At 70.2% G+C, this 56,790-nt stretch carries 50 protein-coding genes and 1 pseudogene (2 of these 51 running past the window's edge); 30 read left to right on the forward strand and 21 right to left on the reverse strand.

Features of this window, described 5'->3' with window-relative positions:
* From SLW55_RS09745 to SLW55_RS09765, 5 genes are all read left to right on the forward strand, one after another.
* Window positions 1-4,325, forward strand: partial view of an NAD-glutamate dehydrogenase domain-containing protein gene (locus tag SLW55_RS09745; RefSeq protein ID WP_320745012.1) — the 3' portion only. Its footprint begins 793 nt before the window's first position; 4,325 of the gene's 5,118 nt are visible here — the last part of the coding sequence; its start codon lies off the left edge, out of view; it ends in the stop codon at window positions 4,323-4,325.
* A gap of 279 nt (window positions 4,326-4,604) precedes the next feature.
* Window positions 4,605-5,231: a hypothetical protein gene (locus SLW55_RS09750; RefSeq protein ID WP_320745013.1), complete on the forward strand. Its 627-nt coding sequence runs from the start codon at window positions 4,605-4,607 to the stop codon at window positions 5,229-5,231.
* A 201-nt stretch (window positions 5,232-5,432) separates the two neighbouring features.
* Window positions 5,433-6,203, forward strand: coding sequence for an NAD kinase (locus tag SLW55_RS09755; RefSeq protein WP_026143327.1), 771 nt, complete (start codon window positions 5,433-5,435; stop codon window positions 6,201-6,203).
* 131 nt (window positions 6,204-6,334) lie between these two features.
* Window positions 6,335-7,300 (forward strand): 5'-nucleotidase, encoded by a 966-nt coding sequence (locus SLW55_RS09760; protein ID WP_017907609.1) that lies wholly within the window; start codon window positions 6,335-6,337, stop codon window positions 7,298-7,300.
* Window positions 7,297-8,109 carry a fused MFS/spermidine synthase gene (locus tag SLW55_RS09765; RefSeq protein WP_152236461.1) on the forward strand — a complete coding sequence of 271 codons (813 nt, stop codon included), beginning with the start codon at window positions 7,297-7,299 and terminating at the stop codon, window positions 8,107-8,109. Before SLW55_RS09760 ends, SLW55_RS09765 begins: the two co-directional genes overlap by 4 nt.
* A 140-nt stretch (window positions 8,110-8,249) precedes the next feature.
* Here SLW55_RS09765 and SLW55_RS09770 read toward each other — a convergent pair whose 3' ends face one another.
* The 8 genes from SLW55_RS09770 to can all read right to left on the reverse strand — a co-directional run bounded on the left by SLW55_RS09770 (window position 8,250) and on the right by can (window position 17,320).
* A complete protein-coding gene (locus SLW55_RS09770) occupies window positions 8,250-8,786 on the reverse strand; it encodes a DUF2939 domain-containing protein (protein WP_152236460.1) in 537 nt (178 codons plus the stop codon).
* 108 nt (window positions 8,787-8,894) lie between these two features.
* Entirely contained in the window at window positions 8,895-9,581 is a 687-nt protein-coding gene (locus tag SLW55_RS09775; RefSeq protein WP_152236459.1) for a DUF2461 domain-containing protein, read from the reverse strand.
* A complete protein-coding gene (gene sbcB / locus SLW55_RS09780; protein WP_320745014.1) occupies window positions 9,578-11,017 on the reverse strand; it encodes an exodeoxyribonuclease I in 1,440 nt (479 codons plus the stop codon). The genes SLW55_RS09775 and sbcB overlap by 4 nt, the downstream gene beginning before the upstream one ends.
* A gap of 83 nt (window positions 11,018-11,100) precedes the next feature.
* Window positions 11,101-12,465 (reverse strand): NAD(P)/FAD-dependent oxidoreductase, encoded by a 1,365-nt coding sequence (locus tag SLW55_RS09785; RefSeq protein WP_043092154.1) that lies wholly within the window; start codon window positions 12,463-12,465, stop codon window positions 11,101-11,103.
* A gap of 46 nt (window positions 12,466-12,511) precedes the next feature.
* Window positions 12,512-13,783 (reverse strand): kynureninase, encoded by a 1,272-nt coding sequence (gene kynU, locus SLW55_RS09790; protein WP_267103687.1) that lies wholly within the window; start codon window positions 13,781-13,783, stop codon window positions 12,512-12,514.
* A 139-nt stretch (window positions 13,784-13,922) separates the two neighbouring features.
* Window positions 13,923-16,067: an FUSC family protein gene (locus SLW55_RS09795; protein WP_320745015.1), complete on the reverse strand. Its 2,145-nt coding sequence runs from the start codon at window positions 16,065-16,067 to the stop codon at window positions 13,923-13,925.
* A gap of 31 nt (window positions 16,068-16,098) precedes the next feature.
* The gene (locus SLW55_RS09800; protein ID WP_152236454.1) at window positions 16,099-16,620 is read right to left on the reverse strand and encodes a 3-hydroxyanthranilate 3,4-dioxygenase; all 522 of its coding nucleotides are present in this window, start codon (window positions 16,618-16,620) and stop codon (window positions 16,099-16,101) included.
* 37 nt (window positions 16,621-16,657) lie between these two features.
* On the reverse strand, window positions 16,658-17,320 hold the full coding sequence (can, locus tag SLW55_RS09805; RefSeq protein WP_320745016.1) for a carbonate dehydratase: 663 nt from the start codon (window positions 17,318-17,320) through the stop codon (window positions 16,658-16,660).
* A 194-nt stretch (window positions 17,321-17,514) separates the two neighbouring features.
* Between can and SLW55_RS09810 the strand changes: the two genes are divergently transcribed.
* From SLW55_RS09810 to SLW55_RS09850, 9 genes are all read left to right on the forward strand, one after another.
* On the forward strand, window positions 17,515-18,054 hold the full coding sequence (locus SLW55_RS09810) for a glycosyl hydrolase 108 family protein (RefSeq protein ID WP_267085724.1): 540 nt from the start codon (window positions 17,515-17,517) through the stop codon (window positions 18,052-18,054).
* 70 nt (window positions 18,055-18,124) lie between these two features.
* Window positions 18,125-18,703 carry a DUF2589 domain-containing protein gene (locus tag SLW55_RS09815; protein ID WP_173003349.1) on the forward strand — a complete coding sequence of 193 codons (579 nt, stop codon included), beginning with the start codon at window positions 18,125-18,127 and terminating at the stop codon, window positions 18,701-18,703.
* A gap of 13 nt (window positions 18,704-18,716) precedes the next feature.
* Window positions 18,717-19,349: a DUF2589 domain-containing protein gene (locus SLW55_RS09820; protein ID WP_026143450.1), complete on the forward strand. Its 633-nt coding sequence runs from the start codon at window positions 18,717-18,719 to the stop codon at window positions 19,347-19,349.
* Between the two features lie 46 nt (window positions 19,350-19,395).
* Entirely contained in the window at window positions 19,396-19,656 is a 261-nt protein-coding gene (locus SLW55_RS09825; protein WP_017910927.1) for a hypothetical protein, read from the forward strand.
* Window positions 19,656-20,114, forward strand: a complete 459-nt coding sequence (locus SLW55_RS09830; protein ID WP_320745017.1) for a hypothetical protein — start codon at window positions 19,656-19,658, stop codon at window positions 20,112-20,114. Before SLW55_RS09825 ends, SLW55_RS09830 begins: the two co-directional genes overlap by 1 nt.
* Window positions 20,107-20,295, forward strand: coding sequence for a hypothetical protein (locus tag SLW55_RS09835; RefSeq protein ID WP_017910929.1), 189 nt, complete (start codon window positions 20,107-20,109; stop codon window positions 20,293-20,295). The genes SLW55_RS09830 and SLW55_RS09835 overlap by 8 nt, the downstream gene beginning before the upstream one ends.
* A gap of 41 nt (window positions 20,296-20,336) precedes the next feature.
* Entirely contained in the window at window positions 20,337-21,119 is a 783-nt protein-coding gene (locus SLW55_RS09840; RefSeq protein WP_152236451.1) for a hypothetical protein, read from the forward strand.
* Between the two features lie 48 nt (window positions 21,120-21,167).
* Entirely contained in the window at window positions 21,168-22,208 is a 1,041-nt protein-coding gene (locus tag SLW55_RS09845) for a hypothetical protein (RefSeq protein ID WP_295931241.1), read from the forward strand.
* Between the two features lie 334 nt (window positions 22,209-22,542).
* Entirely contained in the window at window positions 22,543-23,253 is a 711-nt protein-coding gene (locus SLW55_RS09850; RefSeq protein ID WP_017912470.1) for a response regulator transcription factor, read from the forward strand.
* 74 nt (window positions 23,254-23,327) lie between these two features.
* Here SLW55_RS09850 and SLW55_RS09855 read toward each other — a convergent pair whose 3' ends face one another.
* Genes SLW55_RS09855 through asnS form a run of 4 tightly spaced genes read right to left on the reverse strand, consistent with a single transcriptional unit; the run spans window position 23,328 to window position 25,989 of the window.
* Window positions 23,328-23,948 (reverse strand): FMN-binding negative transcriptional regulator, encoded by a 621-nt coding sequence (locus SLW55_RS09855; protein WP_320745019.1) that lies wholly within the window; start codon window positions 23,946-23,948, stop codon window positions 23,328-23,330.
* Between the two features lie 7 nt (window positions 23,949-23,955).
* The gene (locus SLW55_RS09860) at window positions 23,956-24,270 is read right to left on the reverse strand and encodes a hypothetical protein (RefSeq protein ID WP_019800125.1); all 315 of its coding nucleotides are present in this window, start codon (window positions 24,268-24,270) and stop codon (window positions 23,956-23,958) included.
* A complete protein-coding gene (locus tag SLW55_RS09865) occupies window positions 24,267-24,572 on the reverse strand; it encodes a hypothetical protein (protein ID WP_017907180.1) in 306 nt (101 codons plus the stop codon). Before SLW55_RS09865 ends, SLW55_RS09860 begins: the two co-directional genes overlap by 4 nt.
* A gap of 22 nt (window positions 24,573-24,594) precedes the next feature.
* Window positions 24,595-25,989: an asparagine--tRNA ligase gene (asnS, locus tag SLW55_RS09870; protein WP_017907179.1), complete on the reverse strand. Its 1,395-nt coding sequence runs from the start codon at window positions 25,987-25,989 to the stop codon at window positions 24,595-24,597.
* A gap of 137 nt (window positions 25,990-26,126) precedes the next feature.
* Here asnS and SLW55_RS09875 point away from each other — a divergent pair, with 137 nt between their 5' ends.
* The 6 genes from SLW55_RS09875 to zipA all read left to right on the forward strand — a co-directional run bounded on the left by SLW55_RS09875 (window position 26,127) and on the right by zipA (window position 32,832).
* Window positions 26,127-26,474 (forward strand): iron-sulfur cluster assembly accessory protein, encoded by a 348-nt coding sequence (locus tag SLW55_RS09875; RefSeq protein WP_017907178.1) that lies wholly within the window; start codon window positions 26,127-26,129, stop codon window positions 26,472-26,474.
* A gap of 353 nt (window positions 26,475-26,827) precedes the next feature.
* Window positions 26,828-27,262 (forward strand): 30S ribosomal protein S6, encoded by a 435-nt coding sequence (gene rpsF, locus SLW55_RS09880; protein ID WP_010342529.1) that lies wholly within the window; start codon window positions 26,828-26,830, stop codon window positions 27,260-27,262.
* 11 nt (window positions 27,263-27,273) lie between these two features.
* A complete protein-coding gene (rpsR, locus tag SLW55_RS09885) occupies window positions 27,274-27,504 on the forward strand; it encodes a 30S ribosomal protein S18 (protein WP_002804494.1) in 231 nt (76 codons plus the stop codon).
* A 191-nt stretch (window positions 27,505-27,695) separates the two neighbouring features.
* Window positions 27,696-28,145: a 50S ribosomal protein L9 gene (rplI, locus tag SLW55_RS09890; protein ID WP_010342531.1), complete on the forward strand. Its 450-nt coding sequence runs from the start codon at window positions 27,696-27,698 to the stop codon at window positions 28,143-28,145.
* 331 nt (window positions 28,146-28,476) lie between these two features.
* Window positions 28,477-31,980, forward strand: a complete 3,504-nt coding sequence (gene smc / locus SLW55_RS09895; protein WP_320745020.1) for a chromosome segregation protein SMC — start codon at window positions 28,477-28,479, stop codon at window positions 31,978-31,980.
* Between the two features lie 114 nt (window positions 31,981-32,094).
* Window positions 32,095-32,832: a cell division protein ZipA gene (zipA, locus tag SLW55_RS09900; RefSeq protein ID WP_148828584.1), complete on the forward strand. Its 738-nt coding sequence runs from the start codon at window positions 32,095-32,097 to the stop codon at window positions 32,830-32,832.
* A gap of 360 nt (window positions 32,833-33,192) precedes the next feature.
* Here zipA and SLW55_RS09905 read toward each other — a convergent pair whose 3' ends face one another.
* Window positions 33,193-34,323 (reverse strand): pyridoxal phosphate-dependent aminotransferase, encoded by a 1,131-nt coding sequence (locus SLW55_RS09905; RefSeq protein WP_320745021.1) that lies wholly within the window; start codon window positions 34,321-34,323, stop codon window positions 33,193-33,195.
* Window positions 34,324-34,778: 455 nt separating this feature from the next.
* On the opposite strand from SLW55_RS09905, the gene ligA reads away from it, so the two are divergent.
* The 7 genes and pseudogenes from ligA (at window position 34,779) to SLW55_RS09940 (ending at window position 46,507) form a co-directional block, all read left to right on the forward strand.
* On the forward strand, window positions 34,779-37,295 hold the full coding sequence (gene ligA / locus SLW55_RS09910) for an NAD-dependent DNA ligase LigA (protein ID WP_320745022.1): 2,517 nt from the start codon (window positions 34,779-34,781) through the stop codon (window positions 37,293-37,295).
* Window positions 37,292-37,777, forward strand: a complete 486-nt coding sequence (locus tag SLW55_RS09915; protein ID WP_320745023.1) for a GNAT family N-acetyltransferase — start codon at window positions 37,292-37,294, stop codon at window positions 37,775-37,777. Before ligA ends, SLW55_RS09915 begins: the two co-directional genes overlap by 4 nt.
* On the forward strand, window positions 37,777-38,727 hold the full coding sequence (epmA, locus tag SLW55_RS09920) for an EF-P lysine aminoacylase EpmA (protein ID WP_295941061.1): 951 nt from the start codon (window positions 37,777-37,779) through the stop codon (window positions 38,725-38,727). Before SLW55_RS09915 ends, epmA begins: the two co-directional genes overlap by 1 nt.
* 199 nt (window positions 38,728-38,926) lie before the next feature.
* Complete coding sequence (locus tag SLW55_RS09925) at window positions 38,927-39,571, forward strand: DUF3011 domain-containing protein (RefSeq protein ID WP_295941135.1); 645 nt, start codon at window positions 38,927-38,929, stop codon at window positions 39,569-39,571.
* A 61-nt stretch (window positions 39,572-39,632) separates the two neighbouring features.
* A complete protein-coding gene (gene mtnA / locus SLW55_RS09930) occupies window positions 39,633-40,697 on the forward strand; it encodes an S-methyl-5-thioribose-1-phosphate isomerase (RefSeq protein ID WP_267124146.1) in 1,065 nt (354 codons plus the stop codon).
* A gap of 211 nt (window positions 40,698-40,908) precedes the next feature.
* Window positions 40,909-43,725: a DNA gyrase subunit A gene (gyrA, locus tag SLW55_RS09935; protein ID WP_295970001.1), complete on the forward strand. Its 2,817-nt coding sequence runs from the start codon at window positions 40,909-40,911 to the stop codon at window positions 43,723-43,725.
* A gap of 356 nt (window positions 43,726-44,081) precedes the next feature.
* Window positions 44,082-46,507, forward strand: a pseudogene (locus SLW55_RS09940) (membrane-bound PQQ-dependent dehydrogenase, glucose/quinate/shikimate family).
* 241 nt (window positions 46,508-46,748) lie between these two features.
* On the opposite strand, the gene SLW55_RS09945 reads toward SLW55_RS09940, so the two are convergent.
* A complete protein-coding gene (locus SLW55_RS09945; RefSeq protein WP_267092368.1) occupies window positions 46,749-47,603 on the reverse strand; it encodes a hypothetical protein in 855 nt (284 codons plus the stop codon).
* Between the two features lie 161 nt (window positions 47,604-47,764).
* Between SLW55_RS09945 and SLW55_RS09950 the strand changes: the two genes are divergently transcribed.
* Both SLW55_RS09950 and SLW55_RS09955 read left to right on the forward strand, forming a co-directional pair.
* Window positions 47,765-48,169, forward strand: coding sequence for a hypothetical protein (locus SLW55_RS09950; protein WP_148828293.1), 405 nt, complete (start codon window positions 47,765-47,767; stop codon window positions 48,167-48,169).
* Window positions 48,170-48,246: 77 nt separating this feature from the next.
* Entirely contained in the window at window positions 48,247-48,735 is a 489-nt protein-coding gene (locus SLW55_RS09955) for a GNAT family N-acetyltransferase (protein WP_242004189.1), read from the forward strand.
* A 42-nt stretch (window positions 48,736-48,777) separates the two neighbouring features.
* Here the strand turns inward: SLW55_RS09955 and SLW55_RS09960 are convergent, their stop codons facing one another.
* From SLW55_RS09960 to hutI, 7 genes are all read right to left on the reverse strand, one after another.
* Entirely contained in the window at window positions 48,778-49,404 is a 627-nt protein-coding gene (locus SLW55_RS09960; protein ID WP_320745025.1) for a TetR/AcrR family transcriptional regulator, read from the reverse strand.
* Window positions 49,404-49,661 carry an acyl-CoA-binding protein gene (locus SLW55_RS09965; protein ID WP_017909407.1) on the reverse strand — a complete coding sequence of 86 codons (258 nt, stop codon included), beginning with the start codon at window positions 49,659-49,661 and terminating at the stop codon, window positions 49,404-49,406. Before SLW55_RS09965 ends, SLW55_RS09960 begins: the two co-directional genes overlap by 1 nt.
* A gap of 93 nt (window positions 49,662-49,754) precedes the next feature.
* Window positions 49,755-50,579 carry a hypothetical protein gene (locus SLW55_RS09970; RefSeq protein ID WP_320694613.1) on the reverse strand — a complete coding sequence of 275 codons (825 nt, stop codon included), beginning with the start codon at window positions 50,577-50,579 and terminating at the stop codon, window positions 49,755-49,757.
* A gap of 140 nt (window positions 50,580-50,719) precedes the next feature.
* The gene (gene hutU / locus SLW55_RS09975; protein WP_320745026.1) at window positions 50,720-52,387 is read right to left on the reverse strand and encodes a urocanate hydratase; all 1,668 of its coding nucleotides are present in this window, start codon (window positions 52,385-52,387) and stop codon (window positions 50,720-50,722) included.
* A gap of 50 nt (window positions 52,388-52,437) precedes the next feature.
* Window positions 52,438-53,301: an N-formylglutamate deformylase gene (gene hutG / locus SLW55_RS09980; RefSeq protein ID WP_295909818.1), complete on the reverse strand. Its 864-nt coding sequence runs from the start codon at window positions 53,299-53,301 to the stop codon at window positions 52,438-52,440.
* Between the two features lie 124 nt (window positions 53,302-53,425).
* On the reverse strand, window positions 53,426-54,964 hold the full coding sequence (hutH, locus tag SLW55_RS09985; protein ID WP_152239085.1) for a histidine ammonia-lyase: 1,539 nt from the start codon (window positions 54,962-54,964) through the stop codon (window positions 53,426-53,428).
* Window positions 54,961-56,163 carry an imidazolonepropionase gene (gene hutI, locus SLW55_RS09990; RefSeq protein WP_295963169.1) on the reverse strand — a complete coding sequence of 401 codons (1,203 nt, stop codon included), beginning with the start codon at window positions 56,161-56,163 and terminating at the stop codon, window positions 54,961-54,963. Before hutI ends, hutH begins: the two co-directional genes overlap by 4 nt.
* A 63-nt stretch (window positions 56,164-56,226) precedes the next feature.
* Here hutI and SLW55_RS09995 point away from each other — a divergent pair, with 63 nt between their 5' ends.
* A protein-coding gene (locus SLW55_RS09995) for a formimidoylglutamate deiminase (protein WP_295963062.1) crosses the window boundary here: on the forward strand, window positions 56,227-56,790 show its 5' portion. 834 nt of this gene lie beyond the right edge of the window; the window shows 564 of its 1,398 coding nt (coding positions 1-564); its start codon is at window positions 56,227-56,229; its stop codon lies beyond the right edge, outside the window.

Below are 56,790 nucleotides of genomic sequence, written 5' to 3' on the forward strand. Positions count from 1 at the left end.
CGCGGCGCCTGCCGGTGGACGACAAGGGCCGGCGCGAGGCGCAGGAATTCCTGCGCTGGGCCGCGGCCGACCATTTCACCTTCTTCGGCTACCGCGAGTACCGGGTGGAGAAGCAGGGTGGCGAAGACGTGCTGGCGCCGCTGGAAGACAGCGGCCTGGGTCTGCTGCGCGGGCAGGACAAGTCGCCGGCGCGGCCGGTGCGCACGCTGGCCGCACACGGTCTCAGCGAGTCCGGCACCAAGGAAGCGCTGATCCTGACCAAGACCAATGCGCGCTCGCGGGTGCACCGCAGCGGCTACATGGACTACATCGGCGTGCTGGAATTCGACGCCAAGGGCCGCATCGTCGCCGAGCAGCGCTTCCTCGGCCTGTTCACCTCCAGCGCCTACAACCGCCGCCCGTGGGAGATCCCGCTGGTGCGCGAGCGCTTCGACTACGTGATGCGCAAGTCCGAACTGACCCCGAGCAGCCACAGCGGCAAGGCGCTGCGCCATATCCTGGAGACGCTGCCGCGCGAGGAGCTGTTCCAGTCCAACGAGGAAGAGCTGTACCGCACCGCGATGGGCATTCTCGGCCTGCAGGAGCGGGTGCGCAGCCGCCTGTTCCTGCGCCGCGACAAGTACGGTCGCTTCATTTCCGCGCTGGTGTATATCCCGCGCGAGCGTTTCAACACCGACGTGCGCCTGCGCATCGAGGCCTTGCTGAAGGACGCGCTGCACGGCGAGTACATCGATTCCAACGTGGTGCTGGGCGAATCGCCGCTGGCGCAGCTGCACATGATCGTGCGGCCCAAGCCCGGCGAGGCGCTGGAGTTCGACACCACCGAACTGGAATCGCGCCTGGCGCACCTGCTGCGCAACTGGCACGACGACCTGCGCGAGGCGCTGGTGGCCAGCTGCGGCGAGCGCGATGGTCTGCGCCTGGCCGCCGGCTACGGCCGCGCGCTGCCGGCCGGCTACATCGAGGAGTCGACCGCGCAGATCGCCGCGCGCGACGTCGAACGCCTGGCCGCGCTGCGCGGTCCGGAAGACCTGCACCTGAGCCTGCAGGCGCTGCGTCGCGACGGCGCCGACAGCCTGCGCCTGAAGCTGTACCGCCAGCACGACGACCTGCCGCTGTCGGACGTGCTGCCGATGATGGAGAACCTGGGCCTGCGGGTGATCTCCGAGCGTCCGTATCGGCTGGTGGTCGACGGCACCGCGCTGTCGATCCAGGACTTCGAGGTCGAGCCGCTGGCCGGCAGCATCGATGTGGCCACGGCCGACGCGCCGCTGTGCGAGGCGTTCGTGCGGATCTGGCGCGGCGACGCCGAGAACGACGGCTTCAACCGCCTGATCGTCGGCGCCAGCCTGAGCTGGCGCCAGGTCGCGGTGCTGCGCGGCTACTGCAAATACCTGCTGCAGACCGGCGTGCCGTTCTCGCAGGCTTACGTGGAAGAGACCTGCAACCGCTATCCGCTGCTGGCGCGGCTGCTGGTGGAGCTGTTCGAGGCGCGCTTCGATCCGGCCACCGGCAACGAGAGCAAGGCGCAGATCGCCGAGGGACAGGCCGCGCTGACGGCGCAACTGCACCTGCTGGCCAAGGACGATGCCGCGGCGCTGAAGGCGCTGCAGCCGGTGATCGATGCGCGCAGCGGCAGCCGCGACGCGCAGCTGGAGGCGGTCTCGGCCGCGTTGCTGAAGCTGTTCGACCAAGTGGCGAGCCTCGACGAGGACCGCATCCTGCGCAGCTTCAAGGGCGTGATCGAGGCGACTCTGCGCACCAGCCACTACCAGCGCACCGCCGATGGCGGGCTGGGTCACTGCATCAGCTTCAAGCTGGATTCGGCCAAGGTGCCGGACCTGCCCAAGCCGCGTCCGTACCGCGAGATCTTCGTGTACGGCCCGCGCGTGGAAGGCGTGCACCTGCGCTTCGGCGCGGTGGCGCGTGGCGGCCTGCGCTGGTCCGACCGGCGCGAGGACTTCCGCACCGAGGTGCTGGGCCTGGTCAAGGCGCAGATGGTAAAGAACACGGTGATCGTGCCGGTCGGCGCCAAGGGCGGCTTCTTCTGCAAGCGCCCGCCGGTCGGCGGCGACCGCGACGCGGTGCTGGCCGAAGGCATCGCCTGCTACAAGCTGTTCATCCAGGGCCTGCTGGACATCACCGACAACATCGTCGGCGGCAAGATCGTGCCGCCGCCGCAGGTGGTGCGCCACGACCAGGACGACCCGTACCTGGTGGTCGCCGCCGACAAGGGCACGGCCACCTTCTCCGACATCGCCAACGGCCTGGCGCTGGACCACGGCTTCTGGCTGGGCGACGCGTTCGCCTCCGGCGGCTCGGTCGGCTACGACCACAAGGGCATGGGCATCACCGCGCGCGGCGCCTGGGAGTCGGTCAAGCGCCACTTCCGCGCGCTGGGCCGCGACTGCCAGAGCGAGGACTTCACCTGCGTGGGCATCGGCGACATGTCCGGCGACGTGTTCGGCAACGGCATGCTGCTGTCGCGCCACATCCGCCTGCTGGCCGCGTTCGACCACCGCCACATCTTCCTCGACCCGAACCCGGACGCGGCGGCGTCCTTCGCCGAGCGCGAGCGCCTGTTCAAGCTGCCGCGCTCCAGCTGGGCCGACTACGACGCCAAGCTGATCAGCGCCGGCGGCGGCATCTACCCGCGCACGCTCAAGTCGATCGAGATCAGCGCGCCGGTGCGCGAGGCGCTGGGCCTGGAGCCGGGCGTCAAGCAACTCTCGCCGAACGACCTGATGAACGCCATCCTCAAGGCGCCGGTGGACCTGTTCTGGAACGGCGGCATCGGCACCTACGTCAAGGCCGCCAGCGAGACCCACGGCGACGTCGGCGACCGCGCCAACAACGGCCTGCGCGTCAACGGCGGCGAGCTGCGCTGCAAGGTGGTGGGCGAGGGCGGCAACCTCGGCCTGACCCAGCTCGGCCGCATCGAGGCCGCGCAGGTCGGGGTGCTGCTCAACACCGACTTCATCGACAACTCGGCCGGCGTGGATACGTCCGACCACGAGGTCAACATCAAGATCCTGCTCAACGACGTGGTGCAGGCCAAGAAGCTGACCCTGGACGCGCGCAACAAGCTGCTGGCGTCGATGACCGACGAAGTGGCCGAGCTGGTGCTGTGGGACAACATCCGCCAGAACCAGGCGCTGAGCCTGATGGAGCGGATGAGCGTCACCCGCCTGGGCTCCAAGCAGCACTTCATCCGCACCCTGGAGGCGCAGGGCCTGCTCGACCGGCAGATCGAATACCTGCCCTCGGACGCGGAGATCTCTGCGCGCAAGGCGCGTGGCCAGGGCCTGACCCGGCCGGAACTGGCGGTGCTGCTGTCCTACTCCAAGCTGGTGGCGTTCCAGCAGTTGCTGGAATCGGACATCCCCGAGGACCCCTACCTGTCCAAGGAACTGCAGCGCTACTTCCCGCAGCCGCTGCAGAAGAAGTACGCCGATGCGATGGAGCGGCACCGCCTCAAGCGCGAGATCATCGCCACCGCGGTGACCAACACCACCATCAACCGGATGGGCGCCACCTTCCTGATGCGCATGCAGGAAGACACCGGCCGCAGCATCGCCGAGGTCGCCAAGGCCTACACCATCAGCCGCGAGACGCTGGATGCACGCGCGCTGTGGACGCAGATCGACGCGCTGGACGGCAAGGTGCCCGAGTCGGTGCAGATCGACGCGCTGGAGGTGATCTGGACGCTGCAGCGCGCCTTCGTGCGCTGGCTGCTGTTCCGCCCGGGCCCGATGCCGGGCATTACCGCCGCGGTGGAGCGCTACTACGAGCCGTTCAACGATATCCGCGTCGCCTCCGGCGTGCTGCCCGATTCGCAGCGTCCGCGCTACGAGGCGCTGGTGCAGGAGTGGCAGGACAAGGGCCTGCCGCCGGCGCTCGCCCAGCAGCTGTCGGAACTGCGCTTCCTGGAGCCGGCGTTCGACATCATCGAGATGGCGCGCACCCGCAAGCTCAAGCCGGTGGAGGTGTCGAAGGTGCACTTTCGCCTCGGCGAGGCGCTGCAGTTGCCGTGGCTGTTCGAGCAGATCGACGCGCTGGAGGTCAACGGCCGCTGGCATGCGGTGGCCCGCGGCGTGCTGCGCGACGAACTGGCCAAGCACCACGGCGTGCTGGCCGGCCAGGCGCTGAGCCTGCCGGGCGGCACCGCCGAAGCCAAGGTGCAGCACTGGCTGCAGCGCGACGACAGCAGCCTGCGCTTCACCCTGAGCATGCTGCAGGAACTGGCTGCGCAGAAGACGCTGGACTACCCGACGGTGTCGGTGGCGGTGCAGCGACTCGGCCAGCTGGCGGCGCACGGCGTCTGACCGATCGCGCCGGATGGCCAGGCCCGCGCGCGCGGGCCTGGCCCACTGCGGTACCGCGTCGCCCGATGGCGACGCATGGCGCGTGGCAGGCGATTGCTGTCGCGCGTCCTTGGCGGGGATCCGCGCTCGCCCCACGTTCTTCGTTGGAGCCAGGCCGGCGGCGCACCGATGCGGCGACCGACCGCGTCACGCAAGGCCGCGGGATTCTGACAGCCCGCGCTGATACGATCCGCGCCATCGGGCGAGCACACGGCTGCAGCGCCGCATTTCGAGGCGTACATGCTGTACCTGGCCATCCCCGCGGTGCTCCTGTTGTTGATCGTCTTCCTGGCACTGCAGCCTCCGCTGGAGCTGCGGCTGCAGCGTGCGCTGCAGCAGGCACGGCAGGGCGACCTGCGACGCTTGCGTGCACTTGCCAGGAAATCGGTGGGCGATGCCGCGTATGCGCTGTTCCTGCAACTGGACGCCAACGGCGAGCAGGCCGCGGCACTGGCGGCACTGAAGCGTGCGGTCTATGCCCGCACCTGGCTGGACATCCGTGGCTGCAGCGTGGCCATGCGCGCGTACGGCCGCCGTCGCTTCCTCGGCGTGGGCACCATCCCGGACCATGCCGCGCTGCTGGCCGAATGGAGCCGTCCCGGCTGGTGCTCGGGTGCCGGCTGGGAACCCGAACTGGCCTGGATCCAGGCCTGCGGCCCGGAGCCGTGCCGGGATCTGGCGCGCGCCTGGTATTGGCTGTGCCTGGCCGATGCGCGCACGCAGGAGGGGATGGGCGAGATCCGGTCCGTGGAACTGGCGCAGCAGGTGCGGGAGCATCTGGGCCCGCTGCTGCCGGCATCGGTGCGCCAGGCGATGCAGGAGCAGGCGACGGAGACTGCGTGCCGCGACTTCGTGTCCGGCAGATAAGGCGGGCGGAGCGACTCGGCCCGGTACCGGGTACCGGCCTGCAATGGCTGTCGCCGCAGGTCCCATCACAGCGCGGTGCGGACGCGGCATGCAACTGCCGCGGATTGGCCGCTGCCTCGGCTGCAAGCGCGTGCCGCCGGTTCGCCGCCGCGCGCCGGTCATGGCGCCCCGGGTATGATCGGGGCCATGAATGCTTCCGTCCTGCCGTCCTCGCCCCGCATCTGTTTCCTCGCCAGCGTCGCGCCGGAGGCGCAGCACGCGCGTACCCAACTGGTCGGGCGCTACGGCGATTGCGAGCCGGCCGACGCCGATGTGCTGTGCGCGCTCGGCGGCGACGGCTTCATGCTGCAGACCCTGCATCGCCACGGCAGCCTGGGCAAGCCGGTGTTCGGCATGAAGCTGGGCACGGTCGGCTTCCTGATGAACCAGTTCCGCGACGACGACCTGGTCGCGCGCCTGGCCCTGGCCGAGCCGGCCAAGCTGCGGCCGCTGGAAATGCTGGCGCAGACCGAATCCGGCGCCACCACCGGCTCGCTAGCCTACAACGAGGTCTCGCTGCTGCGGCAGACCCGTCAGGCCGCGCACGTGAGCATCGATCTCAACGGTCAGACCCGGGTCGATGAACTGATCTGCGACGGCGTGCTGGTGTCGACCCCGGCCGGCAGCACCGCCTACAACTCCTCCGCGCACGGACCGATCCTGCCGCTGGGCTCGCACACCCTGGCGCTGACCCCGATCGCGCCGTACCGGCCGCGGCGCTGGCGCGGCGCGATCCTCAAGGCCGACATCGAGGTGCGCTTCCGCGTGCTGGATCCGTACAAGCGCCCGGTCAGCGTCACCGCCGACTCGCACGAGACCCGCGACGTGGTCGAAGTCACCATCCGCGAATCCCGCGACCGCCTGGTCACCCTGCTGTTCGATCCGGAGCACAATCTGGAGGAGCGGATCCTGAGCGAGCAATTTATGGTGTAGGGCGGGGAGTGAGGAATCGGGAATGGGGAATCGCAAGAGCGGTTTCCGTGTCTCCCGTTTCCCCTGCTCGGTTCCTTGCCTGTAGACCGCTTTACCTATTCCCCATTCCCGATTCCCCACTCCCAGCCAAAATGTCCGACAACTCCCCCCGTCTGCTCACCGTCGCGGTCACCTCGCGCGCCCTGTTCGATCTGGAAGAGGGCCATGCCCTGTTCGAGCGCGAGGGGGTGGAGGCGTACAGCGCGTATCAGCGCGAGCGCGAGGACGATGTGCTGGCGCCCGGGGTGGCGTTCCCGGTGGTGCGCAAGCTGCTGGCGCTGAATCAGGGCACGCCGCCGGAGACGCCGCCGGTGGAGGTCATCCTGCTGTCGCGCAATTCCGCCGATACCGGGTTGCGCATCTTCAACTCGATCCAGCACTACGGGCTGGGCATCGTCCGCGCCACCTTCACCTCCGGCGAGGCGACCTGGCCCTACGTCAAGCCGTTCGGTACCGATCTGTTCCTCTCGGCCAACCCGGAGTCGGTGCGGCGCGCGCTCAGCCACGGCATCGCCGCGGCGACCATCCTGCCCAAGCCGCCCGGCGAGCATGCGCAGGAAGCGGCCGCGGCCGCCGGCGCGATCGACGCCGATCGTCTGTCCACGCAGCTGCGCATCGCCTTCGATGGCGATGCGGTGATCTTCGGCGACGAGGGCGAGCGCTTCTCGCGCGAGCAGGGCGTGGAGGCGTTCGGTCGCTACGAACGCGAGAACGCGCGCGAGCCGCTGACCGGCGGGCCGTTCCGCAATTTCCTGTCGGCGCTGCATGCGCTGCAGTCCGCCTTCCCGGCCGGCGAGGCCTCGCCGATCCGCACCGCGCTGGTCACCGCGCGCTCCGCGCCGGCGCACGAGCGGGTGATCCGCACCCTGCGCGAATGGGGCGTGCGCCTGGACGAGGCGCTGTTCCTCGGCGGCCGCCACAAGGGGCCGTTCCTGCAGGCCTTCGGCGCGGACATCTTCTTCGACGATTCGCAGCACAACATCGACAGCGCCGCCCGCGAGCGCGTCGCCGCCGGGCATGTGCCGCACGGGGTCGCCAACGACATCGCCAAGCCGTGAATGCGGCGCCCGGCGGCGGCCGCTGGGCCGCGCTGCGCCGCCTGCTGCGGCACGGAGCGGGCGTGCCCGCCGACCTGCGTCCCGGGCGGCCTTACGTGCGCCACGGCTGGCGCTACACCAGCCTGCAGTTCAAGGGCGAGGTGACCCAGAGCCGCATGTACACCTGGTGGCCGGACGTGCTGCAGGTGGGCTACACGCGCAGCATGCTCGGTGCGCTGCTGCTGCGCCCGGACCCGCGGCGGATCGGCATCGTAGGCCTCGGCGGCGGTTCGCAGGCCAAGTTCTGCTATCGGCACCTGCCGCAGGCGCGGATCGAGGCGATCGAGGCCGACGCCGACGTGCTGACCCTGCGCGCGGCCTTCCGCATCCCGGACGACGATGCGCGCTTCGAGGCCGTGCACGGCGACGGCGCGCGGTTGCTGCGGCAACGGCGCGACCGCTATGACCTGCTGTTGCTCGACGCCTACGACGCCGACGGCATCCCGGCCGCGCTGCTCAGCCGCGGCTTCTACGAGGACTGCCACGCGGCGCTGGCACCGGGCGGGGTACTGGCGGTGAACCTGTACGACACCGACACGCGCCGCCACCTGGCGCATCTGCGCGCGCTGTTCGGCGGCCGCGTGCTGCGCCTGGACGAGCCGCAGATGGACAACCAGGTGGTGTTCGCCTGGACCGGTGCACTGCCGGCGCTGGATGCGCACGCGGCCTTGGCCCGCCTGCCGTGGTCGGCGCGTTGGCAACTGCGCATGCCGTTCCGGCGCGTGCAGCAGGCGCTGGCGGGCAGGACGGGGGCGGACGGGGTGCGTTAGCCGGGGCTGCGCTGTCCGGGGATGGCTGCGTCGGCCAGACGGTTCAGTCCACGCCATGCCGCCGCCGGTGCAAGCGCGACGGGGGAGACAATGCATGCGGTCCCGGGCGACACCACGCGCCAGGACGATGGCAAGTCGCCCTACAACGGCAACAGGATGTTGCTGAGCTTCCAGCGCAGGCCCTCGCGGGTGAATACGAAGGGCACGGCGGTACCGTCGGCGGTGTGCACGGTGGCGACGAAGCGCGTGGTCGATTCGAAGCGGTGCTCGGCCTGGCGCAGTGGTTGTGGCGGGCGCGGCGCGGCGTAGGTATCGCCGCCGACGGTGTCGCCGCTGGCGCGTTTCCACAGCGCGTCGCCCTGCATCAGCGCGCCGATGCCGGTCGGGGTGACCAGCGCATCCACGCTCATGCCGCCGAGGCCGCCGGCCAGCGACAGCAGCGCCCCGCCGAACAGGCTGGACTGCAGGTCGGGGCCGGCGCGGCGCACCAGCGCATCGTCCACCTGGGCCTTGAGGTTGACCCGCAGCGTGGGAAAGTCGACGTAGCGCTCCAGTGCCGCCGCATCGCGCTCGCGCAACGCCTGGTCGATGCCGCGGATGGCCAGGTACGGCCCAGCGACGACGTAGCCGCCGAGGGCGAGCAGGGCGAGGAACAGCAAGGTCAGCCATTTCTTCATCGCATGTCTCCTTGCGTGTGGGCGTTCTGCAGGAGCGGATCAGCCGCGACGCGTGACCGGGAATGCCTGTCGCCGCTGAAGCCGTTCCGACGGGGAAGCACTGCCGTTCTAGAACTCCAGGTCCAGCGCCGCGCACAGATAGTCCACGAACGGGCCCAGCGTCTGCAGGTCGGCGGCGACCTGCGCGCGCAGCCGCGGGCCGGTCATGGTCGCGTCGTCGAGCTGGCGCCAGAACACCCAGTTCTTGTGCTTGAGGTCGTCGATGTAGTCGAAATCGGCCGGGAAACCGCGCGGCGGCCGCACCAGCATCTCGCTTTCCTCGAAGTCGAAGCGGCGGCGCAGCGCCGGCGCATGCGCGGCGGCCTTCCAGCTGCCGGGATTGTCGAAGATGAACTGGCGCACCTTGCGCTGCGTGTCCGGTTCCGGATGCCACAGCCCGGCGCCGACGAAGCTCTCGCCCGGCTGCAGGTGGATGTAGAACGAGGGGGCCGGCACCTGCTTGCGCCGCTCGTGGAACAGGCGCGCACCCTGCCAGGTCTTGTACGGCGACTTGTCGTGGGAGAAGCGCGCGTCGCGGTGGATGCGGAACAGCGAGCCGCCGACGCCGCGCGGGTCGGCGCGGAAGTGCTCGCTGACCTGGGCCAGGTCCGGCTGCAGGTCGGTGATCAGGCGCAGGAACGGCTGGCGCACGTGTTCTTCGTACTTGTGCCGGTTGTCGTTGAACCAGGCCTTGTCGTTGTGCCGTGCCAGGGCACGCAGGAACTTGAAGCTGGCGTCGCTGAAATAGCTGGTCATAGGCTGCGTTGCAGGTCGTGGCCCCAGGCGGCCAACTGGTCGAGCAGGGCTTGCTTGGTAGCATCCTGCGGGTGAGCCAGGCGTAAACCGGCCAGTTCCGCGTAGAAGGCGTCGAAGCTCAGTTCGGACAGGCCGCTGTCCTGCTGCAGGCGCTGCCGCCGGTAGTCGTCCCAGCGCGCCTGTTCGGCGATGGACAGGCTCTGCGGCCAGTTGCGCGCGCGGTAGCGGAACAGCAGCTCGGGCAGGCGCGGATCGCGGAACTGGCCTTCCAGCGCGGCCAGTTGCGCCGGCGGGGTGGCGCGGACCTGAGCCATCGTGCGCTTGTCGCCATCGGCCAGGAAGCCGTCGTACAACGAGGCGTCGACATCGGCCGGCACCGCGGCGCGCTCGCTGGCGAACACCCGCCGCACCTTCTCCGCCAGCGCCGGGCCGGCTTCGCGCAGGCGCTCTGCCTTGGCCAGGAGTTGCGCGGGGTCCAGCCGCAGCCGGGCGAAATCCGCTTCGCGCAGGTGCGCCCAGGCGACCAGCGCCGGTGCCTTGTTCAGATGCACTTCCTTGAGCGGGATACGCTGTTCGCCCTCGGGCAGGTCGGCCTGCGGGGTGTACAGGCGGTCGGCGATCTGTTCCGGCGTATAGCGCAGCAGCGGCTCGATGTCGCCTTCCAGGTCGAACACCAGCACCCGGCTGTCGATGCGCGGATGCCGCGCCAGCGGCAGCACCGGCGCCGCGCACAGGCGCGTGGCCGGATAGCGCATCGACACGTGCAGTACCGGCTGCATCGCCACCGCGTCGAGCAGGCCGCCGCAGAAGCGCTTGTCGCGCAGCTTCAGCGCGTACTCCCACAGCCGCGGCTGGCTGCGGCGGAAGTGCCGGGCCATGCCGATGGTCGCGTACACGTCGGACAGCGCCTCGTGCGCATCGCCGTCGCGCACGCCGTTGGCCAGCGCCAGTTGCTCCAGCTTGAACGAGGTGGCGCCGTCCTCGCGCTGCGGCCAGACGATGCCCTCCGGGCGCAGCGCGTGCATCAGTCGCAGCATGTCCAGCAGATCCCAGCGCGAGTTGCCGTTGCGCCACTCGCGTTCGTAGGGATCGTGGAAATTGCGGAACAGACCATGGCGCACGAACTCGTCGTCGAAACGCAGCGAGTTGTAGCCCAGCGTGCAGGTCTGCGGCCGCGCCATCTGCTCGGCGATGCGCGCGAACGCCTCGGCTTCGCTCACGCCCTCGCGCAAGGCCTGCTGCGGGGCGATGCCGGTGATGAGGGTGGCGACCGGCGAGGGCAGCAGGTCGTCGGCCGGTTTGACGAAGAAACTGATCGGCTCCTCGATCACGTTGAGTTCGGCATCGGTGCGCACCGCGGCGAACTGCGCGATGCGCGTGCGCCGCGGATCGGCGCCGAAGGTTTCCAGGTCGTAGAAGAGGAAGCTGTCGGGCATAACGAATCGAATGGTGCGAGGCAGGCGAGTCTAGGAGCGTGGGGATGCTTGTAGGAGCGGGTGTCCGGATAGGCTACGCCGGTTCAATGCGCCCCCTCCAGCGGTGCCAGCCGTGCGTGCACGATGCGCTCCAGCCAGCTCCAGTCGATCCGCGACAGATCGCTGTGGCCCTGCGTGGCCTGGACCAGGATGTCGCGCTGCACTTCGCTGCGTTCCAGCGCCTGCGCGTACGGCGTGCGCAGGAAGGTGACCATGGTGTAGTGCGGCACGAAGCGGGTCGGATGCCGCGCCTGCAGGGCCTGGCCGAGTTCGCGCTGCAGCAGGAAGCCGGCGTCGCCGACGCGGTCGCGCATTTCCACGTAGTTCTCCAGCGCCATCTGCTGGATCGCGCCGGCATTGGGCTTGCGCTCGGCCTCGAAGGCGGCATACGCGCGCGCCAGGTCCGGCTCGCGCTGCAGGTGCGCGGCCAGCGCGGCGCAATCCTCGAACGCGCAGTTCATGCCTTGCCCGTGGAACGGCACCATCGCGTGCGCGGCGTCGCCCAGCAGCACCGCGCGGCCGCCCAGGTGCCAGCGCTCCAGGCGCAGCGTGCCGAGCAGGCCCGGCGGGTGCTGCTCCCAGTGCTCGGCCAGTTGCGGCATCAGCGGCAGCGCATCGGCGAAATCGCGCGCGAACAGCGCCAGCGCCTCCTCGCCGTTGCGCACGGTGGCGAAGCTGGGCTCGCCCTTGTTGGGCAGGAACAGGGTGACGGTGAAAGTGCCTTCGTGGTTGGGCAGGGCGATGCACATGTAGTGCCCGCGCGGCCAGATATGCAGGGCGTTGGCTTCGATGCGGAAGCCGCCGTCGGCGCCGGGCGGGATCTCCAGTTCCTTGTACGAGTGGTCGAGGAACTCGATGTGCTCGGCCATCGGCGCCTTGCGCTGCATCGCCGCGCGCAGCGCCGAGCCGGCGCCGTCGGCGCCGATCATGCTGTCGAAGCGGATGTCGTGCGGCTGGTCGTCGCGGTCGTCGATGAAACGCGCATAGCCGGCATCGAAATCCACCGTGTGCAGGCGCCGGTAGAAGTGGATGCGCGCACCGGCCTGCTCGGCCAGCTGCAACAGGGTGATGTTGAGATCGTTGCGGTGGACCGACCAGATCACCTCGCTGTCGTCGCGGCCATAGCGCTGCAGCTGCTGGTGGCCGTCGGCGAAATGCACCATGCGCCCGCGCATCATCACCGCCTTGGCCATCACCGCGGCATCGGCGCCGGCCTGGCGCAGCACGTGCAGGCCGCGTTCGGCCAGGGCCAGGTTGATCGAGCGGCCGCGCTCGTAATCGTGCACGCGCGGGTCGCCACGACGCTCGTAGACGGTGACCTGCCAGCCCTGGCGCGAGAGCAGGATGGCGAGCAGGGAGCCGGCCAGGCCGGCGCCGATCAGGGTGATGCTGCGGGGGGATGCGTTCAATGCGGTGTCCGGAAGGCGCGGCAGGCCGCCGCGCGAAGAAGGCGGCTCAGACGCCGGCCCAGGTTTCCACTTCCTCGACGAAGCGGTAGACGTCGCGGTAGCGGTTGTACAGCGGCACCGGGCTGATCCGGATCACGTCCGGCTCGCGCCAGTCGCCGAGCACGCCGACCGATTGCAGGTACTCGAACAGGGCGCGACCGCGCTCCCGCCCGCCGGCCACGCGCAGCGACAACTGGCAGCCGCGTTGCGCCGGGTCGGACGGGGTGATGATCTGCAGGGTGTCGGCCAGGCGGGCGCGGATCAGCGTCTCCAGGTAGCCGGTCAGTTGCTGCGATTTCTGCCGCAGCGCGTCCAGCCCGGCACGCTCGAACAGGTCCAGCGAGGCGCGCAGCGGGGCCATGCTCAGGATCGGCGGATTGCTCAGCTGCCAGCCGTCGGCACCGGGCGCGGCGACGAATTCGGGCGCCATGCGGAAACGGGTGCGCTTGTCGTGGCCCCACCACCCGGCGAAGCGCGGGGTGTCGCCGTGGCCGTGGCGTTCGTGCACGAAGGCGCCGGCGACCGCGCCGGGGCCGGCGTTGAGATATTTGTAGTGGCACCACACCGCGAAGTCCGGCGCGGCATCGTGCAGGTGCAGCGGCACGTTGCCGATGGCGTGGGCCAGGTCGAAGCCGACCGCGGCGCCGGCCGCGCGCGCCAGCCGCACCACCGCGGCCAGGTCGAAGGCCTGGCCGGTGCGGTACTGCACGCCCGGCCACAGCACCAGCGCCAGGCGCGGGCCGTGCTCGGCGATGGCGCGCTCGATCGCCGCCAGCGACACGGTGCCATCGACGCCGTCGGGCTGCACTTCGATCAGGTCGGTGGTCGGGTCGAAGCCGTGGAAACGGATCTGCGAGGCCACCGCATGCTGGTCGGACGGGAACGCGCCGGCCTCGATCAGGATCGCCGGGCGCTCGCGGGTGGGCCGGTAGAAGCTGACCATGAGCAGGTGCAGGTTCACCGTCAGCGTGTTCATCGCCACCACTTCGTGCGGATGCGCGCCGACCAGGCGCGCCAGCGGCGCGGCCAGCAGTTCGTGGTAGGTCATCCACTGGGTGTCGCCGTTGAAATGGCCTTCCACCGCCAGCGACGACCACTTGTCCAGCACCTCCTGCACCGCGGCGCGCGCGCCGCGCGGCTGCAGGCCCAGCGAGTTGCCGACGAAGTAGGCCTGGTCGGCACCCTGGTGCTGCGGGAACAGGAACTCCTGGCGCAGGGCCCGCAGCGGATCGGCGGCGTCGAGAGCGATGGCGTGCTGGCGGGACAGGATCTCGTTCATCGGCATTGGGTTCCGGGAAGCAGGGCGAGAGTCTAGAGCGTGTAGGACGACGGAAGGTGAGTGCGTGGCATGGCGCGGGGCGAGGCCGCGTGGCCCTCTGCAGCAGCGACCGCACGGCCAGGGTGAGGCGACGGCGCGTTCACCCGCTGCGGTGCGCGGTCACCGGCGGTTGTTCCTTGGCGGCCGCGGCAGCCGGCAGCAAGGCGCTGCGGACCAGGTGGGTCAGGGTGCCGACGCTGTCGGCGACGCGGTCGCTGGTGTCGGCCAGCGCGGGCGGCGCGCCGCCGTCGCTGCCGTCCTGCGGCTGCGCGGCCAGCGCCTCGGCCAGGCGCCGCTCGTCCGCGCGCAGGCTGGCCTGCGCCGGCGGCGTGCCGCTGCGCAGGCTTTCGGCCAGTTCGGTCAGTGCGGCATGCGCCTGTTGCCGGAACTGCTGCAGTTCCGGCAACGGCGGCAGCGGCGGCGCATCGCGCAGCACCGCCTCCAGCGCCAGCGAGGCGCGGATCAGCCGGTTGCCGTTGGCCAGCACCGATTCGGCCAGGGTCAGTTCGCGCAGGTTGCGCTTGCGCCGCGGCTCGCCGCGCAGGCGTTCGATCGAGGCCTGCGCGTTGGTGCGCGCGGTGCGCGAGGCCGCGCGGGTGTCCGGCAGCGCCTGCAGGCGGCCTTCCAGCACCGCATCGAGATGGTCGCGGTAGGCGAGCAGCAACTGCGCCAGGATCGCGCGGATGTGCTTGCGTTCCCAGGTCGGCCACAGCGCGTAGGCCGCCAGCGCCAGCGCGCTGCCGAGCACGGTGGCCTGGATGCGCTCGCCGATCGCCTCGCCCGGGGCCATGCCCTCGAACGACAGCAGCAGCACCAGCATGCCGGTCAGGCAGGCCACGCCGAGCCCGTAGTTGACCTGGGTCAGCAGGCGGAACCCCAGGCAGAACACGGTCAGCAACAACAGCCGCACCACCGCCCCGTCCATCACGAAGTGGGCCAGCACGGTGGCCAGCAGCAGCCCGGCGAAGGTGCCGGCCACGCGCAGCGCGCCGAAGCTGAGGGTGCCGCCGAAATCCGGCTTCAGCACGATCGCGGTGGTCATCGGGATCCAGTAGCCGTGCGGGATCGCCTGCCAGCGGGCGAACAGCACCGCCAGCGCCAGGCACACGCCGCAGCGCAGCGCGTGGCGGAACGCCACCGAGGACAGCTTCAGATTCGCCCGCAAGGTCTGCAGCGGCGCCAGTGGACGCAGCGCCGCCGGCAACTGCGCCTCGGCCAGTTCGGCCTGGATCTCGCCGCGGCTGCTGGCCCAGCGGCCATTGCGCGCCAGCGCGCGCAGCTGGCCGCCCAGGCCCTGCGCACGGGCCACGGCGATGCGCAGCAGGCGGCGTTCGCGGGTGTCCTCGGTCTGCGCCTGCACTTGCGCCAGCGCATCCACCAGATCGTCGAATCCGGTCATCGACGCAGTGGCCGCGTCTGGGTCCTCGGCGCTGTCCAGCGCGTGCGCGAGCTGGTCCAGCACCACCGCGCTGCGTTCGAGCACGCGTTCGATCGGCAGCCGCGCGGGCGATCCTGCGTCCAGGCGTCCGTGCAGGTCGGCCAGGGTCAGCAGCTCCAGCCGCGCGCGTTCGCACAGCTCGGCGATGACCCGGAACGCCTGCACCGCACGTCCGCGCGAGCGGTGCTCGCCGTGCAGCATCACCATCGCCTCGAGCACCGCCTCGGTGGCCGGCGGCGCGGCGGTCGCGCCGGGCCGCTGGCGGGCGATGCCGGCCAGTTGCCGCATCAGGTCGGCCAGGGCGAAGCGTTCCGGGCGGTAGCGCTGCAGCGGCCAGGCGGCCAGCGCCATCAGCATCTGCAGCACGCCGCCGGCGAAGATCAGCGTGGCCACGCCGACGCTCTGCAGCGGCGGCAGGCGCACGTCGGCGCTGACCACCAGCAGGATCATGCTGGTCAGCCCGACCCGCGCCGCCACCGGGCCCAGCGCCACCAGCAGGCCGCCGCCGAGGCCGAGCAGCAGCGCGCTCAGCGCCAGCGCCACGGTGTGCGCGCCGATCAGCATGCCCAGCAGCGCGGCCACGCCTGCCGCCAGCGCCGCCATCAGCATGCGCTGCATCCGCGCCCGGTACGGGCCGGGCTGGTCGGAGAACATGGTGTTGAGCGCGCCGGTGGACACCGCCAGGCCCAGCTCGGCATGGCCGGCGGCCACGCCCAGCGCCAGCGGCGCGACCACCGCGGCGGTGTTGCGCAGGGCCACGCGCACCGGCACGTCGCGCGGCTTGAGCGCGATCAGGCTGCGCAGCATCGCGAGCCGGAACGGCGCGGGGGCAGGGCGGTCACGGCGCGTCGGCCGCCGGCCGCGGATGCACGTGGCCGCAGCGGGCGCAGGTGCGCAGCGATTCGGAGGCGTAGAAGCGCGCGAACACCGGCGGGAAGTCGGTCTCGATGTCCTGCAGCGGGAAGTAGGCTTCGTACAGCAGGTGGTTGCAGCGCTCGCAGAACCACAGCAGGCCGTCCTGCTCGTGCGGCAGGCGCCGCCGCTCGATCACCAGGCCCACCGAGTTCGCGCCGCGCTGCGGCGAGTGCGGCACCTTCGGCGGCAGCAGGAAGGTCTCGCCGGCGCGGATCGGGATCTCGCGCACCGCGCCGTCTTCCTGGATCTTCAGCACCATCTCGCCTTCGAGCTGGTAGAACCACTCCGGGCCTTCGTCGTAGTGGTAGTCGCTGCGCGCGTTCGGCCCGCCGACCACCATCACGATGAAGTCGCCGGCGTGGATGCACTTGTTGCCCACCGGCGGCTTCAGCAGGTGCCGGTGGGCGTCGATCCAGGCGTGCAGGTTGAGCGGGCCGGGGAGCATGCGGATCCTTGATCGAGGTGGCGGAACGGCGCGCCGCTCAGCGGTCCTCGCGGTCCTGGCTGATGCGCGCCAGGGCGGCATCGTAGCGCGGCGCCAGGTCGTCGATGCGGTCAAGTTCCATGCCCAGGTCGTGCACACGGCCGTCGCGCAGGCTGTAGACCCAGCCGTGCACGGTCAGTTCCTGGCCGCGCGCCCAGGCGTCGAGCACGATCGAAGTGCGGCTGACATTGACCACCTGTTCGAGCACGTTGAGCTCGCACAGGCGCGCGTGCTGCACGTTGAGGTCGCCGGCCTGCTGCAGGCAGTGCTCGTGCTTCTCGGCCACATCGGTGACGTGGCGGATCCAATTGTCGACCAGGCCCAGCCGCGCGCGGGTCAGGCCCGCGTGCACGCCGCCGCAGCCGTAGTGGCCGACCACCAGGATGTGCCGCACCTTCAGCACCTCGACCGCGAACTGGATCACCGACAGGCAGTTCAGGTCGGTATGCACGACCACGTTGGCGATGTTGCGGTGGACGAACACCTCGCCCGGCGCCATGTCGATGATCTGGTTCGCCGGCACCCGCGAGTCGGAGCAGCCGATCCACAGGTACTCCGGGGTCTGCTGCTTGGACAGGCGGCTGAAGAACTCCGGATCCTCGCGGTTGATGCGTTCGGACCAGAAGCGGTTGTTGTCCAGCAGTTGTTCGATTTTGCTCATAGCCCGGCATTATTCCAGAAGCCCGCGGCCGGTGCGCGGCGCGCGCCGACGCCGCTGCCCGGATCGCGGGGATCCGCATGCACACGGCGTCTCAGTGCGCAGCCGCCGCCGGATCGGGCTTTTGCCGATCCCGCCGATGCGGCGCGCTGCGCAGACTTCCTCCACGCCCACACCGGGCATCAGCGGAGGATCCCATGGCCGACTTCAACGCGTTCTTTCCGACCCTGCTCAAGCACGAGGGCGGCTTCGTCAACGATCCGGTGGATCCGGGCGGCGCCACCAACAAGGGCATCACCCTGGCGACGTTTCGCTTATACGCCAAGAGCCTGCTGCAACTGGAGCCGACCCTGGACAACCTGCGCGCGCTCACCGATGCGCAAGCCGGGGTGATCTACAAGACCTGCTACTGGAATGCGGTGCACGGCGACGAGATCGCGCTGCAGCCGCTGGCCAACATCCTGTTCGACTTCCAGGTCAACGCCGGCAACAACGCCATCAAGCTGCTGCAGCGCGTGCTCAACGCGCAGACGCCGGCGCTGCAGCTGCCGGAGGACGGCAAGTTCGGCCCGGCCACCCTGGCGGCGCTGAAGGCCGCCGACCAGCGCGATCTGTACGCACGCTACAAGCAGGGCCGGCGCGACTACTACCAGCGCCTGGTCGCGGCCAGGCCGCCGCTGGGCAAGTTCCTCAAGGGCTGGCTGGCGCGCACCGACTCCTTTCCCGACCTGAGCTGAGCGCGCGCGCGGCAAGCGCCGCCGATCCGCTGCCGTCGCCGACGGCGGCCTTCTTTCTCCAGGAGCGACCATGGCTGGACCGACCGCATTGAACGACCTGATCGAAGCGCTGGCCGGCGCCGTGATCGAGGCGCAGGACCGCATCGAGCAGCACCAGATGGCCAACCTCGGCGATTACTTCGACGAGTTCCACCGGCCCAAGAGCGTGATCATCCGCCTGCCGTCGCAGCACCCGCAGGCCGCCGAAGGCGACGAGGACTACTACCGCGCGCCGCTGCTGCCGCTGGTCTCGACCAACGTGCTGCGGATCAAGGACGTGGAGATCAGCTTCGATGCGCAGCTCGGCGACCTCGGCGGCCTGCAGTCGGCCGACGGCTTCTTCGCGCCGGAGTCGCCCGGCCCGCGCGGTGCCTGGCAGGCCAAGCGCACCGCCACCCGTTCCAGCGTGCGCGTGGATACCAGCGCCAGCGCGCGGAGCCAGCGCCAGAGTGCCGTCCACGTCGTGTTGCGCGTGGAGGGGACCGAACCGACTGACGGAGCGGCCAGATTGCTGAACCATCTGGCGCAGACGCAGGGCGTGTTCAAGACGGTCATGGCCGACAAGCCGGACGTCGCGGGCACGGACGATGTAACCAATCCCACCAACTGAAGGAGTCACTGCAATGGCTGACGAACTCGTCAATATGTCAAGTCAATTCAAGGGTCTGCCGATGGGCGACCTGATCGGCGGCCCGCTCGATGCGGCCTGCGACGCGCAGGTCAAGCTGGCCCGCGCCACCGCCGATTTCATCCGCGTCATCGGCTTCCTGCCGCCGGACAACCCCGACCCGAAGAATCCGCAGGCAACCGGCGCCACCCGTACCGCCAGCTTCCGCTTCAAGCGGCCGGTCGACGACCCGGACAAGGCCGGCGGCATCGCCGAGGAGGAGGTCGAACTGGAAGTGCCGCTGCTGGCCATCGTCAACGTGCCCAGCCTGAGCATCCAGACCGTGGACATCACCTTCGACATGGAAGTGAAGTCGTCCTTCTCCTCGAAGGAGAAGACCGATGCCTCGGCGTCGATGTCGGCGGACGTGGAATACGGCTTCGGCCTGTTCAAGGCCAAGGTGCATATCCAGGGCTCGGTCTCCACCAGCAAGGAGAACACGCGCAGCTCGGACAACTCGGCCAAGTACCACGTCTCGGTGCATGCCGCGGACAAGGGGCCGCCGGAAGGTCTGGCGCGGGTGCTGGACATCCTGCAGACCTCGGTGGCGCCGCGCAAGATCGGCAAGCCCGAGCCGGTTCCCGCGTAAGTCCATAGCGGTCCGTTGAACCATCTCGTCGGGGGACTCGTCAACGATGTTCGACCTTACTGAAGTCAAGTTCGTCAAGCGGGTCGTGGTCGGCAGCGACAACCCGACGCAGATGCAATCGCCCGAGCAGATCGAAGCCGCGCGGGCCTTGCTCAACCGCTGCCTGAGCGATTCGCCGAAGGGCGCGATCATCGGCACCGAGAAGAATTTCGCCGTGCTGCAGATCGGCGAGCACCAGGTGGTGATGCAGTGGCTGTGCTACCACGTGGGCTTCCCGCGCAAGCCCGGCTGGATGAAGGACGACTGATGGCCAGCCTGCGCTGCGAGTTCGACCTGCTGCTGCAGGGGCTGTCGGCGGCCCTGCTGGATGCGCAGCGGCGCTGCCGCGCGCGTCACGCACAGGCCTTGCGCGCCTGCTTCGGCGCAGGCGAGACGCTGCCGGTGGCCACGGACGCGGCCGAGCCGCCGTCGCTGCAGATCCCGTTGTGGGAGCTGCGCGCCTGGCAATTGCCGCAGATCGGCGAACTGGCCCTGGCCTTCGACGTCGAACTGGACGTGGAGGAGGCGCCGGACGAGGCGCCGCGCCTGCTGCTGCAGGTATTGCCGCGCCGGCCGCGGCGGCCCGGGCACCGCCTGCAGATCCTGTTCCGCGGCACCCACACGCCGGTCGGCGAGGTGCTGTTCGACGGTCAGCGGCTGAAGCTGTGGCAGCTGTCCGATGCGCCCGCCCCGCACGATCCCGCCCAGGAGACCGCACATGCGTAGACACGGCTTCATCCTGTCCCGGCACGACACCGACCTGTGGTGCCGAGAACTGCACATCGACCTGCGCTCGCTGGCCCGCGCGCAGCGGCTGCGCCGGCGTCGACGCCGGGCGCTGTGGCTGCTTGCCGTACTGTGCCTGGTGGCGGCCGTGGTGGCGCTGCTCTGGTTCGGTCTGTCCTGACCGCGCCCATCGTTTCCTTTCGTATCCAACAGGAGAGTCGCATGCGTATCCGTTCGCGTGGTGTTGCGCGTTTCCCGCTCTGGCTGGCGCTGTGCCTGGCCATGCCGTTCGCCGCCGGTGCCGCACCGCAGGCGCCGACGCCTGCTGCGCCGGCCGCAGCGGCCAACGCAGACGCGCTGCCGCCCGGCGAATGGAGCGGCACCCTGGCGCTGGATGCGCAGCGCCTGGCCGCCGTGCGCCTGGTCCAGCGCGAGGGAAATGCCAGGCTGATATTCGCCTCGCCGTTGAACTGCGTGTTGCTGGTCAAGCCGCAGCCGGGTAACGGTTTCGCACTGGAGTCGATCAATGGCGGGGCCTATTGCGACAAGCTCATGGGCAAGCCGCTGCGCCTGCAGCGCAGCGGCGACGACCTGCGCTTGAACGTCGACGGCAAGGATCTGCCGGTGGTGCTGCATGGCGATCCGGGTCAGCCCAGCCCGCTGCAGGGCAAGTGGCGCGGGATGGCGCGCCCCGAGCGCGGCGATCGGGACGTTGCCGTGGACCTGAGCGTCGCCGCGACGCCGCAGGCACCGGGCAAGCCCTCGGTGCAACTGCGCTACGGCGCACCACGCGAGTGCGCAGTGCAGGCGTATTACGCCGGCATGCGCGAAGGAACGTCGGTGTATTCGCTGGATATTGCCCGTGGCGGCTATTGCGATCTGCTGAGCGACGGCCAGTTGACCCTGCGCGCCAGAACGGACGGCAATCTCGAACTGCAGGTCCTGGACCGCACCGGGACGCGTCGGGACAGCGCGCTATTGGAACGCGTCCCCGCCAACCCGTAATCCGTCGCGCAGACGCGCCGGCCGTCGTTTCCGTCCAGGAGTCGTGCGATGAACCTCGTCTGGATCAAGACGCTGGCCGGCGCCGCGTGGCGCCGGCTCACCGCGGCCCGCCGTGCCGGACCGCGGCTGCCGCCGCCTGGCATCCTGCCGCAACTGCGCGCCGAGTGCGAAGCGATGGCGCGCTATGCGCTGGAGCACGGCATGGCGGTGCCGCCGGAGCTGATCGCCCGCCTGTCGGCGCTGCTGGGCGCCGGCACGCCGGACGCCGATGGCGGCGACATCGAGGTGCACGCGCACGAACTGGCGGTCACCCACCGGCGGCTGGCGCAGCTGATCCGCCCGGCCACGCCGCAGGCGGTGTTCCTGCTCGATGCCGAGCGCCGCCGCCCGCACTGGGCGACCCTGCTCGGCCCGCTGCCGCTGGTGCGCGCGCTGACCACGACCTCGCTGCTGTTCCTGTTCGCGGTGGTGGCGACGGCCCTGTCCAGCAAGGTCAGCGCGGACAATGTGCGCCTGGGCTTCCTGGATTCCTCGGGCAGCGTGCTGCTGTGGAATGCGCTGTTCCTGCTGTTCTGCGCCGGCCTGGGCGCCTCGTTCTCCTCGCTGTTCCAGGTGCACCGCTACGTCGCCGACGCCAGCTACGACCCCAAGTACGACGCCTCCTACGGCGCGCGCATGATCCTGGGCCTGATCGCCGGGCTGATCCTGGTCGAAGTGTTGCCGCCGGATCTGTTCGAAAGCGGCAGCATGCGCAGTTTCGGCAAGCCGACTCTGGCGATGCTGGGCGGCTTCTCCGCGACCGCGGTGTACCGCCTGCTGCAGCGTCTGGTCGATCTGATGGAGACGCTGGTGCGCGGCGATACCTCGGCGCAGGCGCAGGCGTCGCTGGAAGTGCAGCGCGCCAGCAACGACACCGAGCGCATGCGCTGGCAGGGCGAGTTGGCCGCGCAGTTGATGGCCCTGCAGCAGTCGATCGAGGCCGGCACACCGCCGGCGGCGATCCAGCAGCGGCTCGCCGAGTTCGCCCGCGGGATGCTGCAGGTGGAAGCCGCGCGTCTGCCGCCATCGCCATCGCCGGCAGCGGAATGAACCCGCCGGCGCGACACTGGGGTATCGCCGGTGTTCCCATCATCGTTCGTCGGCGCAGGATTTCGTTCTGCGTCACAGCGCGTGCGCGGTAGCACGGGATTCTGTCTACGAACCGAGACGAATGCGGCAATCCGCACAAGTTCAGCCGTCGTCGCCATCCATATCAGCCTGAAGCCGATGGCCGCCATGACGCGGCGTGACAAGCTGAGAACGTAATGCAAGCGCAGGTTCAGCGCTGTCGCATCGATTGAAAAAGGGGCGCGTCGCGCTGCAGGGGGACGCGGATTGCCGCGCGGTCGCGCGTTGGGAGTTCCATTGCCAACACAGGTAGAGAATGAACACACGTATCGTGATTGCCGCCGAACGCAGCATTGTGCTGGAGGGCATGGTGGCCCTGCTCAACAACACGCCGGACATCGACGTGGTCGGCCACGCGGTCGACGGACTGGAGTGCGTGCAACTGGTGACCCGACGGCAGCCGGATATCGTGCTGATGGACGTGATGCTGCCGGGCCTCAACGGCATCGAGGCCACCCGCCGGCTGCTGCAGCGCAGCCCGCGCAGCAAGGCGATCTGCATCGCCGCCTCCGATGCGGCGGCCAACGTGCGCGCGGCCATCGACGCCGGCGCCAAGGGCTACCTGGCGCGCAACAGCACCTTCCACGAATTGCTGCGCGCGATCCAGCAGGTCGGCAACGACCAGCTGTACATCAGTCCGCAACTGTCGCAGTCGCTGGTCAGCGAGTATCGCTGTCCGCCCGGCGATGCCGTCTCCGCCTACACGCTGCTGACCTCGCGCGAACGCGAGATCGTGCAGTTGCTGTCCGAGGGGCTGTCGACCAAGGAGATCGCCGCGCGTCTGCACATCAGCGTCAAGACCATCGGCACCCACCGCGAGCACATCATGCTCAAGCTGGGCATGCAGAGCATCGCGCAGTTGACGCGCTACGCGATCCGCGAAGGTCTGTCGCCGCTGGAGGGAGGCAGGGCCAGTGCGCGCCATGCCGGGCACGACCGGCAGGGACCGGCCAGCCGGTGTGGGTGAGGCGGCGCACGCCGCCGCGCGTCCCGTGACGGTGCGCACAACTGCATGGTCGGCCGCGCTGGTGGCGGCGTGGTTCAGTCCGGACGTCGCGCGTGCATCAGCGCCGCGACGGCCTGCGCGCCGGGATCGGCGTGGGCCTGCAGCGCCTCGCGTACCGCGGCCTGGTTCGCCGGCGGATGGTTCTGGCTGAGCTTGAACTTCAACTCGACCCGCTCGACCTCCAGGCGGAAGCCGACGATGCCGCGCAACTGGCGCCGGTGCGCGTCGTTGTCCGGCTCGTAGCGCCAGTCGCTGCCCAGCGCGCGCTCGTGGCGTTCGCTCAGCCGCGCCACCACGTCGGCCAGCAGCGCTTCGTCGTCGCTGGGGTGCAACTGCCCGTGCAAGTGCGCGGTGGCGTAGTTCCAGGTCGGCACCCGCGCCATCGCCTCCTTGTCCGGATACCAGCCCGGGGAGACGTAGGCATGCGGGCCGTGCACGATCAGCAAGGCCGGCCCGGCGTGCCGCGCCTGCGGGTTGGCCCGCGACCAATGGCCTTCGACCAGGATGCGTTCGCCGTCGCGCCGGTGCAGCACCGGCAACGGCGTGGCGCAGGGCAGGCCGTCGGCGACGGTGACCAGGGTGGCGAACGGGTGGTCCGCGATCAGCGCATCGAGCGCGCCCAGGTCGTGTTCGGCGAAGGCGGGTGCAACGTGCATCCCCGGATCAGGCGCGCGCGCCCAGGGTCTGGGTCATGCGCCCGCGCAGGCCGGCGTCGTCGTCGGCCTGCGGCGGCGACACCTCGCCCAACGAGAAGCCGCGCGCCCGCGCATCGTCCTCGTCCAGGCCATCGAAGGCGACGAATTCGGCATCGAACAGCGCCGCGCGGGCGGTGTCCTCGCTGTCGTAGCTGAGGGTGTTGCCGTCGCTGTCCAGCACCTCGGCGGTGCCGGCGTCGCGCACACGCAGGCGTGCCCACACCAGCAGGCGGCCGAGGCTGGCCAGGTACCACTGATCGTGGGCGGGAGAATCTGAGGTCATGGAATCACCAGGGAAAGCAGCCAGAGCAGGGCGGCCATGCCGAGGCCGAAGAAGATGGTCATCAGCGACAGCCAGGCCGGCGTGGCCAGCCCGGAGAGCCCGCGGTCGCCGAGCGGACGGTAGCGCCGCGCCAGCAGCCAGCCGAGCGCGACCGGCTTGAGGAAGGCACCCGGCCCGAACGCCGCCACCAGCGGCGGATGGCGGTCGCGGATGTGCACCAGGGTCAGCGGCCAGAAGATCAGGAACGCGCTGGCCCCGGCGATCGCCACGCCGACGAAGCACAGCGCGAAGAACAGGATCATGGCGTGCGCTCCCCGTGCCGGCTCAGAACTCGGCGCTGCCCGGTGCGCGCGGGTAGGGGATGGCGTCGCGGATGTTGCTCAGCCCGCACACGTACACCACCAGGCGCTCGAAGCCCAGGCCGAAGCCGGCATGCGGCACCGTGCCGTAGCGGCGGAAGTCGCGGTACCAGCCGTAGTGCTGCGGATCCAGGCCGAACTGCAGCATGCGCGCGTCGAGTACGTCCAGGCGCTCCTCGCGCTGGCTGCCGCCGATGATCTCGCCGATGCCGGGCGCCAGCACGTCCATCGCCGCGACGGTCTTGCCGTCGTCGTTCAGGCGCATGTAGAAGGCCTTGATGTGCTCGGGATAGTTGGTCACCACCACCGGACGGCCGACGTGCTGCTCGGTCAGCCAGCGCTCGTGCTCGGTCTGCAGGTCCAGGCCCCATTCCACCGGGAACTCGAACTTCTGCCCGGACTTCTGCAGCAGGCCGATCGCGTCGCCGTACTCGATGCGCTCGAACGGCGAGTTGATGAAGGTCTCCAGCTTGCTGATCGCGGTCTTGTCCACGCGCTCGGCGATGAACGCCAGGTCGTCGGCGCGCTCGTCCAGCACCGCGCGGAACAGATACTTCAGGAAGTCCTCGGCGACCCGCGCGTCCTCGGCCAGGTCGGCGAAGGCGATCTCCGGCTCGATCATCCAGAACTCGGCCAGGTGGCGGGTGGTGTGGCTGTTCTCGGCGCGGAAGGTCGGGCCGAAGGTGTAGACCTTGCTCAGCGCCAGGCAGTAGGCCTCGACGTTGAGCTGGCCGGACACGGTCAGGAAGGTCTCCTTGCCGAAGAAGTCGCGGCCGAAGTCGACCTGGCCCTGCGCGTCGCGCGGCAGGTTGGCCATGTCCAGGGTGGAGACGCGGAACATCTGCCCGGCGCCTTCGGCGTCGGAGGTGGTGATGATCGGCGTGCTGATCCAGTTGTAGCCGTTCTGGTGGAAATAGCGATGCACCGCCTGCGCCAGGCAGTTGCGGATGCGCGTCACCGCGCCGAACAGGTTGGTGCGCGGGCGCAGGTGCGCGACCTCGCGCAGGAACTCCGGCGACATCGGCTTGGGCTGGATCGGGTAAGTCAGCGGGTCCTCGACCCAGCCCACCACCTCGACCGCGCTGGCCTGGATCTCGTACGACTGGCCCTTGCCCTGCGACTTGACCAGCACGCCCTTGGCGATCAGCGAGCAGCTGCCGGTGAGCCGCTTGACCTCGTCGAAGTTGGGCAGGGCATCGGTCGCCACCACCTGGATCGGGGCGAAGCAGGAGCCGTCGGACACGTTGATGAAGGCCAGTCCGGCAGATCCGCGCAGCGTGCGCACCCATCCCCGCACCGTGACTTCGCCGCCTTCCGGGATCTTCCCGGCCAGCGCATGTGCAACGCTCACCACCGTCATGACTTGAATCCTCGCCGCAGCGACTCGATATGGAAGGGGCAAGTGTACTGGCTGGAGCGCAGCGCTTGCGAGGCGTGGCGGCGATTGGCCGCCAACCTTCCTATAATGTCCGCTCGCAGTCGCCGGAGTCGTTCGTCATGGCCATCCGTCTCACCCCCGTCGCCCATGCCCGCGTGCAGCGCTTCGTCGCGCAGACGCCTGGCGCGCTGGGCTTGCGTTTTGGCGTGGAGCGCACCGGCTGTTCGGGGTGGGGCCACGTCACCGACCTGGCGCGCGAGGCGCGTGCGGACGACGCGGTGTTCGAGCAGGACGGCGTGCGCATCTATGTCGATGCCACCAGCCTGCCGCTGGTGGACGGCACCGAGATCGACTTCGCCAAGCAGGGCCTGGGCGAGACCTTCGTGTTCCGCAATCCGAATGCCACCGCCGAGTGCGGTTGCGGCGAGAGCTTCACCACCGACGCCGCGCACGCCGGCGCGGCCTGAGCGTCGCCGCTGCGGCGGCGCGGCCTCCTTGTGGGATGAGCTCTAAAGCCGGGACCCGGGGCCCGGGACCGGGGGCCCGGAAGAGCGGTCCGGATGCGCTGCCTGGTGCAGGAGGGTTGAGACACGTCGCCTCGAAAGGCAGGGTGGCCTCGCTTTTCCGGGTCCCGGGTCCCGGGTCCCGGCTTCATCGAGTCAGGACACCACCCGGCCGCCCTTCACGGCACCTTGTCCGCAGCGGCACTTCTGCGCCATAATGTGCGGCTTCCTGCCTTCCCGGCAGGAGTCCTTGCCCCACCGCCGTCGCACCGCGGGGGGCTGTCCGGCCGCAAGGCCACATCCGAAAGGTACACACCATGAGTCGTCATTACGAAATCGTGTTCCTGGTCCACCCGGATCAGAGCGAGCAGGTCCCGGCCATGATCGAGCGCTACAAGTCGCTGGTCGAGAACGGCAAGGGCACCATCCACCGTCTGGAAGACTGGGGCCGCCGCCAGCTGGCGTACCCGATCCAGAACCTGGTGAAGGCCCACTACGTCATGCTGAACATCGAAGTGGACCAGGCCGTGCTGAGCGAGCTGGTCGAGAGCTTCCGCTTCAACGACGCCGTGCTGCGCCACCTGGTGATCAAGCGCGACGGCGCCGACACCGAGCAGTCGCTGATCATGAAGAGCAAGGACGAGAAGGCCGACAAGCCCGAGCGCGGTGAGCGCCGTCGTCGCGACGACGAAGAGGGCGATGCGCCCGCCGCCGCCACCGAAACCGACGGCGACGCCGCCGAAGCCGCCTAAGGAGCACGCTCATGTCCAAGTTCTTCCGTCGTCGCAAGTTCTGCAAGTTCACCGCCGAGGGCGTCAAGGAGATCGACTACAAGGATCTCAACACCCTGCGCCAGTACCTCACCGAGAACGGCAAGATCGTGCCGAGCCGCGTGACCGGCACCAAGTCCAAGTACCAGCGTCAGCTGGCCACGGCGGTCAAGCGCGCGCGTTTCCTGGCGCTGATCCCGTACACGGACAACCACGACGTTTAATTCCGGGTTTCCCGGAGCGATACGGCCCGCACCCTCCGGTGCGGGCATTCAAGCGAAGTCTGGCGATTAGAAAAGTGCGGTGCCGTCGGGCGCAATCCCGACTCCCCAATCCCCAATCCCGGCTTCTCCTATTCGGACAGCACCCGTTGCGGCGGCCGCGTGCCGACGCTAACGAATAACGGAGCAAGACCATGCAACTGATTCTTCTGCAGAAAGTGACCAACCTGGGCGGCCTCGGCGACAAGGTCGACGTCAAGCCGGGCTATGGCCGCAACTACCTGGTGCCGCAGGGCAAGGCCGTGCCGGCCACCGCCGCCAACATCGCCGAGTTCGAAGCCAAGCGCGCCGAGTACGAAGCCAAGGCCAAGTCGATCCACGACGACGCCGAAGCCCGCGCCGCCAAGCTGGAAGGCGCCAGCGTGACCGTCAAGGCCAACGCCTCCACCGAAGGCAAGCTGTACGGCTCGGTCGGCCCGCGCGACATCGCCGAGGCCTTCACCGCCGCCGGCATGCCGCTGGAGAAGGGCGAAGTGGTGCTGGGCGAAGGCGCGTTCCGCAACATCGGCGAGTACGAGGTGCTGGTGCGCCTGCACGCCGACGTGGAAACCACGGTCAAGGTCGTGGTCGAAGCCGACGCCTGATCCCTGCGTCATCGCTGTACCGACACGGGCACCGCAAGGTGCCCGTGTCGTTTTTGCCGACCGGCGCCGCCCTCGGCGGGCCATGCGGCCCTGGCCGGGCGCGGCCGGCGCAAGACCCGCCGGCTGCGAGTGCGACCGCCGTCGCATCGCCGCCGCCCGGCGTAGGCCGCCCCAGCCTCGCGCGGGGGCCGCTATACTCAGCGTCTCGTGTCCGATGTCGGCCCGGCGGTGTAGCCGCATCAATGGGTTGGAAGCAGGACCTCACCTGGATCTTCATTAGCGGCAGCGCAGCTCGGAATGCCGGCGGCGTCTGCCATGGATTGCCCGCACCATGCGCCTGTCGACCATCAAGCTGTCCGGCTTCAAGTCCTTCGTCGATCCGACCACGCTGCACCTGCCGACCAACATGACCGGCATCGTCGGTCCGAACGGCTGTGGCAAGTCGAACATCATCGACGCGGTGCGCTGGGTGATGGGCGAAAGTTCGGCCAGCCGGCTGCGCGGCGATTCGCTGACGGACGTGATCTTCTCCGGGTCCTCGGCGCGCAAGCCGGTGTCGCAGGCCACGGTGGAACTGATCTTCGACAACACTGACCACACCATCGCCGGCGAGTACGCCTCGTTCAACGAGATCTCGGTCAAGCGCCAGGTCAGCCGCGACGGCAGCAGCAGCTACTACCTCAACGGCACCAAGTGCCGGCGCCGCGACATCACCGATCTGTTCCTGGGCACCGGCCTGGGCCCGCGCAGCTACTCGATCATCGAGCAGGGCATGATCAGCCAGATCATCGAGGCGCGTCCGGAGGACCTGCGCGTGTACCTGGAGGAGGCCGCCGGCATCTCCAAGTACAAGGAGCGGCGCAAGGAGACCGAGACCCGCATCCGCCACACCCGCGAGAACCTGGAGCGCCTGGGCGACCTGCGCGAGGAGATCGGCAAGCAGCTCGAGCACCTCAAGCGGCAGGCGCGCCAGGCCGAGCAGTACCAGGCGCTGCAGGAAGAGCGGCGGATCAAGGACGCGCAATGGAAGGCGCTGGAATACCGCGGCCTGGACGGACGCCTGCAGGGCCTGCGCGAGGCGCTGGGCCAGGAAGAGACGCGCCTGCAGCAACTGATCGCCGAACAGCGCGATGCCGAAGCGCGCATCGAGACCGGCCGCGTGCGCCGCGAGGAGGCCGCCGAGGCGCTCAGCACCGCGCAGGCCGAGGTCTACAAGGTCGGCAGCACCCTGGCCCGGATCGAGCAGCAGATCCAGCACCAGCGCGACCTGTCGCAGCGCCTGCACAAGGCGCGCGACGAGACGCAGACGGCGCTGGCCGAACTCGGCCAGCACATCGGCACCGACGAGGCCAAGCTGGCGCTGCTGCGCGAATCGGTGGACGTGGCCGGCCCGCAGCTGGAGCAGCTGCAGGAAGACAACGAATACAAGCAGGAAGCGCTGCGCGAGGCCGAGGCGCGCCTGGCCGACTGGCAGCAGCGCTGGGAATCGCACCAGCGCAACACCGCCGAAGCCTCGCGTGCCGGCGAAGTGGAGCGCACCCGCGTCGATTACCTGGACCGGCAGTCGCTGGAGGCCGAGCGCCGCCGCGAGGCGTTGCTGGCCGAGCGCGCCGGGCTGGACCTGGACGCGCTGGCCGAGGCGTTCGCGCAACTGGAACTGCAGCACGAGACCCAGCGCGCCGCGCTGGATGGGCTGACCGAGCAGGTCGAGGCGCGCAAGCAGGCGGTGGCGGCGCTGCAGGACCAGCAGCGCACCGCGCAGGCCGAACTGGCCGACGTGCGCAAGCAGGCGCAGGCCGCGCGCGGCCGGCTGTCGTCGCTGGAAACCCTGCAGCAGGCCGCACTCGGCCAGGAGCAGGGCGCGGCGGTGGCCTGGCTGCAGGCGCGCGGGCTGGATTCGGCGGCGCGCGTCGGCGAACGGCTCAACGTCGAGAGCGGCTGGGAGAACGCCGTCGAAGGCGCGCTCGGGCAGTTGATCGAAGGCGTGCTGGTGGAGGCGCCGGAACAACTGGTCGATGCGCTGGGCGAACTCGGCGAAGGCCGCATCGCCCTGGTCAGCGGCGAGGAGGCGGCCGAGACCTTCGCGCCGACCTCGCTGGCGGCCAAGGTGCAGGGGCCGATCGCGATCCGCCGGCTGTTGGCGCGGCTGCACGCGGCCGAGGATTTGAGTGCGGCGCGGGCGCTGCTGCCGCAGCTGGGCGAGGGCGATTCCATCGTCACCCGCGACGGCGCGCGCCTGGGCCAGGGCTGGCTGCGCGTGTCGCGGTCCGGCGCGGCCAAGCAGGGCGCGCTGCTGCGCGAGCGCGAGATCCAGAGCCTGCGCGGGCAGATCGAGACGCTGCAGGAGCGCGAGGCCGATCTCGAGCACCGCCTCGGCGAGATGCGCGCGCAGTTGCTGGCCGGCGAGCAGCAGCGCGAGGACGCGCAGCGCCAGCTGTACCAGGCGCACCGCAGCGCCTCCGAACTGGCCGGACAGTTGCAGAGCCAGCAGGGCAAGGTCGACGCCGCGCGCACCCGCATCGAACGCATCGAGCTGGAGGTCGCGCAGCTGCTGGAAACCCTGGACAGCAGCCGCGAGCAGGCGCGCGAGGCGCGTTCCAAGCTGGAGGACGCGGTCACCAGCATGGGCGACCTGGAATCGGTGCGGCACGCGCTGGAAAGCGAGCGCCGCCAGCTCACCGAGGCGCGCGACCTGGCCCGCGACGCCGCGCGGCGGGTGCGCGAGGCCTCGCACGCCCTGGCCCTGACCCTGGAGTCGCAGCGCACCCAGATCGCCTCGCTGAGCCAGGCGCTGGAGCGGATGGGCAACCAGCGCGGGCAACTGGACGCGCGCCTGGGCGAACTCAGCGCGCAGTTGAACGAGGGCGACTCGCCGGTGCTGGCGCTGGAGGCCGAACACCAGGCCGCGCTGAGCGAGCGCGTGCGCACCGACCGCGCGCTCGGCGAGGCGCGCGCCCTGCTGGACGGCATCGACAACGAACTGCGCGCGCTGGAGCAGACCCGCCAGCAGCGCGACGAACAAGCGCTGGCGCAGCGCGAACGCATCGCCCAGCGCCGGCTCGACCAGCAGGCGCTGGTGCTCAGCGCCGAGCAGCTGTCGGCGGCGGTGGTCAAGGCCGGCTTCGTGCTCGAGGACGCGATCAACGGCCTGCCCGAACACGCCGACCCCGCCGAGTGGGAGCAGGCGGTGCAGCAGATCGATGGACGCATGCGCCGGCTGGAACCGGTCAACCTGGCGGCGATCAGCGAGTACGGCGAGGCCGCGCAGCGCGCCGAGTACCTGGAAGCGCAGGACGTCGACCTGAACACCGCGCTGGAGACCCTGGAAGACGCCATCCGCAAGATCGACCGCGAGACCCGCGGCCGCTTCAAGGACACCTTCGACCGGGTCAACTCCGGCGTGCAGGCGCTGTATCCGCGCCTGTTCGGCGGCGGCCACGCCTACCTGGAGCTGACCGGCGAGGACCTGCTGGACACCGGCGTGGCGATCATGGCGCGGCCCCCGGGCAAGCGTGTGTCCAGCATCTCGCTGCTGTCCGGCGGCGAGAAGGCGATGACTGCGGTTGCCCTGGTGTTCGCGATCTTCCAGCTCAACCCGGCGCCGTTCTGCCTGCTCGACGAGGTGGACGCGCCGCTGGACGAGGCCAACGTCGGCCGCCTGGCGGCGATGGTCAAGGAAATGAGCGAGAAAGTGCAGTTCCTGTTCGTCAGCCACAACAAGGCGACGATGGAGGCGGCGCATCAGCTCAGCGGCGTCACCATGCGCGAGCCCGGCGTCAGCCGCCTGGTCAGCGTGGACCTCGAGGAGGCCGCGCGTTTGGCGGGCGCGGCCTGACGTGACATGCTAAAGGACGTGATGCGCGTCGAGGCTTGGTTCCCGCGTTGGCGGACCCGATGCGCACCCGCCAGTTATTTTCCCCCTGTGTACCCTTGCCGGAGTAACCCCTGAATGTCCGACATGGCAATGCTACGCATCGGCATCCTCGCCGCCGGCTTGCTGTTGATTGCGGCGATCTTCCTGTTCGGCCGCCCGAAGAAACCGAGCCAGGGCCGGCGCGTGGAGCCGGCCGATCCGGCCGCGCCGCGCCGCGAACCCTCGCTGGGCGACGCCGCCCCGGCCGCCGGCGACGACGCGCTGGCCGCGCCCGGCGCGGATGGCGAAGCGCACCAGCCCGATTTGGGCCTGCCTGCGGCGGAGGCGCCCGGCGCCGACCTCGGCAAGCGGCCGAGCCAGGATTTCGACAAGATCGTCTCGCTGTATGTCGCCGCCCGTGCCGGGCAGGTGTTGCGCGGCGAGGACATCGTGGTGGCCGCGGAGAAGACCGGCCTGACCTTCGGCCACATGAACGTGTTCCACCGCCTGGTGGAAGGGCATCCCGAGCGCGGCCCGATCTTCAGCATGGCCAGCATCATGAAGCCCGGCAGCTTCGACATGGCGCACATCCGCGAGATGGAGACCCCGGCGATCGCCTTCTTCCTGACCCTGCCGGCGCCGCTGACCGCGCTCGACGCCTGGGAGAAGATGCTGCCGACCGTGCAGCGCATGGGCGAACTGCTCGACGGCGTGGTCCTGGACGACAGCCGCAACGCCCTCGGACGCCAGCGCATCGCCCACATCCGCGACGACCTGCGCGCCTACGACCGCCAGCACCAGGCACCGCCATTGACGAAGGCGCCGCGCTGGTAGCTTGGTGCTGGGAATGGGGAAACGGGAATGGGGAATCGTAAAAGCGATTCCCTGGTGCTGATTGCCCCGCGCGCTGGTCCCTTCTCCCACCGGGACCATGGCCCCCTTCTTGGGGGAAGGTGCCCCGAAGGGGCGGAAGAGGGTACGGCCGCCGCCGATGCCAAAGCCCCTGGCTTTGACTGTTGCGAATTCCCAGTGCCTTCCCGAATCCCGACTCACCGCCAATCGAGCGTTGGCGCCGAGGCTAGCGAATCGCGAATTCGCAACGGCAATGCCAGGGCAAAACCAGCCACGCCTCAGCCGCACGACAACCCGCTTTTACGATTCCCCAGTCTCCATTCCCCATTCCCGGCCCCCAAGCTACTTGCGCGCCTTAACAAACGCCTCCCGAAACCGCAGCATCTCCGCTTCGCTGCCGACGGTGACGCGCACCAGCTTCGGCCAGATCGGCCAGCTGCGGCCGACGATCACACCTTGCTTTGCCATCGCCGCGGCGAAAGCGGCGCCGTCGCGCTTGACGTCGACCATGAAGCAGTTGGCCTGCGACGGCAGGCACTTGTAGCCCTTGCTCTGCAGCCAGGCGATGGTGGCGTCGCGGATGCGCGCGTTCTCGGCGCGGCGGGTCGGCACCAGTTGCAGGTCCTGCAGGCTGGCGATGCCGGCGGCCAGCGCAGGCACCGACACCGGATTCTGGCCGAACGCGGCCAGCCTGGTCTGCAGCCCCGGCGCGGCCACCGCCAGGCCCAGGCGCAGCCCGGCCATGCCGTACAGCTTGGAGAAGGTGCGCAGCACCAGCAGGTCCTGGCGCTGGCCGATCAGGTCGATCACCGACGGCTCGTCGCTGTAGTGCAGGTAGGCCTCGTCGACCAGCAGCACGCTGGACGCAGGCTTGTTGGCCAGCAGCCATTCGATGTCGGCGCGCTTGGTCACCGACCCGGTCGGGTTATTGGGATTGCACAGGTAGATCAGTCCGGCGTTCGGATCGGCGCTGGCCATGGCCTTGACGTCGTGGGCGCCGTCGGCGCGCAGCGGCACCCGCCGCACCGGTGCGCCATGCGCGGCAGCCACATCGGCCACCGCCTCGAAGGTCGGATCGGCCACCACCACGCCGGCGCGCGGCGTGGTGAAGGCGCGCGCGGCGCGGGCGAGCGGCTCGCTGGAACCGGGATACACCGCCACGTGGTCGGCCGGCAGGCGCTGCTGGCCGACGAAAGCGGCGATCAGCTCGTCCGACAGCTCGAACAGATAGCGGCCGCTGCGCGGCAGGATCGCCTGTGCCGCCGCCAGCGCCGCGGGCGAGGGACCCAGCGGGCATTCGTTGAAGTTCAGGTACACCGTGCCGGTTGCTGGCACTACGCCAGGTGTTGCCGCAGCAGTGTCGGCGGCCTTGCGCCGCGCCGCCTCGGCGACGGGCGCCAGGCCCACGGCGCCCAGCGCCAAACCGGAGGTAGCCAGGGACAGGAAGGAACGGCGCGAGACCGGTAGCGACACGTGGCTCTCCAGAGCGGGCGGGGGAGGTCACGTTAACGAGTTGTTAATGATGGGGCAAGGGAGTGAGGGGCCGGGATTCGGGATTCGGGATTTCGGGAGTGGCTTGAGGCTGGGATTAGGGATTGGGGATTAGGGATTGGCAAAAGCCGGGGTGGTGACGTCGACGGCGCTTCGCGCCCCGTACCCTCACCCCAACCCCTCTCCAGGTGGGAGAGGGGCTTTGGCCTCTCCCTTCTCCCCTCGGGACCATGGCCCCCTTCTTGGGGGAAGGTGCCCCGCAGGGGCGGATGAGGGTACGACCGCCGCCGAAGCGAGAAGTCCGAGCTTGGGCTCTTGCGAATCCCCACTCCCAACTCGCCAATCCCAGCCGTCAAGCCAATCCCCAATCCCGACTCCCCAATCCCCGCCTTCCAGCTACTATCGCCCCCTCTCCGTTACCCGCATTTCCGCTGCGCATGACCGCAATTCCCGATCCCCAGCAGCGTGCCGCCGAGTTGCGCCGGCGCATCGACGACGCCAATCACCGCTACTACGTGCTCGACGACAACGCCATTCCCGATGCCGAGTACGACGCGCTGATGCGCGAGTTGGAGGCCCTGGAAGCCGCGCACCCGGAGCTGGCCAGCGCGGATTCGCCGACGCGCAAGGTCGGCGCGCGCCCGGACGGCGGCTTTCCCGAAGTGCGCCACGCGATCCCGATGCTCTCGCTGGCCAATGCTTTCGAAACCCCGGGCGTGGCCGAGGACGCCGACGACCGCACACGCTTCGCCGAGGTCGCCGATTTCGAGCGCCGCATCGAGCGCGAACTCGAACTGGCCGCGCCGGTGTTCTCGGTGGAACCGAAGCTCGATGGCCTGGCGATCAGCCTGCGCTACGAGGATGGCGTGTTCGTGCAGGGCGCCACCCGCGGCGACGGCAGCACCGGCGAGGACGTCACCGCCAACCTGCGCCAGGTGCGTTCGGTGCCGTTGAAGCTGCGCGACCTCGGCGTGCCGCCGCCGGCGGTGCTGGAAGTGCGCGGCGAGATCTACATGCCGCGCGCCGCCTTCGCCGCGTGGAACGCGCAGGCGCTGGAGCGCAACGAAAAGCTGCTGGCCAACCCGCGCAACGGCGCCGCCGGCTCGCTGCGCCAGCTCGATCCGGCGGTGACCCGGCGCCGGCCGCTGGCGTTCTTCGCCTACTCGGTGGGCGAGGTCCGCGGCCTGGAACTGCCCGAAACCCATTCGCAGACCCTGCAACTGCTGCGCGACTACGGCTTCCCCGTCGCCCCGGAGGCGGATACCGCCACCGGCTTCGATGGCCTGATCGCGTATTTCCACCGCATCGGCGCCGCTCGCGACAGCTTGCCTTACGACATCGACGGCGTGGTCTACAAGCTCGACGATTACGACCAGCAGGAGGCGATGGGCTTCGTCTCGCGCGCGCCGCGCTGGGCGCTGGCGCACAAGTTCCCGGCGCAGGAACAATCCACCGTGCTGCGCGCGATCGAGGTGCAGATCGGCCGCACCGGTGCGGTCACCCCGGTGGCGCGGCTGGAGCCGGTGCAGGTCGCCGGGGTCACCGTCACCAACGCCACCTTGCACAATGCCGACCAGATCGCGCGGCTGGACGTGCGCGAAGGCGACACCGTGATCGTGCGCCGCGCCGGCGACGTGATCCCGGAAGTGGTGCGGGTGATCGAGGAACGGCGTCCGCCGGGCACCGCGCCGTGGACGATGCCGGCGACCTGCCCGGTGTGTGGCTCCGAGCTGGTCAAGGAAGAAGACGCGGTGGCCTGGCGTTGCAGCGGCGGCCTGGCCTGCGCCGCGCAGCGCAAGGAGGCGGTGCGGCACTTCGCCTCGCGCCGCGCCATGGACATCGAAGGCCTGGGCGAGCGCCAGGCCGATGCCCTGGTCGAGTTCGGCTTCGTGCAGTCGCTGGCCGACCTGTACGCCTTGAGCGTGGAGGACCTGGTACGGATGAAGGCCGCGCTGGACGCGGCCACCGCCGCCGACCTGCTGCAGGCGGTGGAGGACAGCAAGGGCGCGCTTGCGCTGGACGCGGCCGGCCGCGCCGCGTTGGAGGACGAGGCCGCCCAGTGGCGGCACGCCGACTTCCTGCGCGCGCACCTGACAGTGGACCTGGGCGGCAAGCTCGCGACCAAGTGGGCCGAGAATCTGGTCGCCGGCATCGACGCCAGCCGCGCCACCACGCTGCCGCGTTTCCTGTTCGCGCTGGGCATTCCGCACCTGGGCGAGACCACGGCCAAGGCGCTGGCCTACTGGCTGGGCTCGCTGGCGTTCGTGCGCAGCACCCCGGCGGTGCTGCTGCAGGCCTTGCCGGACATCGGCGGCGAGGTGGCGCGCTCGATCGCCACGTTCTTCGAGCAACCCGGCAACGCCGCGGTAGTCGATGCGCTGATCGCCGCCGGCATTCGCTTTTCCGACGAGGGCGCACCGCCGGCGGAATTGCGTGAGCGCCTGGATCTGGCGCATCTGCTGGGCACGCTGCCGGTGGACAAGCTCGGCGGCAAGAGCGCGCAGCGCCTGGCCGCCACCTACGGCACGTTGGACGCCTTGCTGCGCGCCAACGAAAGCGGCTGGACCGGGGCGGGGCTGTCCACGGCCGGCGCCGCCAACCTGGCTGCGTACCTGGCCGATCCGGCACAGAAGCAGGCGCTGTTGGACGCCGAGGCGGCGATGCAACGCCTGCTCGATGCCGCGCCGGCGCAGACGCAGCGTCGCGCCGGCCCGCTGGATGGGCAGACCGTGGTGCTGACCGGCACCCTGACCGCGCTGACCCGCGACGAGGCCAAGGCGCAACTGGAGGCGCTGGGCGCCAAGGTCGCCGGCAGCGTATCGAAGAAGACCGCGTTCGTGGTCGCCGGCGAGGCTGCCGGTTCCAAGCTCGACAAGGCGCAGGAGCTGGGCGTGGCGGTGTGGGACGAGGCGCAGTTGCTGGCGTTCCTGCAGTCGCAGGGGCAGGGCGCATGAGCGCGCTTGGCACCACGCAGGAGGAACTGCGCTGGCGCACCGCCAACGCGGCCGATGAGCCAGCCTTGCTGGCGATGCTGCAGGCGTTCTACGCCGAGGACGGCATCGCGTTCGACGCCGAGCGCGTGGCGCGCGGCCTGCAGGCGTTGCTGACCCAGCCGGCACTGGGCGAGGCGCTGCTGTGGCTGGCGCCGGACGGCGCGGTGGTGGGCTATGCGCTGATCACCGCTTGTTTCAGCGTCGAACTGGGCGGGCGCTATCTGCTGCTCGACGAGTTGTACCTGGGCCCGGCCGCACGCGGCCGCGGCTGGGGGCGGCGGGCGGTGGCGCTGGTCGAGGCGCGCGCCCGCGCGCTGGGCGTGGACGTGCTGCGGATGGAGGTCAATCACCACAACGCCGCCGCCAAGCGCCTGTACCTGGGCCTGGGCTACCGCGACGACGCGCGCGACCAACTGAGCCGCCGGCTCGACACGGCGCCGTGATGGACCTGCTGTCCGTCCTGCAATTGCGCGCCCGGCTCAACGCCGCCATCCGCGGCTTCTTTGCCGCGCGCGGCGTGCTGGAAGTGGAGACGCCGATGCTGTCGGCGGCCGGCAATACCGAGCCGAACATCGACAGCTTCCAGACCCGCTTCAGCGGCCATGTCGACGCCGGTCCGGCGCTGCGCTGGCTGCGCACCTCGCCCGAGTATCCGCTGAAGCGGCTGCTCGCCGCCGGCATCGGCGATTGCTACGAACTGGGGCGGGTGTTCCGCAACGGCGAGGCCGGCGGCCGCCACAATCCTGAGTTCACCATGCTCGAGTGGTACCGGGTCGGCTGGGATCACCGGCAATTGATCGAGGAAACCGTGGAGCTGGTGCGCACGGCGTTGGCCCTGGTCGGGCGCAGCGCCACGCTGCAGGTGCTCAGCTACCGCGAGCTGTTCCAGCAGGGGCTGGGCCTGGATCCATTCGCTGCGCCGTTGGAGGCGCTGCAGCAGCCGCTACGCGAGATCCGTATCGATGCCGACGGCCTGGGCCGCGACGACTGGCTGGACCTGCTGATGACCCATTGCCTGCAGCCGGCGTTCCCGGTCGACCGCCTCACCGTGGTCCACGACTGGCCGGCCAGCCAGTGCGCGCTGGCGCGCGTGCGCGAGGACGACCCGCCGGTGGCCGAGCGCTTCGAGCTGTACCTGGGCGGCTACGAACTGGCCAACGGCTACCACGAGCTCAACGATGCCGCCGAGCAGCGCCGGCGTTTTCTGCGCGACCACGCGCTGCGCCAGGCACGCGGCGCGGTGCTGCCGCCGCTGGACGAACGCCTGCTGCAGGCGCTGCCGGCGCTGCCCGATTGCGCCGGCGTGGCAGTGGGCGTGGACCGGCTGCTGATGGCGATGCGCGGCACCGCGCAGATCGGCGAGGTGCTCGCCTACGATTTCGCGCATGCCTGAACCGGCCGTCACGTGTTTTCGCGGCGCGTTGTTGCGTTGTCCACACCGATGATGGTTTGATCGGGCACGGCAAGCGCACGCTGCGCGCCAGCAGGTCTTCGTTGTTCAGGTTCTAGGCATAGGGGCAGAGCCAAGCATGAAGTGGGCGTACGGGCTCGGTGGCTGGTGTTGGCTGGGGTTGGCGGCAAGCGTGTGGCCGATGCCATCGCCGGCGCAGGACACCGATGCGTACGATGCCGCGGTGGTCCGCTGCGAGTCGCGCGACATGACCTGGGTGCACTGTCCGATGTCCACCGACCAGGGCGTGCAACTGGTGCGGCAACTCTCCGACAACGACTGCATCCGTGGCAGCGAGTGGGGTTCCGACGCCACCGGCGTGTGGGTGACCCTGGGCTGTCGCGCCGAATTCCGTCCCAATCCGGTGGAAGCGCCGCGCAGCGCGATGCGCCGCGTGTTGCGCTGCGAGTCCGATGGTCGCCTTGAGAGTTGCCCGGTGATGCTGCGCGGGGCGCCGGTGCGGCTGATGCGGCAGTTGTCGTCGGTGCCATGCCGCGAGGAGCGCAGCTGGGGCGTGCGCCGCAACGAGATCTGGGTCGCGCGCGGCTGCCGCGGCGAGTTCGAGATCGGCGCCGCCGACGGCTCCGGCTTCCCCGCCGGCCCGCGGCCGGTGCTGTGCGAATCCAAGGGCAAGGCGCGGCGCCGCTGCGGCGTCAGTGTGCAGGATCGTGTCGAACTGCGCCGGCAACTGTCCGGCGCGCCCTGCGTGCAGGACGACAGCTGGGGCTGGGACCGAGACGGCATCTGGGTCGACAAGGGCTGCCGCGCCGAGTTCGGCGTCAACTGAGCGCGCCGGCGCGGTGGCGCGCCGTCCTCAATCCGCAATCGCCGGCGTTTACAATGGCGCGATGAACGCCGCCCTCGATATCGATTACGCCCGCTACGACCATATCCGCCCGATCCTGTGGACCGGCGACGCGCTGGAGCTGCTGGACCAGCGCAAGCTGCCGTTCGCGGTCGAACACGTGCGCTGCACCGACAGCGACCAGGTCGCCGCGGCGATCCACGCCCTGGCCGTGCGCGGCGCGCCGGCGATCGGCATCGCTGCAGGCTGGGGCACGGTGCTGGCCGCGCGCGAGGTGCAGGCCGAGAACGGCGCCGAGGCGTTGCTGAAGCTGGAGCCGGCCTTGCAGCGGCTCAATGCCGCGCGCCCGACGGCGGTCAATCTGGCCTGGGCGCTGGCGCGCATGCGCACGGCACTGGGCGCGGCCGGCAGCGACTGGCGCTCGGTGCTGGAGCGCGAGGCGCAGGCGATCGCCGAAGAGGATCTGGCCGCCAACCGGCATATGGGCGCGCTCGGTGCCGGCCTGATCGTGCCGGGCAGCGGCGTGCTGACCCATTGCAACACCGGCTCGCTGGCCACCGCCGGCTTCGGTACCGCGCTGGGCGTGATCCGCGCCGGCGTCGCCCAGCAGCGCATCGCCAAGGTGTTCGCCGGCGAGACCCGGCCGTGGCTGCAGGGCGCGCGGCTGACCGTGTGGGAACTGCAGCAGGACGGCATCGACGCCACCCTGATCGCCGATTCGGCTGCCTCGCACCTGATGAAGACCGGCGCGGTGCAGTGGGTGATCGTCGGCGCCGACCGCATCTGCGCCAATGGCGACACCGCCAACAAGATCGGCACCTACCAGCTGGCGATCGCCGCGCGCCACCATGGCGTCAAATTCATGGTGGTGGCGCCGTCGTCCACCGTGGACATGGACACTGCCGACGGCGCGCAGATCGAGATCGAGCAACGCGATCCGGGCGAGTTGTTCGGCGTCGGCGGCACGCGCACCGTGGCCGACGGCATCGCCGCCTGGAACCCGGTGTTCGACGTGACCCCGGCGGACCTGATCGATGCCATCGTCACCGAGCGCGGGGTGATCGAGCAGCCGGACCCGGCGCGCATGCGCGCCGCCTTCGGCGGCTGAGTTCCAGGGGAGCGCCGCCGCGCCCGGCAGAGGCGGCCGATGGCGCGCAAGTGCTTGTTCGCGCCGGCAAAAACCGGGCAATCGGGCGCCCGTCATGATAGAATCCGGCGGTTCGATCGACCGCCGTGCGCCCTAGGCGTGCGGCCGCGGCGGGCCCGCCTGTCGCGGGCCGGCGTGGTGGTCGATCCGCCACCAGACTTACGGAACCCGAATGGCAGAATCCGCCAAGGAAATCATCCAGGTCAACCTGGAAGACGAGATGCGCAAGAGCTACCTCGATTACGCCATGAGCGTGATCGTGGGGCGTGCCCTCCCGGATGCGCGCGACGGCCTCAAGCCGGTGCATCGCCGCGTGTTGTTCGCGATGAACGAGTTGGGCGCGCACAGCAACAAGCCCTACTACAAGTCGGCGCGTATCGTCGGCGACGTCATCGGTAAGTACCACCCGCACGGCGACCAGTCGGTGTACGACACCCTGGTGCGCATGGCGCAGCCGTTCTCGCTGCGTTACCTGATGGTGGACGGGCAGGGTAACTTCGGTTCGGTCGACGGCGATTCCGCGGCGGCGATGCGTTACACCGAGGCGCGCATGTCGCGGCTCGCGCACGAGATGATGGCCGACATCGACAAGGAAACCGTCGATTTCCAGCCCAACTACGACGAGAAGGAACAGGAACCGTCGGTGATGCCGACGCGCTTCCCGAGCCTGCTGGTCAACGGCTCGGCCGGCATCGCGGTGGGCATGGCCACCAACATCCCGCCGCACAACCTGACCGAGTCGATCAACGCCTGCCTGGCGCTGATCGACAATCCGCAGATCGACGTCGACGGGTTGATGGAGCACATCCCCGGCCCGGATTTCCCGACTGCCGGCATCATCAACGGCACCACCGGCATCGTCGCCGGCTATCGCACCGGCCGCGGCCGCGTGCGCATGCGCGCCAAGGCCGAGATCGAGATCCAGGACAACGGCCGCGAAGCGATCGTGGTCACCGAGATCCCGTACCAGGTCAACAAGGCGCGGCTGATCGAGAAGATCGCCGAGCTGGTCAAGGAAAAGAAGCTCGAAGGCATCAGCGAGCTGCGCGACGAGTCCGACAAGGACGGCATGCGCATCTACATCGAGGTCAAGCGCGGCGAAGCCGCCGACGTGGTGCTGAACAACCTGTACCAGCAGACCCAGATGGAGTCGGTGTTCGGCATCAACATGGTGGCGCTGGTCGATGGCCGCCCGCAGCTGATGAACCTCAAGCAGATGCTGGAGGCCTTCGTCCGCCATCGCCGCGAAGTGGTCACCCGCCGCACCATCTTCGAACTGCGCAAGGCGCGCGCCCGCGCGCACATCCTCGAAGGCCTGACCGTCGCGCTCGCCAACATCGACGAGATGATCGAGCTGATCAAGACCTCGGCGAACCCGAACGAAGCGCGCGAGCGCATGCTGGCCAAGACCTGGCAACCGGGCCTGGTCGGCGCGCTGCTCAACGCGGCCGGCGCCGAGGCCTCGCGCCCGGAAGACCTGCCCAGCGGCGTCGGCCTGGTCGGCGGCGGCTACCAGCTGACCGAGGTGCAGGCCACGCAGATCCTGGAAATGCGCCTGCACCGCCTGACCGGCCTGGAACAGGAGCGCCTGACCGAGGAATACAAGCAGCTGCTGGACGCCATCGCCGGGCTGATCCGCATCCTGGAAAACCCGGACGTGCTGCTGCAGGTGATCCGCGAGGAACTGGTCAACATCCGCGAGGAATACGGCGACGCACGCCGTACCGAGATCCGCCACAGCGAAGAGGATCTGGACATCCTCGACCTGATCGCGCCGGAAGACGTGGTGGTGACCCTGTCGCACGCCGGCTACGCCAAGCGCCAGCCGGTCAGCGCCTACCGCGCGCAGCGCCGCGGCGGCCGCGGCCGCAGCGCGGCGGCGACCAAGGAAGAGGATTTCATCGACCAGCTGTGGCTGGTCAACACCCACGACACCCTGCTGACCTTCACCAGCAGCGGCAAGGTGTTCTGGCTGCCCGTGCACCAGTTGCCCGAGGCAGGGCCGAACGCGCGCGGCCGCCCGATCGTCAACTGGATTCCGCTGGAGAACGGCGAGCGCGTGCAGGCGGTGCTGCCGGTGCGCGAGTACGCCGAAGGCCGCTACGTGTTCTTCGCCACCCGCAACGGCATGGTCAAGAAGACCCCGCTGAGCGAGTTCGCGTTCCAGCGCAAGATCGGCAAGATCGCGATCAACCTCGACGAGGGCGATGCCCTGGTCGGCGTCGCGCTCACCGACGGCGAGCGCGACGTGCTGCTGTTCGCCTCCAACGGCAAGACCGTGCGCTTCTCCGAACGGCCCAAGGACGACGAGGCCGATGATGCGGCCATCGACGAGGCCGCTGCCGACGACGGCGTCGTGGCCGACGACGAGGCCGCGGGCGAGGAGGGCGACGACGCCCGTGGCGTGCGGCGCAAGAGCCGCGGCGGGGTCAAGCCGACCGGACGCAGCAGCCGCGGCGTGCGCGGCATCCGCCTGGCCAAGAGCGAGTACGTGGTCAGCCTGATCGTGGCCGAGCCGGCCGTGGGCCAGGACGAGGACGCCGACGACGTCGACGCCGCAGCGGACGCCGAGGTCGAGGCCGAGGCGCGCAACGGCGACGAGGCCGATGCCTACATCCTCACCGCGACCGAGAACGGCTACGGCAAGCGCACCCCGCTGGGCGAGTATCCGCGCAAGGGCCGCGGCACCCAGGGCGTCATCGGCATCCAGACCAGCGAGCGCAACGGCAAGCTGGTCGGTGCGGTGCTGCTGAGCACCCGCGACGAAGTGCTGCTGATCTCCGACGGCGGCACCCTGGTGCGGACCCGCGCCTCGGAAATCTCCCGCGTCGGCCGCAACACCCAGGGCGTGACCCTGATCCGCCTGTCCAAGGGCGAGAAGCTGCAGGCGGTGGAACGCCTGGACGGCTCGCTGGTCGAGGAGGACGTGCTGCCGGGCGAGGACGGCGTCGCCGAAGGCGCTGGCGAGGCTGCACCGCCGCAGGCGTGATCCGCTCCTGAGCGAACGACGACGCCGGCCTCGTGCCGGCGTCGTCGTTTTCGGAATGACCATTGACGATGCGGGCGACCTGCTGCGAGCGTATACACGCGGCGCCAAGGCAGCCATTTGTACGACCGCTACGCCATACCGACTGCACATATCGTCGGGTCGTCGTCGCTCTTGACGACACAGGCCGCGTGATGCCCAGGTCGATGCTGGATCACGAGGACGGCAAGGTTGCGTGTCAGCGTGTGTCAGCAGGAAACGCACGGCATTCACCGGCTGCCTGGGATAAGGACGCGCGGCGCGCGTGCGCCGCTGCCTCGGCGGATGTTCCGCGTGGCCGTGTCCTGCGAGGAGTGGCAATGAACGAATTCGAACGAACGCAGCGTCGTGGCGGCTGGCCGCTGCGCCTGCTCGGCGGCGCCTGCGCGCTGATCGGCGCAGTGCTGGCGATTGGCGGCGCCTGGCTGCTGGCGCTGGGCGGCTCCTGGTACTACCTGGTCGCCGGCCTCGGCCTGACGATCTCCGGCGTGCAACTGTGGCGCGCGCGGCGCAATGGTGCGCTGTGGTTTGCGGCGACCTTCCTGCTGTCGCTGCTGTGGGCGGCGTGGGAATCGGGCACCGATTACTGGCGCTGGGTGCCGCGCATGGGCCTGATGGTGTTCCTGGCGCTGCTGCTGGCGTTGCTGCTGCCGCGGACCGGCCGTTCTCGCGCACGCTGTCGCGCACGCTCGCCGCGGTGCTGGCGCTGGTGTTCGTCGGCGCGTTCGCGCTGGCATTCCTGCCGTACGGCGTGACCGAGGCCGACGGCACGCTGGCGCATGCGGCGGGCATGGCCGCGGCGCTGGCAAGCCCGCGCACCGGCGCGCAGCCGGCCGACGCGCCCGCCGATGCCGACTGGGCCGCCTACGGTCGCGACAATGCCGGCAGCCGCTACACGCCGCTGCGGCAGATCGCTCCGGACAACGTGGCGCAGTTGCGTACCGCCTGGACCTTCCGCACCGGCGACCTGCCGGACAAGCGCTGGGGCGCGGAAACCACGCCCCTGAAGATCGGCGACAGCCTGTACCTGTGCAGCGCACGCAACCAGCTGATCGCGCTGGATGCGCGCAGCGGCCGCGAGCGCTGGCGCTACGATCCCAAGGTGGCGGACAAGGCAATCCCGTATACCGCCGCCTGCCGCGGCGTAAGCTATTACGCGGTGCCCGACGCTCAGGCTACGGCGTCGGCGGCCTGCCGCCAGCGCATCATCGAAGGCACCCTGGACGGACGCCTGGTCGCGGTCGATGCGGCCGACGGCAAGCCCTGCGAGGACTTCGGCCAGCATGGCCAGGTCGACATCACCGTCGGCATGGGCTCCACGCCGCCGGGCTACGTCTCGATCAATTCGCCGCCGACCATCGTGCGCGGGGTCGTCGTCACCGGCCACCAGGTGCTGGACGGACAGAAGCGCTATGAACCGTCGGGCGTGATCCAGGGCTTCGACGCGGTGACCGGTGCGCTCCGCTGGGCCTGGGACATGACCCATCCGGACTGGACCGGCGCGCCGCCGCCGGGGCAGACCTGGACCCGTGGTACGCCCAACATGTGGACCAGCGCAGCCGGCGACGAGCAACTCGGCTACGTGTACCTGCCGATGGGCAATTCCTCGGCCGACTACTGGAGCAGTTCGCGCACTCCGCAGGAAGACCGCTATGCGACCTCGCTGGTCGCGCTGGACGTCACCACCGGCAAGCCGGTGTGGAATTTCCAGACCACCCACATCGACGTGTGGGACTACGACCTGGGTTCGCAACCGACGTTGCTGGATTTCCCGCACGACGGCACCACCGTGCCGGCGGTGCTGCTGCCGAGCAAGCAGGGCGAGCTGTACGTGCTCGACCGGCGCACCGGCAAGCCGCTGGTCGGGGTCGAGGAACGCGCGGTGCCGGGTGGCGGTGTGGAGCCGCAGCGCCGCGCCAAGACCCAGCCGTTCTCGCTGTACCACTCGCTGCGCAAGCGCGACCTGACTGAGCGCGACATGTGGGGCATGACCCCGATCGACCAACTGGTGTGCCGCATCCAGTTCCGCAGTGCCAGCTACAAGGGCATCTACACGCCGCCGGAAGCCGACCGCCATTCGATCGAGTACCCCGGCTACAACGGCGGCTCGGACTGGGGCAGCGTGGCGGTGGATCCGCAGCGTGGGGTGATCGTCGCCAACTACAACGACATGCCCAACTACAACCGGCTGGTGCCGCGGGCCAAGGCCGACAAGCTGGGCTGGGCGCCGCGCGACCAGGTGCGCGGCGACAGCGGCGGCGCAGAGGGCGCCGGCGATCCGCAGGCCGGCACGCCGTACGCGATCAACGTCAACGCCGGCTGGCGCCTGCCGTTCACCGGGCTGCTGTGCAAGCAGCCGCCGTACGGCGGCATCCGTGCGATCGACCTGGCCAGTGGCAAGACTCTGTGGGACCGTCCGTTCGGCAGCGCGCGCGGCAATGGCCCGTTCGGCATCCACTCCGGCTTGCCGATCGAGATCGGCACGCCCAACAACGGCGGCGCCGTGGTCAGCGCCAGCGGGCTGATCTTCATCGCTGCGGCGACCGACGACCTGATCCGCGCGATCGACCTGGCCAGCGGCAAGACCCTGTGGCAGGCCAAGCTGCCGGCCGGTGGCCAGGCCACGCCGATGGTGTACGCGGTCGACGGGCGCGAGTACCTGATCATCGTCGCCGCCGGCCATCACTTCATGGAGACCAAGCGCGGCGACTACGTGATCGCCTATGCGCTACCGCCGGCAGGCTGATGCGGGCCGTCGCTGCGAGGTCGCGATGCGGCGTCGCGGCGACGGGACGGGGTGGGTGCGGGAAGGGTGTGATTGGCCTTGTGCCGCGAACACGCCGATCCCGTCGCGGTGCGTGCGTTTACGCATGTGTGATTTGTCGACGGAGCGGCTTCAGCCGCGACAGGCGTTCACCGGAAGGCCTGTCGCGGCTGAAGCCGCCCCTACGAGAAAACATCGCGATACGCTCAACTTGCGCCGGCGTCTACTCCAACTGATCGCGAGCAAACGCTGCGTCCAGCGCTTCCATCGCATCGCGCGGCTTGAGCTTGGCGGCCTTCTCGAACGCCGCGGCGGCGTCTTCCTCGCGCTTGTCCCCATGCAGCAACAGCAGCACGTTGGCGTGTTCGACGTGGGCGATCGGCGCGTCCGGCACCAGCTTCAGCGCCTGCTGGATGTGCTGTTCGGCGGTGGCCGCCTTCGCCCCGTAGGTCAGGCCGCCGATCATCGCGCCGACCTTGCCGATGATCTCGGCGTGGTACAGGGCCAGTGCCATGTGCGCCTCGGCATGCTTGGGCTCCAGCTCCAGGGCCGCTTCCAGCGAGGCGCGCACCTTGCTGGCGATGCCCTGCTTGAGCGCCTTGACGATGCTCAATCCCTGGCTGTAGCGGCCCAGCGCGAAGGCGTGGCGGTAGTGGCTGTTGGCCTCGTCCGGCAGCGCGGCGATCGCCGCCTCGGCCAGCGTCGCGGCCTGCTGCAGCCGCTGCAACTGCTCTTTTTCGTCCTCGACCAGATAGCCGGCGTGGATGCCGATCGCCTTGACCGTGACCGAGGCGCCGAACACGCCCAGCGCCTTGCCGGCCTCGTAGGCCTGCTGGAACTGCCCATGGTGGAACGCCCGCCAGGCCTCGATCAGCGCGGCCGACAGGGTCTGCGCGTCGTGGCCCTTGCCGGCCTTGCCGGCTGCGTCGAGCAGGGCCTGCGCGCGTGCCGGGTCCGGATAGGGTTCGCGGTCGCCAGCGTGCAGCTTGGGCCACGCTTTCTTCAGCGCCTCGCCGGCGTAGGCGTAGGCCTTGGCGTCGTACGGAAACGGCGCCCACGCGCCCGATTTTGCTGCCATGCGGATCTCCCTGTGCGGCGCCGGGCCACGGCGTCCGCGCCGAGCATGGCGCCGCTGCCGGCGCGTGGCAAGGGTAGGGCGCCGATAGTGTGTTTGCTCAAGCGGCCGGCGCCAGCATGGTGCGCATCGGGGCCACTGCCGGCCTCTCTGGAGATCGTGCGATGGCGACCAAGAAGCGTTCCACTTCCGCGCTGCGGCCGGACCGGCTGAACCCGCGGCACCTGTGGCTGGCCGGGCTGGGCGTGGTCGCGCTGACCCGCAAGCGCGCGCTGGCCGCCGCCGCCGATGCCGCGCAGGGCGCGGCGACGCTCAAGGCGCTGGCCACGCAACTGGCCGACGAGGCCGAGAGTAGCGTGCGCGAGGGCGCGGCGGCGCTGCGTGGTCAGGTGCAGCCGTTGAGCGCCGAGGTCGAGGCGCGCCTGCAGCCGGTGCTGGTGAAGTTGGGGTTGCAGGCGCGTCCGCAGTCGCGCAAGCGCGCCGCGACGGGCAAGCGCGGCGCCAAGCCGGCGGCGGCCAAGCGCAGCCCGGCCAAGCGTGTGACTGGCCGTCGTCGCGCTGGCGCCTGACCCGGCGCCTCCGCACGCATGGCGGCCGGCCACGCTCGGGCATACTCGCCGGCCACGACCTGACGAGAGACGGCACCATGCAGATCCGGCCCGCCACGCTTGACGATGCCGAGGCGATGGTCGCGGTGCAGGACGCGATCTTCGCGGCCGGCCTGCGCAAGGCGCCGACCGATCTGGCGACGGTGCGCGCGACCTACCTGCAGCATCCCGATCGTCTCCAATGCGTGCTGGCCGAGGACGCCGACGGGCGTGTCCTCGGCTTCCAGTCGCTGCGCATCGCGCGTGCCGGCAATGCCTACGACGTGGCCGAGGGCTGGGGCATCATCGGCACCCACGTCGACCCGCGCGCGGCGCGCCGTGGGGTCGGCAGCGCGCTGTTCCGGGCCACCTGTGCGGCCGCGCGCAGCGCCGGGCTGGCGCAGATCGACGCCAGCATCGCCGCCGACAATGCGCTCGGGCAGGCGTACTACGAGGCCATCGGCTTTCGCACCTACCGCACCCCGCCGGGCCTGGTCTGCAAGGTCTACCGGCTCGACGGGCCAGCCGCGCAGGCTGCCGCCGACTGAGCGGCACCGCCCCGCCTGTGCTTGCGCGCGGGGCAGGGTGCTTCAATCCAGATAGGCGTCCATCAACGCGGTCAGGTGCGCGCGTTCGGCGTCGCGCAGGAACGGCGCGACCAGTTGCATCACCTGCACGATGCCGTGGCGGATCGCCACTCGCTCGTCCTTCTCGCCGCGCGCGGCCGCGTAGTTGAGCCAGAACGTGGCCACCACCAGCACGTTGGTGGCCACGCCGCCGCGTTCCTGGGCGCTGGCGCGCATCGCGCCGGTCTGCGCGAGTCCCTCGAACACCGCCTGCACGCTGGCGTCGGCACGGCGCAGGATGCGCGCGAAGCGCAGGCGCAGGCGCCGGCTGCGGCTGAGGATCTCGACCAGGTCGCGGTACAGGAAGCGGTAGTCCCAGATGCACTCGAACACCAGGTGCAACTGCAGCCAGATATCCTCCAGCCCCGGCAGACGCGCGCTCGGCAGCGCCAGCGCCGCGTCCATGCGCTCCTCGTAGTGCGCGAACAGGTGCTCGATGATGTCGTCCTTGTTGCGGAAGTGGTAGTACAGGTTGCCGGGGCTGATCTCCAGCTCGTCGGCGATGTGGTTGGTGGTGACGTGCGGCTCGCCCTGCGCGTTGAACATCGCCAGGGCGGTCTCGAGGATGCGCCGCCGGGTGTCGCGGGCCATCAGGCCAGCAGCTTCTTCACCAGGTCCACGTATTTCTTCTGCGCTTCCGCCTGCGGCACGCCCTTGAGCTTGGCCCAGGCCTCGTACTTGGCGGTGCCGACGAAGTCGAAGAAGCCCGGCTTGGCGCCGCTGACGTCGCCCTCCGAGCCTTGCTTGTACAGCGCGTACAGCCGCAACAGGGTGTCGTTGTCGGGGCGCTCGGCCCGCTGCTTGATGTCCTGGACCGCTTTCTCGAAGGCCGCCTTGCTGTCTGCCATGATCCCGCTCCGCCCTGACCGGCAGGCATCACAGCACGGGCGGGAGGCCGGGTCAACGCGGGCCGTGGCCGGTGGCCGGCGAGGACGCCGCGGTTACAGTATCGACAGGGCGTCGGCCTGGCGGCTGTCGGCGACGCGTTCGTGCGCATGCGCGGCCTCTTCGTGGGCGGCCTGCGCCTGTCGCGCCAGCGAGGCCTTGGCCGCGATGGAACGGATTGCATCGGTGACTTCGGCCAGCGGCACCTGCGTGCTGAGCCGCTGGAAGGTGTCGCGGCTGTTGTAGCCGGAACCGTCGCGCAGGTACTGCTCGTACATGGTCAGCAGTTCGGTGCAGGCGGCGGTGAGGGTTTCCATGTTGTTGCGCGCCAGCGCATGGCCGACCTGGTCCAGGTTGTGCAGGCAGTCGGAGAGCCAGTGCAGGTCGTAGCGCGCGCTGGCCGGCTCCGGGCCGTTGTGGCCGCGGCTGTAGGCGCTGTAGCGGCGAATGCTGCGCGCCACGCGGGCGACGTGGGCGAGCAGGGTGCCGACTTCGTCGGCGATGTCGATCTGCGCCAGGGCGATGGTCGATGGCGGCGCGGCCGGGGGAACCGCCGGTGCCGGCCCCGGCTTCGGGGGGGCGGGCGAAGGCGCCGCGGCCGGTGCGGCGTTGGCGGACGCCGCCGCTGCGGGCGCTGCCTCGTATTCGTAGGTCGCGCGCAGGCGCTCGTGGTCCTGGCGCAGCGTTTCCAGTTCCTGTGCGCTGGCGGCGGCCTGCGCCTTCAGCTGGCTCAGCGCCGCCTGATACCGCGCGATCGTCTCCTTCGCAGTCGCGTCGCGCCGATAGGCATGCCCCAGACGCTGGAACAAGCCATGCGCGAACGCTGTGGCAACGGCAGCCCACAGCGCCACGGCAGGAGTGAGGTAGATCAGGATGCCCATGCAGGCTCCTTGAAACGATGCATCCCTTGTCGGCGCGGCTCGGCCGAACTTGAGGCTGCATCGTGCGAGGGGTGACGCAGTTCCGCTTTGCCGCGTCGTGCGCCCGCCCGCCGCGCGCAGGCGGCGGACGGGCGCCGGCCTCAGCGCAGGATGCCGGGCAGGTCCAGGTGCTTGTCGCGGGCGCAGTCGAGGGCGATGGCATACCCCGCATCGGCATGACGCATGACGCCGGTCGCGGGGTCGTTCCACAGCACCCGGGCGATGCGCTTGGCCGCCGCCTCGGTGCCGTCGCAGACGATGACCATGCCGGCGTGTTGCGAGAAACCCATGCCGACGCCGCCGCCGTGATGCAGCGAGACCCAGGTGGCGCCGCTGGCGGTGTTGAGCAGGGCGTTGAGCAGCGGCCAGTCGGAGACGGCGTCGGAGCCGTCGGCCATGGCCTCGGTCTCGCGGTTCGGCGAGGCGACGCTGCCGCTGTCCAGGTGGTCGCGGCCGATCACCACCGGCGCCTTCAGTTCGCCGTTGGCGACCATCTCGTTGAACGCCAGCCCCAGGCGGTCGCGGTCGCCCAGGCCGACCCAGCAGATCCGCGCCGGCAGGCCCTGGAACTGGATCTTCTCGGCGGCCATGTCCAGCCAGCGGTGCAGGTGCGGGTTGTCGGGAATCAGTTCCTTGACCTTGGCGTCGGTCCTGGCGATGTCCTCCGGGTCGCCGCTCAGCGCGGCCCAGCGGAACGGGCCGACGCCGCGGCAGAACAGCGGGCGGATGTAGGCGGGGACGAAGCCCGGGAAGTCGAAGGCATTGGCCACGCCTTCCTCCAGCGCCATCTGCCGCAGGTTGTTGCCGTAGTCCGCGGTCGGCACGCCCAGGGCGTGGAAACCGAGCATGGCGCGGATGTGGTTGGCCATCGAGGCGCGCGCGGCCTGTTCCACCTCCTTCGGTGCGGAGACGCGCTTGGCGTCCCACTGCTCGACCGTCCAGCCCTGCGGCAGGTAGCCGTTGACCGGGTCATGCGCGGAGGTCTGGTCGGTCAGCAGGTCCGGCTTGATCCCGCGCGCCAACAGCTCGGACAGCACGTCGGCGACGTTGCCGAGCAGGCCGACCGAGCGCGGCGTCTTCGCCGCGCAGGCCTCGGCGATCAGGCGCAGCGCCTCGTCCAGCGAGTCGGTCCAGGTATCCAGGTAGCCGGTGCGCAGGCGCATGTCGATGCTGCTCTTGCGGCACTCCACCGCCAGGCACGAGGCGCCGGCCATCACCGCGGCCAGCGGCTGCGCGCCGCCCATGCCGCCGAGACCGCCGGTGAACAGCCACTTGCCGGACAGGTCGCCACCGTAGTGCTGCCGGCCCATTTCGACGAAGGTCTCGTAGGTGCCCTGCACGATGCCCTGCGCGCCGATGTAGATCCAGCTGCCGGCGGTCATCTGGCCGTACATGGCCAGGCCTTTCTTATCGAGTTCGTTGAAGTGGTCCCAGTTGGCCCAGCGCGGCACCAGGTTGGAATTGGCGATCAGCACCCGCGGCGCGTCGGCATGGGTGCGGAACACGCCGACCGGCTTGCCCGACTGCACCAGCAGGGTCTGGTCGTCGTCCAGGCGCTTGAGCGTCTCGACGATGGCGTCGAAGCTCTCCCAATCGCGCGCGGCGCGGCCGATGCCGCCGTACACCACCAGTTCCTGCGGCCGCTCGGCCACGTCCGGGTGCAGGTTGTTCATCAGCATGCGTAGCGGCGCTTCGGTCAGCCAGCTCTTGCAGGTGAGGGTGCTGCCGGTGGGCGCTTGGATGGTGCGGGTGGCGTCGAGGCGGGTCATGCGGGAATCCTCAGGTGGCTGCGCGGAAGGCGGAACGCGGTGCGCGCGCGTCAGTTGGCGGCGCGGGCGGATGCGGCGGGGCTGCGGGCGAAGTCGAGGCAGGCCTGCAGCACCTGCTGCAGCACCGCGCGCAGCGGCGCGGCGTATTCGGGCTGCCACGGCGAGGGCCAGTTGCTGGGGTCGACCGTGTCGGGCTCGTGCATGTAGCCGCGGCAGGCCAGTTCCATCTGGATCGCGTGCACGCCGTCGGCCGGCGCGCCGTGGTGGCGGGTGCTCCAGCCGCCCTTGAAGCGACCGTTGCGCACGTGGCTGAAGCCGCTGCCGGCGCAGACGCGCTCCACCGCATCGGTCAGCGCTGCCGCGCAACTACTGTCCACCGCGCCGGAGGCACCGGCGCTGCCGATGTTGAATTGCGGCAGCTCGCCGTCGAACAGGTGCGGGATGCGCGAGCGGATCGAATGCGCGTCGTACACCACGATGGCCGGGTGCAGGGCGCGCAGGCGCGCGATCTCCGCGTCCAGTGCGGCGTGGTAGGGCGCGAACCACTGCGTGCGGCGCGCGTCGATCTCGGCCGCATCCGGCTCGGCCCCGGGTCGGTACAGCGGCTGCGCGTCGAAGGTGGTCAGTGGGCACAGCCCGGTGGTGTTCTGCCCGGGATACAGCGACACCCCGGCCGGGTCGCGGTTGACGTCGATCACCGAGCGCGAGATCGCGGTGCGCACGGTGGTCGCGCCCAGCGCGTTGGCGAAGTCGTACAGCAGGTGCACCCACCAGTCGGCATCGCGCTGCGCCAGCCATGGCGAGACGAAACGGTCGGCCAGCGCTTCCGGCAGGTCGGTGCCGGTGTGCGGGAAGCTGAGGATCAGCGGCGCATCGCCGCGGTGCACAGTGAGCCAGTCGGGCAGGGATGTCATACGGCCTCGCGTTGTGCTGTTCTGTGGAAGCGGCTTCAGCCGCGAACGGGGCATTACCTGGTAAAGCCCGGTCGCGGCTGATCCCAAAAAGGGGCAGAGCTGCTCCTGCGACGGGGTCTTCAGATCAGACGCTAACCTCGGGCAGCCGCATCCCCACCGCCGCGGCCAGCGCGCCGTCGCGCACCAGCGCGGTGGCGGCCAGCATGTCCGGATGGAAATAGCGATCGTCCTGCAGCGCCGGGACGCGGACGCGCAGCAGCGCGCGCGCCGCTTCCAGGGCGGCGCTGGAGCGCAGCGGCGCGTGGAAGTCGCAGCCCTGCGCGGCCGCCAGCAGTTCGATGCCGACCACGTTGGCCGCGTTCTCGGCCATCGCCAGCAGGCGGCGCGCGCCGTGCGCGGCCATCGACACGTGGTCTTCCTGGTTGGCCGAGGTCGGGATCGAATCGACGCTGGCCGGGTAGGCGCGTTGCTTGTTCTCCGAGACCAGCGCCGCGGCGGTGACCTGCGGGATCATGAAGCCGGAGTTGAGACCGGGCTTGGGGGTCAGGAACGCCGGCAATCCGGACAGCGCCGGATCCACCAGCATGGCGACGCGGCGCTCGCTGATCGAGCCGATCTCGCACACCGCCAGCGCCAGCATGTCGGCGGCGAAGGCCACCGGCTCGGCGTGGAAGTTGCCGCCGGACAGCGCCTCGCCGGTGTCGCTGAACACCAGCGGGTTGTCCGACACGCCGTTGGCTTCGGTGGCCAGGGTGGTGGCGGCCTGGCGCATCACGTCCAGCGCCGCGCCCATCACCTGCGGCTGGCAGCGCAGGCAGTACGGATCCTGCACGCGCACGTCGTTGTCGCGGTGCGAATCGCGGATCGCCGAGGCGTGCATCAAATCGCGCAGCGCCGCGGCGGTGGCGATCTGCCCGGGCTGGCCGCGCAGCGCGTGGATGCGCGGATCGAATGGGGTGTCCGAGCCTTTCGCGGCCTCGGTGGACAGCGCGCCGGCGACCAGCGCGGCATGGAACACGCGCTCGATCTCGAACAGCCCGGCCAGCGCGTAGGCGGTGGAGAACTGGGTGCCGTTGAGCAGGGCCAGGCCCTCCTTGGCGCCCAGCGTCAGCGGCTGCAGCCCGGCCTGGGCCAGCGCCTGCGCCGCCGGCAGGCGTGCGTCGCCGACGAAGGCCTCGCCGACCCCGAGCATCACCGTGGCCAGGTGCGCCAGCGGTGCCAGATCGCCGGAGGCACCGACCGAGCCCTGGCACGGCACCACCGGGATCACCTCGTGGCGCAGCAGCGCTTCCAGCAGCGCCAGCGTCTGCGGCTGCACGCCGGAGGCGCCCTGGGCAAGGCTGGCCAGCTTCAGTGCCATCATCAGCCGCACCACCGGCACCGGCATCGGCGCGCCGACCCCGGCCGCGTGCGACAGCACGATGTTGCGCTGCAGAGCCTCCAGGTCCTCGCGCTCGATGCGCACGCTGGCCAGCTTGCCGAAGCCGGTGTTGATGCCGTACACCGGCGCGCCGGTGGCGACGATCGCCTCCACGGTGCGCGCGCTGCGCAGCACCGCGTCGGCGCAGGCCGGGTCCAGGCGCACGCTGGCGCCGCGGTACACGGCGCGCCACTGCGCCAGGCTGACCGCGCCGGGGCGCAGCAGGATCTCGTCGTCGCTCATTGTCCTCTCCAGATACGCGCATGCAGCGGGTTGAAGCCCATGCGATAGACCAATTCGGCCGGTTCGGCGATGTCCCAGATCGCCAGGTCGCAGGCCAGCCCGGCGCGCAGCCGGCCGACCTGATCCTGGCGCCCGAGCGCGCGCGCCGCCTCGCGGGTGAAGCCGGCGATGCATTCGGCCACGGTCAGCCGGAACAGCGTCGCCGCCAGGTTCATCGCCAGCAGCGGGCTGGTCAGCGGCGAGGTGCCGGGGTTGCAGTCGGTGGCCAGCGCACGCGGCACGCCGGCGGCGCGCAGTGCGGCGATCGGCGGTAGCTGGGTGTCGCGGGTGAAATAGAACGCGCCCGGCAGCAGCACCGCGACGGTGCCGGCCGCGGCCATGGCGGCGACGCCGGCGTCGTCCAGGTATTCGACATGGTCGGCCGAGCGCGCGCCGTAACGCGCGGCCAGCGCCGCGCCGCCCTGGTTGGACAGTTGCTCGGCGTGGATCTTCAGCGCCAGGCCATGGCGTTGCGCGGCCTGGAACACCTGCTCGGTCTGCGCCGGGGTGAACGCGAGGTGCTCGCAGAACACGTCCACCGCCTCGGCCAGGCCCTGCGCGGCGACCGCCGGGATCATGCGCTCGCAGACCTCGTCGATATAGGCCTGGGCCTCGCCGCCGGGCGGCACCGCGTGCGCGCCGAGGAAGGTCGGCGATACCGCCACCGGGCGCAGCTCGCCCAGGCGCCGCGCCACGCGCAGCAGGCGCAGTTCGTCGTCCAGGGTCAGGCCGTAGCCGGACTTGATCTCCACCGTGGTCACGCCCTCGGCCAGCAGCGCGTCCAGTCGCGGCAGGCTGGCGGCGAGCAGGGCGTCCTCGTCGGCGGCGCGGGTGGCGCGCACCGTGGAGACGATGCCGCCGCCGGCGCGGGCGATGTCGGCGTAGCTGGCGCCGAGCAGGCGCTGCTCGAACTCGCCGGCGCGGTTGCCGGCATAGACCAGGTGGGTGTGGCAATCGATCAGGCCGGGACCGATCCAGCGCCCGCCGCAGTCGATGCTGCGCTGCGCCGACAGCGGGCCGGGCAACTGCGCGGCGGCGCCGGCGTAGACGATGCGGCCGTCGCGGCAGGCCACCACGCCGTCGTGGACCAGGCCCAATCCGCCGTCCTCGGCGTCCAGCGTCATCAGGTGCGCGTTGTGCCAGAGCGTGTCGCAGGGCATGGTCACGGGCAGGCTCGTCGGTTATTTTGTATATACAATATTGTGGTCGATGGAGGGTGTCCAGTGCAGACCCAGGCGCAGCAGCAGGCCAACGGCAACGCGGGATCGGGCGAATTCTGGTGCGCGCACGCGCTGCTGCCGCAGGGCTGGGCGCGCGACGTGCGCATCGGCGTGCGCGGCGGCCGCATCGCCACGGTGGAGCGCGACGTGGCCGCAGCCCTTGGCGATCAGCGCCTGGACATCGTGGTGACCGGGCTGGGCAATCTGCACAGCCACGCCTTCCAGCGCGGCATGGCCGGCCTGACCGAGATCGGCGGGCGCAGCGGCGACAGCTTCTGGAGCTGGCGCGAGCTGATGTACCGCTTCCTGCAGCGACTGAGCCCGGACGATCTGCAGGCCATCGCCGAGCAGGCCTACGTGGAGATGCTCGAGGCCGGCTTCACCCGGGTCGGCGAGTTCCATTACGTGCATCACGCCGCCGACGGCCAGCCCTACGCCGACCGCGCCGAGATGGCGCAGCGCCTGGCTGCCGCGGCACAGACCAGCGGTATCGGCATGACCCTGCTGCCGGTGTTCTACGCGCATGCCGACTTCGGCGGCGCCGCGCCGAACCCGGCGCAGCAGCGT

The sequence above is a fragment of the Xanthomonas sp. LF06-19 genome (assembly GCF_034105425.1).
Lineage (GTDB): Bacteria > Pseudomonadota > Gammaproteobacteria > Xanthomonadales > Xanthomonadaceae > Xanthomonas_A > Xanthomonas_A sontii.

Coding starts and splice junctions, on each gene's coding strand:
- SLW55_RS09750 (WP_320745013.1), top strand. CDS start 4,605: ATGCTGTACCTGGCCATCCCCGCGGTGCTCCTGTTGTTGATCGTCTTC.
- SLW55_RS09760 (WP_017907609.1), top strand. CDS start 6,335: ATGTCCGACAACTCCCCCCGTCTGCTCACCGTCGCGGTCACCTCGCGC.
- SLW55_RS09770 (WP_152236460.1), bottom strand. CDS start 8,786: ATGAAGAAATGGCTGACCTTGCTGTTCCTCGCCCTGCTCGCCCTCGGC.
- SLW55_RS09775 (WP_152236459.1), bottom strand. CDS start 9,581: ATGACCAGCTATTTCAGCGACGCCAGCTTCAAGTTCCTGCGTGCCCTG.
- sbcB (WP_320745014.1), bottom strand. CDS start 11,017: ATGCCCGACAGCTTCCTCTTCTACGACCTGGAAACCTTCGGCGCCGAT.
- kynU (WP_267103687.1), bottom strand. CDS start 13,783: ATGAACGAGATCCTGTCCCGCCAGCACGCCATCGCTCTCGACGCCGCC.
- SLW55_RS09795 (WP_320745015.1), bottom strand. CDS start 16,067: ATGCTGCGCAGCCTGATCGCGCTCAAGCCGCGCGACGTGCCGGTGCGC.
- SLW55_RS09800 (WP_152236454.1), bottom strand. CDS start 16,620: ATGCTCCCCGGCCCGCTCAACCTGCACGCCTGGATCGACGCCCACCGG.
- can (WP_320745016.1), bottom strand. CDS start 17,320: ATGAGCAAAATCGAACAACTGCTGGACAACAACCGCTTCTGGTCCGAA.
- SLW55_RS09810 (WP_267085724.1), top strand. CDS start 17,515: ATGGCCGACTTCAACGCGTTCTTTCCGACCCTGCTCAAGCACGAGGGC.
- SLW55_RS09815 (WP_173003349.1), top strand. CDS start 18,125: ATGGCTGGACCGACCGCATTGAACGACCTGATCGAAGCGCTGGCCGGC.
- SLW55_RS09820 (WP_026143450.1), top strand. CDS start 18,717: ATGGCTGACGAACTCGTCAATATGTCAAGTCAATTCAAGGGTCTGCCG.
- SLW55_RS09825 (WP_017910927.1), top strand. CDS start 19,396: ATGTTCGACCTTACTGAAGTCAAGTTCGTCAAGCGGGTCGTGGTCGGC.
- SLW55_RS09830 (WP_320745017.1), top strand. CDS start 19,656: ATGGCCAGCCTGCGCTGCGAGTTCGACCTGCTGCTGCAGGGGCTGTCG.
- SLW55_RS09835 (WP_017910929.1), top strand. CDS start 20,107: ATGCGTAGACACGGCTTCATCCTGTCCCGGCACGACACCGACCTGTGG.
- SLW55_RS09840 (WP_152236451.1), top strand. CDS start 20,337: ATGCGTATCCGTTCGCGTGGTGTTGCGCGTTTCCCGCTCTGGCTGGCG.
- SLW55_RS09845 (WP_295931241.1), top strand. CDS start 21,168: ATGAACCTCGTCTGGATCAAGACGCTGGCCGGCGCCGCGTGGCGCCGG.
- SLW55_RS09850 (WP_017912470.1), top strand. CDS start 22,543: ATGAACACACGTATCGTGATTGCCGCCGAACGCAGCATTGTGCTGGAG.
- SLW55_RS09855 (WP_320745019.1), bottom strand. CDS start 23,948: ATGCACGTTGCACCCGCCTTCGCCGAACACGACCTGGGCGCGCTCGAT.
- SLW55_RS09860 (WP_019800125.1), bottom strand. CDS start 24,270: ATGACCTCAGATTCTCCCGCCCACGATCAGTGGTACCTGGCCAGCCTC.
- SLW55_RS09865 (WP_017907180.1), bottom strand. CDS start 24,572: ATGATCCTGTTCTTCGCGCTGTGCTTCGTCGGCGTGGCGATCGCCGGG.
- asnS (WP_017907179.1), bottom strand. CDS start 25,989: ATGACGGTGGTGAGCGTTGCACATGCGCTGGCCGGGAAGATCCCGGAA.
- SLW55_RS09875 (WP_017907178.1), top strand. CDS start 26,127: ATGGCCATCCGTCTCACCCCCGTCGCCCATGCCCGCGTGCAGCGCTTC.
- rpsF (WP_010342529.1), top strand. CDS start 26,828: ATGAGTCGTCATTACGAAATCGTGTTCCTGGTCCACCCGGATCAGAGC.
- rpsR (WP_002804494.1), top strand. CDS start 27,274: ATGTCCAAGTTCTTCCGTCGTCGCAAGTTCTGCAAGTTCACCGCCGAG.
- rplI (WP_010342531.1), top strand. CDS start 27,696: ATGCAACTGATTCTTCTGCAGAAAGTGACCAACCTGGGCGGCCTCGGC.
- smc (WP_320745020.1), top strand. CDS start 28,477: ATGCGCCTGTCGACCATCAAGCTGTCCGGCTTCAAGTCCTTCGTCGAT.
- zipA (WP_148828584.1), top strand. CDS start 32,095: ATGTCCGACATGGCAATGCTACGCATCGGCATCCTCGCCGCCGGCTTG.
- ligA (WP_320745022.1), top strand. CDS start 34,779: ATGACCGCAATTCCCGATCCCCAGCAGCGTGCCGCCGAGTTGCGCCGG.
- SLW55_RS09915 (WP_320745023.1), top strand. CDS start 37,292: ATGAGCGCGCTTGGCACCACGCAGGAGGAACTGCGCTGGCGCACCGCC.
- epmA (WP_295941061.1), top strand. CDS start 37,777: ATGGACCTGCTGTCCGTCCTGCAATTGCGCGCCCGGCTCAACGCCGCC.
- SLW55_RS09925 (WP_295941135.1), top strand. CDS start 38,927: ATGCCATCGCCGGCGCAGGACACCGATGCGTACGATGCCGCGGTGGTC.
- mtnA (WP_267124146.1), top strand. CDS start 39,633: ATGAACGCCGCCCTCGATATCGATTACGCCCGCTACGACCATATCCGC.
- gyrA (WP_295970001.1), top strand. CDS start 40,909: ATGGCAGAATCCGCCAAGGAAATCATCCAGGTCAACCTGGAAGACGAG.
- SLW55_RS09945 (WP_267092368.1), bottom strand. CDS start 47,603: ATGGCAGCAAAATCGGGCGCGTGGGCGCCGTTTCCGTACGACGCCAAG.
- SLW55_RS09950 (WP_148828293.1), top strand. CDS start 47,765: ATGGCGACCAAGAAGCGTTCCACTTCCGCGCTGCGGCCGGACCGGCTG.
- SLW55_RS09955 (WP_242004189.1), top strand. CDS start 48,247: ATGCAGATCCGGCCCGCCACGCTTGACGATGCCGAGGCGATGGTCGCG.
- SLW55_RS09960 (WP_320745025.1), bottom strand. CDS start 49,404: ATGGCCCGCGACACCCGGCGGCGCATCCTCGAGACCGCCCTGGCGATG.
- SLW55_RS09965 (WP_017909407.1), bottom strand. CDS start 49,661: ATGGCAGACAGCAAGGCGGCCTTCGAGAAAGCGGTCCAGGACATCAAG.
- SLW55_RS09970 (WP_320694613.1), bottom strand. CDS start 50,579: ATGGGCATCCTGATCTACCTCACTCCTGCCGTGGCGCTGTGGGCTGCC.
- hutU (WP_320745026.1), bottom strand. CDS start 52,387: ATGACCCGCCTCGACGCCACCCGCACCATCCAAGCGCCCACCGGCAGC.
- hutG (WP_295909818.1), bottom strand. CDS start 53,301: ATGACATCCCTGCCCGACTGGCTCACTGTGCACCGCGGCGATGCGCCG.
- hutH (WP_152239085.1), bottom strand. CDS start 54,964: ATGAGCGACGACGAGATCCTGCTGCGCCCCGGCGCGGTCAGCCTGGCG.
- hutI (WP_295963169.1), bottom strand. CDS start 56,163: ATGCCCTGCGACACGCTCTGGCACAACGCGCACCTGATGACGCTGGAC.